The 57,671-nt window shown below is 52.4% G+C and carries 53 protein-coding genes, 1 tRNA gene, 1 other RNA gene and 1 pseudogene; 34 read left to right on the plus strand and 22 right to left on the minus strand.

Annotation, left to right across the window (positions count from 1 at the left end; translation table 11 throughout):
* Window positions 1-200: 200 nt before the first annotated feature.
* The 3 genes from GTPT_RS17065 to msrA form a co-directional block, all read right to left on the minus strand.
* Window positions 201-326, minus strand: a non-coding RNA gene (locus GTPT_RS17065) — RtT sRNA.
* A gap of 52 nt (window positions 327-378) precedes the next feature.
* Window positions 379-466, minus strand: a tRNA-Ser gene (locus GTPT_RS09840).
* A 170-nt stretch (window positions 467-636) separates the two neighbouring features.
* Entirely contained in the window at window positions 637-1,167 is a 531-nt protein-coding gene (msrA, locus tag GTPT_RS09845) for a peptide-methionine (S)-S-oxide reductase MsrA (protein ID WP_029991735.1), read from the minus strand.
* Window positions 1,168-1,292: 125 nt separating this feature from the next.
* Here msrA and GTPT_RS09850 point away from each other — a divergent pair, with 125 nt between their 5' ends.
* From GTPT_RS09850 to otsA, 4 genes are all read left to right on the plus strand, one after another.
* Window positions 1,293-1,814 carry a hypothetical protein gene (locus GTPT_RS09850; RefSeq protein WP_029991734.1) on the plus strand — a complete coding sequence of 174 codons (522 nt, stop codon included), beginning with the start codon at window positions 1,293-1,295 and terminating at the stop codon, window positions 1,812-1,814.
* Between the two features lie 52 nt (window positions 1,815-1,866).
* Window positions 1,867-2,031, plus strand: coding sequence for a hypothetical protein (locus tag GTPT_RS17510; protein ID WP_156097539.1), 165 nt, complete (start codon window positions 1,867-1,869; stop codon window positions 2,029-2,031).
* A 13-nt stretch (window positions 2,032-2,044) separates the two neighbouring features.
* Window positions 2,045-3,229, plus strand: coding sequence for an ApeA N-terminal domain 1-containing protein (locus GTPT_RS09855; RefSeq protein ID WP_169740233.1), 1,185 nt, complete (start codon window positions 2,045-2,047; stop codon window positions 3,227-3,229).
* Window positions 3,230-4,347: 1,118 nt separating this feature from the next.
* The gene (gene otsA / locus GTPT_RS09860; protein WP_025902975.1) at window positions 4,348-5,754 is read left to right on the plus strand and encodes an alpha,alpha-trehalose-phosphate synthase; all 1,407 of its coding nucleotides are present in this window, start codon (window positions 4,348-4,350) and stop codon (window positions 5,752-5,754) included.
* Between the two features lie 74 nt (window positions 5,755-5,828).
* On the opposite strand, the gene argS is transcribed toward otsA, so the two are convergent.
* Window positions 5,829-7,559: an arginine--tRNA ligase gene (gene argS / locus GTPT_RS09865; RefSeq protein WP_025902976.1), complete on the minus strand. Its 1,731-nt coding sequence runs from the start codon at window positions 7,557-7,559 to the stop codon at window positions 5,829-5,831.
* A gap of 270 nt (window positions 7,560-7,829) precedes the next feature.
* On the opposite strand from argS, the gene GTPT_RS09870 reads away from it, so the two are divergent.
* Entirely contained in the window at window positions 7,830-8,399 is a 570-nt protein-coding gene (locus GTPT_RS09870; protein ID WP_038011396.1) for a VOC family protein, read from the plus strand.
* Window position 8,400: 1 nt separating this feature from the next.
* Here GTPT_RS09870 and GTPT_RS09875 read toward each other — a convergent pair whose 3' ends face one another.
* Window positions 8,401-9,549 carry a MalY/PatB family protein gene (locus GTPT_RS09875; RefSeq protein ID WP_029990143.1) on the minus strand — a complete coding sequence of 383 codons (1,149 nt, stop codon included), beginning with the start codon at window positions 9,547-9,549 and terminating at the stop codon, window positions 8,401-8,403.
* Between the two features lie 94 nt (window positions 9,550-9,643).
* Between GTPT_RS09875 and cutC the strand changes: the two genes are divergently transcribed.
* The gene (cutC, locus tag GTPT_RS09880; RefSeq protein WP_038011364.1) at window positions 9,644-10,384 is read left to right on the plus strand and encodes a copper homeostasis protein CutC; all 741 of its coding nucleotides are present in this window, start codon (window positions 9,644-9,646) and stop codon (window positions 10,382-10,384) included.
* 252 nt (window positions 10,385-10,636) lie between these two features.
* Here the strand turns inward: cutC and cmoB are convergent, their stop codons facing one another.
* From cmoB to GTPT_RS09895, 3 genes are all read right to left on the minus strand, one after another.
* Entirely contained in the window at window positions 10,637-11,605 is a 969-nt protein-coding gene (gene cmoB / locus GTPT_RS09885; protein ID WP_025902979.1) for a tRNA 5-methoxyuridine(34)/uridine 5-oxyacetic acid(34) synthase CmoB, read from the minus strand.
* The gene (cmoA, locus tag GTPT_RS09890; RefSeq protein WP_025902980.1) at window positions 11,602-12,330 is read right to left on the minus strand and encodes a carboxy-S-adenosyl-L-methionine synthase CmoA; all 729 of its coding nucleotides are present in this window, start codon (window positions 12,328-12,330) and stop codon (window positions 11,602-11,604) included. Before cmoA ends, cmoB begins: the two co-directional genes overlap by 4 nt.
* A 150-nt stretch (window positions 12,331-12,480) precedes the next feature.
* On the minus strand, window positions 12,481-13,302 hold the full coding sequence (locus GTPT_RS09895) for a DUF72 domain-containing protein (RefSeq protein WP_025902981.1): 822 nt from the start codon (window positions 13,300-13,302) through the stop codon (window positions 12,481-12,483).
* 241 nt (window positions 13,303-13,543) lie between these two features.
* Here GTPT_RS09895 and aspS point away from each other — a divergent pair, with 241 nt between their 5' ends.
* The 6 genes from aspS (at window position 13,544) to ruvB (ending at window position 18,884) form a co-directional block, all read left to right on the plus strand.
* Complete coding sequence (aspS, locus tag GTPT_RS09900) at window positions 13,544-15,334, plus strand: aspartate--tRNA ligase (RefSeq protein ID WP_025902982.1); 1,791 nt, start codon at window positions 13,544-13,546, stop codon at window positions 15,332-15,334.
* Window positions 15,334-15,780, plus strand: a complete 447-nt coding sequence (gene nudB / locus GTPT_RS09905) for a dihydroneopterin triphosphate diphosphatase (protein ID WP_025902983.1) — start codon at window positions 15,334-15,336, stop codon at window positions 15,778-15,780. The genes aspS and nudB overlap by 1 nt, the downstream gene beginning before the upstream one ends.
* A 78-nt stretch (window positions 15,781-15,858) precedes the next feature.
* Window positions 15,859-16,602 carry a YebC/PmpR family DNA-binding transcriptional regulator gene (locus tag GTPT_RS09910; protein WP_025902984.1) on the plus strand — a complete coding sequence of 248 codons (744 nt, stop codon included), beginning with the start codon at window positions 15,859-15,861 and terminating at the stop codon, window positions 16,600-16,602.
* A gap of 33 nt (window positions 16,603-16,635) precedes the next feature.
* Window positions 16,636-17,157, plus strand: coding sequence for a crossover junction endodeoxyribonuclease RuvC (ruvC, locus tag GTPT_RS09915; protein WP_025902985.1), 522 nt, complete (start codon window positions 16,636-16,638; stop codon window positions 17,155-17,157).
* Between the two features lie 93 nt (window positions 17,158-17,250).
* Entirely contained in the window at window positions 17,251-17,868 is a 618-nt protein-coding gene (gene ruvA, locus GTPT_RS09920) for a Holliday junction branch migration protein RuvA (RefSeq protein ID WP_025902986.1), read from the plus strand.
* An 8-nt stretch (window positions 17,869-17,876) separates the two neighbouring features.
* Window positions 17,877-18,884, plus strand: a complete 1,008-nt coding sequence (gene ruvB / locus GTPT_RS09925; RefSeq protein ID WP_025902987.1) for a Holliday junction branch migration DNA helicase RuvB — start codon at window positions 17,877-17,879, stop codon at window positions 18,882-18,884.
* A gap of 31 nt (window positions 18,885-18,915) precedes the next feature.
* Here ruvB and znuB read toward each other — a convergent pair whose 3' ends face one another.
* Window positions 18,916-19,701: a zinc ABC transporter permease subunit ZnuB gene (gene znuB, locus GTPT_RS09930; RefSeq protein ID WP_029990145.1), complete on the minus strand. Its 786-nt coding sequence runs from the start codon at window positions 19,699-19,701 to the stop codon at window positions 18,916-18,918.
* On the minus strand, window positions 19,701-20,453 hold the full coding sequence (gene znuC / locus GTPT_RS09935; protein WP_025902989.1) for a zinc ABC transporter ATP-binding protein ZnuC: 753 nt from the start codon (window positions 20,451-20,453) through the stop codon (window positions 19,701-19,703). The genes znuB and znuC overlap by 1 nt, the downstream gene beginning before the upstream one ends.
* A gap of 77 nt (window positions 20,454-20,530) precedes the next feature.
* Between znuC and znuA the strand changes: the two genes are divergently transcribed.
* The 3 genes from znuA (at window position 20,531) to lpxM (ending at window position 23,921) form a co-directional block, all read left to right on the plus strand.
* Window positions 20,531-21,493, plus strand: coding sequence for a zinc ABC transporter substrate-binding protein ZnuA (gene znuA / locus GTPT_RS09940; RefSeq protein WP_025902990.1), 963 nt, complete (start codon window positions 20,531-20,533; stop codon window positions 21,491-21,493).
* Between the two features lie 15 nt (window positions 21,494-21,508).
* Window positions 21,509-22,840, plus strand: coding sequence for a murein DD-endopeptidase MepM (gene mepM / locus GTPT_RS09945; RefSeq protein WP_025902991.1), 1,332 nt, complete (start codon window positions 21,509-21,511; stop codon window positions 22,838-22,840).
* A gap of 118 nt (window positions 22,841-22,958) precedes the next feature.
* Window positions 22,959-23,921 carry a lauroyl-Kdo(2)-lipid IV(A) myristoyltransferase gene (gene lpxM / locus GTPT_RS09950; protein ID WP_029990146.1) on the plus strand — a complete coding sequence of 321 codons (963 nt, stop codon included), beginning with the start codon at window positions 22,959-22,961 and terminating at the stop codon, window positions 23,919-23,921.
* A gap of 70 nt (window positions 23,922-23,991) precedes the next feature.
* On the opposite strand, the gene pyk is transcribed toward lpxM, so the two are convergent.
* The gene (pyk, locus tag GTPT_RS09955; protein ID WP_029990147.1) at window positions 23,992-25,434 is read right to left on the minus strand and encodes a pyruvate kinase; all 1,443 of its coding nucleotides are present in this window, start codon (window positions 25,432-25,434) and stop codon (window positions 23,992-23,994) included.
* Window positions 25,435-25,999: 565 nt separating this feature from the next.
* Here pyk and zwf point away from each other — a divergent pair.
* Window positions 26,000-27,475, plus strand: a complete 1,476-nt coding sequence (zwf, locus tag GTPT_RS09960) for a glucose-6-phosphate dehydrogenase (RefSeq protein WP_025902994.1) — start codon at window positions 26,000-26,002, stop codon at window positions 27,473-27,475.
* Window positions 27,476-27,948: 473 nt separating this feature from the next.
* A complete protein-coding gene (locus tag GTPT_RS16745; protein WP_051170732.1) occupies window positions 27,949-28,524 on the plus strand; it encodes an Ail/Lom family outer membrane beta-barrel protein in 576 nt (191 codons plus the stop codon).
* A 110-nt stretch (window positions 28,525-28,634) separates the two neighbouring features.
* Here GTPT_RS16745 and purT read toward each other — a convergent pair whose 3' ends face one another.
* On the minus strand, window positions 28,635-29,813 hold the full coding sequence (purT, locus tag GTPT_RS09970; protein ID WP_025902996.1) for a formate-dependent phosphoribosylglycinamide formyltransferase: 1,179 nt from the start codon (window positions 29,811-29,813) through the stop codon (window positions 28,635-28,637).
* Between the two features lie 290 nt (window positions 29,814-30,103).
* Between purT and GTPT_RS09975 the strand changes: the two genes are divergently transcribed.
* Window positions 30,104-32,161 (plus strand): S9 family peptidase, encoded by a 2,058-nt coding sequence (locus GTPT_RS09975; protein ID WP_029990149.1) that lies wholly within the window; start codon window positions 30,104-30,106, stop codon window positions 32,159-32,161.
* Window positions 32,162-32,165: 4 nt separating this feature from the next.
* Here the strand turns inward: GTPT_RS09975 and exoX are convergent, their stop codons facing one another.
* Both exoX and GTPT_RS09985 read right to left on the minus strand, forming a co-directional pair.
* The gene (gene exoX, locus GTPT_RS09980; protein WP_029990150.1) at window positions 32,166-32,840 is read right to left on the minus strand and encodes an exodeoxyribonuclease X; all 675 of its coding nucleotides are present in this window, start codon (window positions 32,838-32,840) and stop codon (window positions 32,166-32,168) included.
* On the minus strand, window positions 32,840-33,073 hold the full coding sequence (locus GTPT_RS09985) for a DNA polymerase III subunit theta (RefSeq protein ID WP_025902999.1): 234 nt from the start codon (window positions 33,071-33,073) through the stop codon (window positions 32,840-32,842). The genes exoX and GTPT_RS09985 overlap by 1 nt, the downstream gene beginning before the upstream one ends.
* Window positions 33,074-33,306: 233 nt before the next feature.
* On the opposite strand from GTPT_RS09985, the gene copD reads away from it, so the two are divergent.
* Both copD and GTPT_RS10000 read left to right on the plus strand, forming a co-directional pair.
* Window positions 33,307-34,179: a copper homeostasis membrane protein CopD gene (copD, locus tag GTPT_RS09995; RefSeq protein WP_051170733.1), complete on the plus strand. Its 873-nt coding sequence runs from the start codon at window positions 33,307-33,309 to the stop codon at window positions 34,177-34,179.
* 38 nt (window positions 34,180-34,217) lie between these two features.
* Entirely contained in the window at window positions 34,218-34,556 is a 339-nt protein-coding gene (locus tag GTPT_RS10000; RefSeq protein ID WP_025903002.1) for a DUF2511 domain-containing protein, read from the plus strand.
* A gap of 183 nt (window positions 34,557-34,739) precedes the next feature.
* Here the strand turns inward: GTPT_RS10000 and rsmF are convergent, their stop codons facing one another.
* From rsmF to yebS, 3 genes are all read right to left on the minus strand, one after another.
* Entirely contained in the window at window positions 34,740-36,167 is a 1,428-nt protein-coding gene (rsmF, locus tag GTPT_RS10005) for a 16S rRNA (cytosine(1407)-C(5))-methyltransferase RsmF (RefSeq protein WP_029990153.1), read from the minus strand.
* Window positions 36,168-36,246: 79 nt separating this feature from the next.
* Window positions 36,247-38,874, minus strand: coding sequence for a PqiB family protein (locus GTPT_RS10010; protein WP_025903004.1), 2,628 nt, complete (start codon window positions 38,872-38,874; stop codon window positions 36,247-36,249).
* Window positions 38,843-40,087, minus strand: a complete 1,245-nt coding sequence (gene yebS / locus GTPT_RS10015; protein WP_029990155.1) for a membrane integrity lipid transport subunit YebS — start codon at window positions 40,085-40,087, stop codon at window positions 38,843-38,845. The genes GTPT_RS10010 and yebS overlap by 32 nt, the downstream gene beginning before the upstream one ends.
* A gap of 221 nt (window positions 40,088-40,308) precedes the next feature.
* Here yebS and GTPT_RS10020 point away from each other — a divergent pair, with 221 nt between their 5' ends.
* From GTPT_RS10020 to htpX, 5 genes are all read left to right on the plus strand, one after another.
* A complete protein-coding gene (locus GTPT_RS10020; protein ID WP_025903006.1) occupies window positions 40,309-40,809 on the plus strand; it encodes a GAF domain-containing protein in 501 nt (166 codons plus the stop codon).
* A 95-nt stretch (window positions 40,810-40,904) separates the two neighbouring features.
* Entirely contained in the window at window positions 40,905-41,585 is a 681-nt protein-coding gene (gene proQ / locus GTPT_RS10025) for an RNA chaperone ProQ (RefSeq protein WP_025903007.1), read from the plus strand.
* 19 nt (window positions 41,586-41,604) lie between these two features.
* Entirely contained in the window at window positions 41,605-43,644 is a 2,040-nt protein-coding gene (prc, locus tag GTPT_RS10030) for a carboxy terminal-processing peptidase (protein ID WP_025903008.1), read from the plus strand.
* A 119-nt stretch (window positions 43,645-43,763) separates the two neighbouring features.
* Window positions 43,764-43,937, plus strand: coding sequence for a hypothetical protein (locus GTPT_RS17515; RefSeq protein ID WP_156022682.1), 174 nt, complete (start codon window positions 43,764-43,766; stop codon window positions 43,935-43,937).
* A gap of 238 nt (window positions 43,938-44,175) precedes the next feature.
* Window positions 44,176-45,057, plus strand: a complete 882-nt coding sequence (gene htpX, locus GTPT_RS10035) for a protease HtpX (RefSeq protein ID WP_029990156.1) — start codon at window positions 44,176-44,178, stop codon at window positions 45,055-45,057.
* A 26-nt stretch (window positions 45,058-45,083) separates the two neighbouring features.
* Here the strand turns inward: htpX and GTPT_RS10040 are convergent, their stop codons facing one another.
* Entirely contained in the window at window positions 45,084-45,335 is a 252-nt protein-coding gene (locus GTPT_RS10040) for a YobH family protein (RefSeq protein ID WP_025903010.1), read from the minus strand.
* A 215-nt stretch (window positions 45,336-45,550) separates the two neighbouring features.
* Between GTPT_RS10040 and GTPT_RS10045 the strand changes: the two genes are divergently transcribed.
* The 5 genes from GTPT_RS10045 (at window position 45,551) to GTPT_RS10060 (ending at window position 49,827) form a co-directional block, all read left to right on the plus strand.
* Window positions 45,551-45,835, plus strand: a complete 285-nt coding sequence (locus tag GTPT_RS10045; protein ID WP_025903011.1) for a YebO family protein — start codon at window positions 45,551-45,553, stop codon at window positions 45,833-45,835.
* Between the two features lie 860 nt (window positions 45,836-46,695).
* Window positions 46,696-46,782: a hypothetical protein gene (locus GTPT_RS17520; protein ID WP_235501133.1), complete on the plus strand. Its 87-nt coding sequence runs from the start codon at window positions 46,696-46,698 to the stop codon at window positions 46,780-46,782.
* A 42-nt stretch (window positions 46,783-46,824) separates the two neighbouring features.
* On the plus strand, window positions 46,825-47,034 hold the full coding sequence (gene cspE, locus GTPT_RS10050) for a transcription antiterminator/RNA stability regulator CspE (RefSeq protein ID WP_001062678.1): 210 nt from the start codon (window positions 46,825-46,827) through the stop codon (window positions 47,032-47,034).
* Between the two features lie 117 nt (window positions 47,035-47,151).
* Window positions 47,152-47,988: a 23S rRNA (guanine(745)-N(1))-methyltransferase gene (gene rlmA / locus GTPT_RS10055; RefSeq protein ID WP_025903012.1), complete on the plus strand. Its 837-nt coding sequence runs from the start codon at window positions 47,152-47,154 to the stop codon at window positions 47,986-47,988.
* Window positions 47,989-48,261: 273 nt separating this feature from the next.
* Window positions 48,262-49,827, plus strand: coding sequence for a TerC family protein (locus GTPT_RS10060; protein ID WP_025903013.1), 1,566 nt, complete (start codon window positions 48,262-48,264; stop codon window positions 49,825-49,827).
* A 58-nt stretch (window positions 49,828-49,885) separates the two neighbouring features.
* Here GTPT_RS10060 and GTPT_RS10065 read toward each other — a convergent pair whose 3' ends face one another.
* The 3 genes and pseudogenes from GTPT_RS10065 to pabB all read right to left on the minus strand — a co-directional run bounded on the left by GTPT_RS10065 (window position 49,886) and on the right by pabB (window position 53,346).
* On the minus strand, window positions 49,886-51,250 hold the full coding sequence (locus tag GTPT_RS10065; protein ID WP_025903014.1) for an L-serine ammonia-lyase: 1,365 nt from the start codon (window positions 51,248-51,250) through the stop codon (window positions 49,886-49,888).
* Between the two features lie 162 nt (window positions 51,251-51,412).
* Window positions 51,413-51,976, minus strand: coding sequence for a CoA pyrophosphatase (locus tag GTPT_RS10070; protein WP_025903015.1), 564 nt, complete (start codon window positions 51,974-51,976; stop codon window positions 51,413-51,415).
* Window positions 51,969-53,346 (minus strand): annotated as a pseudogene (pabB, locus tag GTPT_RS10075) (aminodeoxychorismate synthase component 1). The gene GTPT_RS10070 and the pseudogene pabB overlap by 8 nt, the downstream one beginning before the upstream one ends.
* Before the next feature lie 114 nt (window positions 53,347-53,460).
* On the opposite strand from pabB, the gene GTPT_RS10080 reads away from it, so the two are divergent.
* Complete coding sequence (locus GTPT_RS10080) at window positions 53,461-53,652, plus strand: YoaH family protein (protein WP_025903017.1); 192 nt, start codon at window positions 53,461-53,463, stop codon at window positions 53,650-53,652.
* 6 nt (window positions 53,653-53,658) lie between these two features.
* Here GTPT_RS10080 and GTPT_RS10085 read toward each other — a convergent pair whose 3' ends face one another.
* Window positions 53,659-54,003 carry a RidA family protein gene (locus tag GTPT_RS10085; RefSeq protein ID WP_025903018.1) on the minus strand — a complete coding sequence of 115 codons (345 nt, stop codon included), beginning with the start codon at window positions 54,001-54,003 and terminating at the stop codon, window positions 53,659-53,661.
* Window positions 54,004-54,128: 125 nt separating this feature from the next.
* On the opposite strand from GTPT_RS10085, the gene yoaA reads away from it, so the two are divergent.
* The 3 genes from yoaA to GTPT_RS10100 all read left to right on the plus strand — a co-directional run bounded on the left by yoaA (window position 54,129) and on the right by GTPT_RS10100 (window position 57,592).
* On the plus strand, window positions 54,129-56,063 hold the full coding sequence (yoaA, locus tag GTPT_RS10090; protein WP_038011371.1) for a DNA repair helicase YoaA: 1,935 nt from the start codon (window positions 54,129-54,131) through the stop codon (window positions 56,061-56,063).
* A gap of 160 nt (window positions 56,064-56,223) precedes the next feature.
* Window positions 56,224-56,934, plus strand: coding sequence for a tRNA (adenosine(37)-N6)-threonylcarbamoyltransferase complex dimerization subunit type 1 TsaB (gene tsaB / locus GTPT_RS10095; RefSeq protein WP_029990163.1), 711 nt, complete (start codon window positions 56,224-56,226; stop codon window positions 56,932-56,934).
* A 61-nt stretch (window positions 56,935-56,995) separates the two neighbouring features.
* Complete coding sequence (locus GTPT_RS10100) at window positions 56,996-57,592, plus strand: Slp family lipoprotein (RefSeq protein WP_081671445.1); 597 nt, start codon at window positions 56,996-56,998, stop codon at window positions 57,590-57,592.
* The last annotated feature ends 79 nt before the right edge of the window (window positions 57,593-57,671 follow it).

A 57,671-nucleotide genomic window follows, 5' to 3' on the forward strand; every position in this document is an offset into this window, starting at 1 on the left:
CCCGACCAACGGTGCAAACATCCGCGGAAAAGCGGATTGTGATTTTGTTTTAAAACCGGAAAACAGTGGCGATGCCCGGATAGCAGGTGTTGGGGCGCTATCCGCAGCGCCGAACGCAGAGTGACGGCCAGATGCCGGTGAGGCAGAAAATAAGGCAATAAAAAAGCCTGAACTTTCGTTCAGGCTCTCTTAAAGAATGATGGCGGTGAGGGAGGGATACACTCGCTGCGTAGCAGCTCGCCCTTCGGGGGGCCGCTGGCCCTGCAAAACCTGTCAGGTTTTGTCGAACCCTGCGAGGGTTCTCACCCTCCCGGCAGGATGCCTGCTGACAGGCAATAAAAAAGCCTGAACTTTCGTTCAGGCTCTCTTAAAGAATGATGGCGGTGAGGGAGGGATTCGAACCCTCGATACGTTGCCGTATACACACTTTCCAGGCGTGCTCCTTCAGCCACTCGGACACCTCACCACTTTTTGTTGTCAGTCGCTGTAGCGGCTAACGGGGCGCTACTATAGGGAGTCAGTCGCAAACGGTCAAGAATTATTTTTCTCTTTTGTTTTACCCGGTTAGCTTATGAACGAATTGCTTTATATAACCGCAATTCGCTGCTTTTTCGGGCAGGGGTTGCGGTTGCAGGATCAGTCTTTCACTTGTTCAGAGTAACGCTTACGCAGCTTCTGAAGTTTAGGCGGGATCACTGCCAGACAAAAACCGTTGCGCTGACCTTCACCTTCCCAGTAGTTCTGATGATAGTCTTCAGCCGGATACCAGGTCTGTAACGGTTCGATAGTGGTGACTATCGGCGCACTGTGGTCAGCAGCGGCGCGGGCGATGGCGGCTTTCGCTTCCAGTTCCTGCGCCGGGGTGGCCGGGAAAATAGCAGAGCGGTACTGAGTACCGATGTCATTCCCCTGGCGGTTCAGCTGGGTAGGGTCATGAGTCGCGAAACTGATATCCAACAGGTCTCCATAACTGACCAGTGCCGGATCAAAACCGATACGAATAGCTTCAGCGTGGCCTGTCGTCCCTTCACAGACGGTCTGGTAAGTCGGATCCACAGTGGTTCCGCCGGTGTAACCGCTCTCGACCGATACCACACCCTTAATGCTTTTAAATACCGCTTCGGTACACCAGAAGCAGCCTCCGGCAAGCACAATCGTTTCTGTCATTTTTCTCTCCTAAGTCCTTGTCGCGTAATGGTAATATTATCTCAGGAACCGAAATAACCACTACCAAATTTTGGTTGATCGCTGTAAAATATGGCAAAAAGGCAGCCAAATTTTAGAGGTTCCTGATGACCAGCACCACACCGCGAGGCATTCAAGAAATTAGTTGTACATTAAAAGATGACACTGTCAAGAGTGCACATCGTGTGCGGATTACAAGGCAGAACTTCAAAGGTCAACGGAGTAGAGTTTTTTATAACTTAAATGAAGCCAAAGAATATTTGTCACTCTCAAAAAGCGTCCAAGGTAAAAAGTTAATTTATTCCATTGAGCACACAGAAGAAGAAAAATATTGTGCTGACAAAGAAAATCGGAATGATTTTAGCTTTGAGAATTTTTTGAAGCTCTACATTCGTGATTACATTGATACCAAGCCACGAGAAAATGAGATTCAAAAAAGATACCATGCAAGCACGGTAGCTTTTTACAATATTGTTCTTGAAGCTTCCATTCTTGATAGATCCCCCACCTATAAAGAAAAAGTAGACATGGGTATCGGCAATCCTGAAGATCCAGTTTATAATTCCTTCGGAAAATACGACATTCGAAAAACCACTAACAAAAAGCATTACTTAAATAGAGAAAGATGAGCTCCTAGATTTATTTATTCAGTTTTCCAACTAATACAAAATGTAGATGATTATGAAAAAATATGACCACTTCGAAGAATACGAATGGATTGGCTTGTTTTGGGCGGAAACCATTCCAAATGAATCAGAAATATCCATGGAATTTCCGGGGAAACTAACTTACAGTATTGAAAATGGAGTCCAATTAAGTTTCCTTTACCCGGCGGTAAAAAAATAAAAAATTAAAATATATCCATGGCGCCCTTGAAAACGGGGAGAAATGCACACTATTTGGGGATTTTGATCCAGACAGGTTTGGTTTTCATTTTGGTGAAATTTCTATATATAAAGCAAAGATTACTTTTAATTCTGTAATTTTCGGGATTCATACAACCACTGAGGATAAATTCGACGGAATATCATTGGATCTTACTAACTTCCAAGAGTTTTGCCACCCTCAAGGATTTCTAGACTTGGCAAAATATTCTGAGAAACCGATTTTCGCTGAATATCATGGCGACATTGAAATATCGTTGGTGAACAGTGCGAAATTCAAACAGTTAGAGTTCAATGTTGATACACTTTTTCATTGCAGAAATGAAGAAGCAGGTCTTGAGATAAAGAATGCAATAAAAGAAGTAATTGAAAAATACAAGGGCGAAGAAATACTTACCAGGACGGATATAGGCTGGGAGTTGTTGTTAAAAAATAAAAACGGCCTAACTATTTATGAAGCAATGAAAAATACTTTACTGATAGAGCAATTCTTGTCTCTATTGATTTTCTCTCCAACAAGAAGAACACGATTAAATGTACTAAATCGAAGCGACGAACAGCCGGATCGTTTCAAGTATTTACCCACCTTAACAACCCTATTTGACATAAGCAAATTTAAAGAAAAGGTTCTCAAGGCAAATTTATCACACATGTATCTTCCAATTAATGGAAGAAATATTGATTTTGGAAAAACAATAAAAAACTGGTTTGCTGAATATGAGAAATTCCAAATGTATGCATTTTCTTTGTCTAATAAATTTGGAAGAACAACAGAGCCTGAAATAAGATCAGAAATAATTGTCAATCTCGCACAAATAGAAGCAATTGCAAATAGTTTAGGAAAAACAAAGTCAAACGAAAAGTATGACTTTCCCATATCACACTATGATAAAGGCCAAATAAGAGAAACTCTCCGAAGAAGTCTTAAATTGTCAGAGTCAGAAAAGATAGGAGCAGCATTATCTGAGTTAAGAAGTGAAATTGCACATTTTGGCAGACCAATAACCAGGATAAAAAAAATGTCCCTCTCGGATTTGCACACTGTTCAAAAGTGCTTGAGTTTTATCATATGTTCTTCTATATACGAGAAGTTAGGGATTCCCGAAAAAAATATCTCTGCATTCCAGGAGCGGCATTTGTCCCAAACCAATCGATTTTAATAAATACATTAACCAAATGCCTTTAGAAGATAATAAAATTGAACCTGAAGATTAGTTGAATTCAAACTCTGAATAATAAAAAATCCAGTCATTCCGACTGGTTTTTTTATTATTCAGAAAACCCCCAGTTAGGCTGGGGGTTCCGTAAAGCTTTCAGCTTTGTGCCGTATATAAAAAACCCTTTTGATTTGTTAAAACACCTTGCGGTCTGGTAACTGCAAAGGTTCAACAGGAAATCAAAAGGAGGTCCTAATGACGAAAAGAACTTAGCGCATATCCGATGCCTACCATGAAGCTGGACCAGATCGTCAGGGTCCTTCTAACTCATGAGGTCCTTGGGGGACCGGCACCAGCCAAAGAACAGCACCTTGGATGAGTAACCAATAAAAATCAACAAAAAATATGTAGCCATATAGATCAATAAGTTCCAAGAGTTTTGTTGCCATAAAAATACATAACTAGTCTTATAGATACCAGAAGCAGCCCCCGGCAATTACTGCATATTCAATAGTCATAATAAGTTCTCTCTTGTGTACTGCTTCATTGTGCTTATGAGTATATCAGATGCGCTCAATAACCCATTTTTCAACCCGGCCTGTCATTAAATGCCGAAGGCGGAGCAGGCTCCCGGGATGATCTGAACGATTTTCCATCAGAAAACCTGCACATTGAGTCATACCTGTCGCCGGAGGAGACCGCCGGAAAATATTCGTCATGCGGCCACGCTGTGGAAAGAACCGACCTCCGTGGCAGGATAAATTACCCAAAGCAGTCTATTATTAACAATAAAGTAACAAAAGTTAAGCGTGGGTGAAAATATCTGAACTCAGTAAAACTGAAAGGCGTGCTGCAAGACTCAATCCGCCTCTCTGCCACCGGGATCTGACCGGGCCCCGAAACCTGAATAATATGCCCGGGACCCTCGTTGCCTGCCTCACCGGCATACCTCCGGGTGCGTTGGCCACTATCTCCGGTCGCCTGCGGCATAACGTCGTTAAAATGGCAGGATCCTGGTCAATACTCCGTTGAAAATCAGCGTAATGACTGCCATTGGACATACGCTCTGCATGCCGGTGTTACCCGGTACCGATAATCCTCACTAACAAGGAATCTTCAGGATGGGTCAATTAGTTGTAGTGTCTAACCGGATAGCTTTGCCGGTGAACGGAAAAAGCAGTGCAGGCGGGCTGGCCGTGGGCATTCTGGATGCATTAAAAAAGAACGGTGGATTATGGTTTGGCTGGAATGGTGAAATAGCGGAAATTTCCGGAGAAGAAGAACCGGTGTCAAAAACGTCTCATGACGGTATCAACTATGCTTCATTCAGCCTTAATCAGAATGATTATGATCTGTATTATAGCCAGTACTCTAATACGGTGATCTGGCCCGCGTTCCATTACCGGTTAGATCTGGTGGACTACCAGCGCACAGCCTGGGAGGGGTATTGCCGCGTAAATCAGTTACTGGCTGCCAGACTTGCCCCCTTACTCAGTGAAGGCGATATCGTCTGGGCGCACGATTATCATTTGCTGCCGTTTGCCGCAGAATTACGTAAGGCAGGAAAAAATCCGCCTGTCGGTTTTTTCCTGCATATTCCTTTTCCGGCCCCGGAGGTTTTTAATGCGTTGCCGGACCACAAAACGCTCCTTGAAATGCTCTGCAGCTATGATCTGCTAGGGTTTCAGACGAAAAATGATAAACAGGCGTTTCTCAGCAGCCTGGATCAGGCCACCGGGCTTACTAAGACGGAAGAGGGCCGCTATCAGGCATTCGGGCGTACATTCAGTGTTGATCATTACCCGATCGGCATTGAACCTGAAAGTATCCGGCAAATAGCTGCCGGGCCGTTACCGCCGAAAATGGTGGCCATCCGCGAAGAGTTGGGGGATGCAAAGAATATTATTGCCTGCGAGCGACTGGATTACTCCAAGGGCTTGCCGGAGCGATTTCTGGCGTATGAAGCCTTGCTGGAGCACCATCCGCGCCACCGGGGACATATCCGTTATACCCAGATAGCACCGACTTCCAGGGGAGAAGTGCAGGCTTATCAGAAAATCCGCCATCAGCTGGAAACCGAAGCCGGACGGATTAACGGTAAATACGGTACGCTCAGCTGGACGCCGCTCTATTATCTTAATCAGCACTTTGACAGACGCTTGCTGATGAAAATATTCCGCCTGACGGATATTGCGCTGATCACGCCACTGAGGGATGGGATGAACCTGGTCGCTAAAGAGTATGTTGCCGCGCAGGATCCTGAAAACCCCGGGGTGTTGATCTTGTCACGTTTTGCCGGCGCCGCCTGCGAACTGACGTCAGCACTGATAGTGAATCCGTATGATCGCGGGGAAGTTGCTGCAGCCATCGACCAGGCGATCACGATGCCCCTCAGCGAACGCATTGAACGTTATCAGCAGATGATGGCGGTACTGACGCATCAGACAATAGATCGCTGGCGGGATACTTTCCTGCAGGACTTACGTTCAGTGGGCCGTCTGACCGGTGAACCACAGGACAGGGGCTAAGTGTAAGAATGAAGGTCAGTGAGTGTCAGCCGGTCACGGGTCGGCCCCGACAGATGCCGGGGCGACGGGGACAGTTACATCCGGTCAACTGTCCTGATACCCAGGGTATCCAGACCACACTTCAGCGTCTTCGCGGTCAGGCTCGCCAGCTTCAGGCGGCTCTGACGGGTTTTCTCGTCGGCAGCAGCCAGAATAGGGCAATGTTCATAAAACCCGGAAAACAGGCCAGCCAGATCATACAGGTAAGAGCACATCACATGCGGAGTACCTTCACGGGCCACCTGCAGCAGTGTTTCTTCAAACTGTAACAGACGGGTTGCCAGGGCCGCTTCACGGCTTTCAGTCAGAATGATCTCACCCTCTGCGGCATGGACATCAGCGCCGGCCTTACGGAACACGGACAGCACACGTGTGTAGGCATACAGCAGGTAAGGAGCGGTGTTTCCTTCAAAGGCCAGCATATTGTCCCAATCAAAAATGTAATCAGTGGTACGGTTTTTTGACAGGTCGGCATATTTCACTGCGCCGATACCAATGACTTCTGCCAGGTTCTGCAGTTCATCTTCGGCCATCTCAGGGTTTTTGCTTCTGACCAGCGTCAGGGCGCGATCGTGGGCTTCATCCAGCAGGTCGGCCAGTTTAATGGTACCACCGGCACGGGTTTTGAAAGGACGCCCGTCTTTCCCCAGCATCATTCCGAACATATGATGTTCCAGCGGGATACTTTCCGGCACATAACCGGCTTTACGGACAATGGTCCATGCCTGCATCAGGTGCTGGTGCTGGCGGGAGTCAATGTAGTAAAGCACGCGATCGGCTTTCAGGGTTTCATAACGGTATTTGGCACAGGCGATATCCGTAGTGGTGTACAGGTAGCCACCATCTTTTTTACGGATGATCACTCCCATAGGTTCGCCTTCTTTATTTTTATATTCATCCAGGAAAACGACGACAGCACCTTCACTTTCCACGGCCAGACCTTTCGCTTCCAGGTCGGCAACAATCCCCGGTAGCATCGGATTGTACAGGCTTTCACCCATCACATTATCGCGGGTCAGGCTGACGTTAAGGCGGTCATAGTTGTGCTGGTTCTGAGCCATGGTGATATCCACCAGCTTTTTCCACATCTGTGCACAGTATTCGTCGCCACCTTGCAGTTTAACGACATAACCCCGGGCACGTTCGGCAAAGGCTTCATCCTGATCGTAAAGCTGCTTGGCTTCGCGATAAAACGCTTCCAGGTCGGCAAGCGCGATTTCGGTGTCCTGTTCCTGCTGTTTCTTTTCCAGGAAGGCAATCAGCATACCGAACTGGGTTCCCCAGTCACCGATATGGTTGGCACGGATCACGTCATGTCCCAGGAACTCCAGTGTGCGAACTGAAGCATCCCCGATAATGGTTGAACGTAAATGGCCGACATGCATCTCTTTGGCGACATTCGGCGCTGAATAGTCGATAACGATACGTTGCGCCGTCACCGGAGAAATATTCAGTTTATCGTGGCTCAGCGCCAGCTCAGCCTGTTCCGCCAGGAACGCGGGTTCCAGGAAGATATTAATAAAGCCCGGACCGGCGATTTCAGTTTTTCCGGCGATACCTTTCAGATCCAGATGGGTGAGAACCTGCTCTGCGAATTGTCGCGGAGCCTGACCCAGTTTTTTAGCAATAGCCATAATGCCGTTGGCCTGATAATCACCGAACTGTGGTTTGGCAGACTGGCGGACCTGCGGTTCACAGTCAGCAGGCGCACCTGCTGCGATCATTGCCTGACTGACTTTTTCTGAAAGAAGAGCCTGAATATTCACCGAATTACCTTCATAAGCTGTTAAACCCCTGACCTGACAACGACAGGCTGTCAGGCGTACGCATGTAAAAAAGCGCAAACGGGTATTAATCGAAATTTAGCACAGCAGTATACGTGAAACCGCGGGTGACGTCAGTAGTCGGATCGGTGCTACCTTCCCGGTAGTGCCGGCCGGCCTATGGCCGTGAAGATGTTATTTTTATCACGTGACTTTACTTACGCCCGGCAAGCCGCAAAAATAGCGCCCCGGACCTTATCCTGATAAATGACTATGACTGATAACGCAACTTTTTCCCGCTTCCTGCCCGACCTGGCGGCAGATTTATCCCGTTTCTCTGGTGACCTGAGCGCGCTTGCGGAGCGTCTGGGATTACCCCTGGCAGAGTTACAGCCTGACCATATTTCTGTGCGTTGCCATCAGAACACGACAGCAGAACGTTGGGCTGAAGGACTGTCACAACTGGGGGAGATGTTCTCACAGGCTGAAATTAATCAGCGGCCGATTTGTCTGTTCCGCCTGCATCAGCCGATAAGCTTACTGGGCTGGCAGATACGGGCGGTGGAATTACCCTGGCCTGGCAGCAAGCGTTATCCTCATGAAGGCTGGGAACATATTGAGGTGGTATTGCCCGGGGATCCTGACACGCTCGGGCAACGGGCTATGGCATTGATTGCCGACCACGGGCTGACAGCACCCGGAATTTCGTTTAAAACCAGTCGTCCGGCAGGGGACCAGGATATACTGCCTAATCCGACACTGGCGGTGACGGACGGTAAAACGACCATTAAATTTCATCCGCATACCCTGGAAGCGGTAGTCGCCAGCGAACAGGCGAAATAATTTAAGCGGTCGCTTCTCTGGCAGCGTGCGCAAGCCGCCCGATAGCCAGATCCAGCGTTTGCGGGGCACAGGCATAGTTCATCCGCACGGAGTGCGGGTCACCAAAGGGGGCGCCCGCGCTGAACCCAAGCCCGTGCTGTTCAAACCAGAGTGCGGGATTATCCACCCCAAGTCCGCTGGCATCAATCCAGGCCAGGCTGGTGGCCTGCGGGGTGATCATGCTCAGGCCGGGGATTTGCCCGACAGCATCAGCCAGTCGATCACGATTATTACGCAAAAAATCCTTCTGAGCCTGGAGCCAGTTATCGCCGTGTTCCCAGGCGGCTTCGGACGCGATAATCCCCGTCACTGACGGAGGCGGTAGCAGCCCTTCAGTGGCCTGTACGAAGCGGTCACGTAAGTGCGGGTCGGCAATGATGGCAACCGAAAGCCCCAGTCCGGCAGTATTAAAGGCTTTGGCCGGGGAAAACAGAGTCACGGATCGTTGGGCGGCATCTTCATTCAGTGCAGCAAATGGCTGGTGCCGTTTACCCGCCGTCAGCACCAGATCCGCATGGACTTCATCACTGCAGACCAGCAGGTTGTGACGGCGGGCAAACTGCTGGAGCTGAAGCAGTTCTTCCCGCGGATAGACATAGCCGGCGGGATTATGAGGATTACAGAGAAACAGCCATTTCTCGTCCCCCTGCAGCTTTTCATCCGTGAGTGACAGCGGCATTTGCCAGTGCTGATCACTTTTCCGTACCGGCATCAGCGATTGCCGCCGCTGAAGGCGCTGTGCAAACTGACTGAAAGGCGGGTAGTGCAGGGAGGTCGTAAGTGAGGCCTGATCGGGACGGCTCAGGTAGCGAAGAATAATTTCAATGGCGCATTGTGTCCCGGGCAGAAACACCAGCCATTCCCGTGGCACGTGCCACTGGTGATGGCGGGCAAGCCAGGCCATGCAAGCCTCTGCCAGTTTTTCCGGTGCGACCGGATACCCGAAAATACCGTGAGCCACGCGCTGCTGTAAGGCCTCAATGACACAAGGTGCCGTGCGGTAATCACTGTCAGCAATCCACATGGGGAGAATATCTTTTCCGGCATATTTCGCCCACTTAACGCTATCACTGTGAACCCGGTCGACCCTTTCTCTGAAATTGAATGTCATTATTACCCCTCCCGTTTACAGGACGACGCACGGTCGTTTATCGCCCCAATATCACACTGTAACAACCTGCCCGAACTTTTATAAGGAGAATGTCATGGCTATGCTGGAAATCTGTTGCTACGGTGCGGAGTGTGCCCTTAATGCTGAGAAGGCGGGCGCTGATCGCATCGAGTTATGTGCTGCCCCGTCGGAAGGCGGTCTCACCCCCTCCTTTGGTCTTCTGAAGGAAGTCATCTCGCAGGTGACCGTTCCGGTGCATCCTATCATCCGTCCGCGAGGGGGCGATTTTTGTTACAGCGAGTCAGAGTTCCGGGTGATGAAATCTGATATTGCACGGGTCCGTGAAATGGGGTTCCCGGGGCTCGTGATTGGCATACTCGATGCCGGAGCGCATATCGACCTGCCACGTATGAAAGAAGTTATGCATCTTTGCGAAGGCATATCGGTCACTTTTCACCGGGCTTTTGATCTCTGTCATAACCCTTACCGTGCGCTGGAAGAGTTGGCCGACCTCGGTGCAGACCGCATTCTGACTTCGGGACAACAGGAATGTGCCGAAAACGGACTGGTGCTGTTAACCGAACTAAACCAACTGAGTCAGACCAGGGGCGGGCCGGTAATTATGGCCGGAGCCGGTGTCAGGCTCAGTAACCTGCAGCGATTTGTGGCTGCCGGACTGACTGAAGTCCACAGCTCGGCCGGTAAACCGGTCAGTTCACCGATGCATTATCGCAAAGCGGGGGTGCGTATGAGTGCCCTGGGGTCTGCCGATGAATTTACCCGTTATGTGGTGGATGAAGAAATGGTGGCGGCGATGAAGAGTATGCTGCAGTAGCGCAGCTTTTTGCGGGCTGATTAGTGACGCTGTCACTTTTTCGGTGGTGCAGGATGAATAATGGGTCGGAGACACACAGAGATACCGTGCAGAAAAAACGCACAAGCGGGTCATGGTCGTCCGGAGACGTTTGTCGCAGAGAGTCTTCAGCAGAGCAGACTCACGGTCCGCTTCACTGCAAGGTATTTCGCGGGAAGAGGCTGCCCGGACGCTGAGCTGAACGGAGCCAGCAGACTGGCCCCGTTAGCAGCATCAGGGTTTACGTGCAATCAGTACAGCACGTAACGGTGCAGGATAACCCTCAACGGTCAGTTGCGGATTTTCCGGGTCGAGGAACTCTGCCAGTGAATCGCTGGTCATCCATCCGGTCCGGCGCTGTTCACTGGTTGAGGTCAGTGCATGGTCGGCAATACGGACATCCGCAAAGCCACATTTTTCCAGCCAGTTTTTCAGTGCTGCAGCGGAAGGCAGGAAATAGACATTTCGCATCTGCGCATAACGCTCTCCCGGTACCAGTACCGCGTTTTCATCACCTTCGATCACCAGCGTTTCCAGTACCAGTTCGCCGCCGCTGACCAACTGACTCTTCAGTTGCCACAGATGCTCCAGGGGGGAACGGCGGTGGTAAAGGACGCCCATCGAGAAAACGGTATCAAACGCATTCAGTTCCGGTAACTGTTCGATACCTACCGGTAACAGATGCGCCCGCGGGTCATCGCCCAGCAGTTTACGGACCGCTTCAAACTGGCATAAAAACAGCTGCATCGGGTCGATACCGACCACCATGGAAGCCCCGGCACCCAGCATTCGCCACATGTGATAGCCGCTGCCGCAACCGACATCCAGAATCGTTCGTCCTTCCAGCGGGGAAATATGCGGTAATACCCGATCCCATTTCCAGTCTGAACGCCACTCTGTATCAATATCGGTGCCGTAAAGTGAAAAGGGACCCTTGCGCCAGGGCATCAGCTGGCGCAGTAATGTCTCAATCCCCTGGCGCTGGCGCGGGGTCAAATCATCGCTGTCCGCGGTGACGCCGTTGACCAGGTCAAGGCGTTGCGGTGTCAGCAACGGTAAGTGGTCAATGGTCTTCTTCCAGTGACGGAAATGGCCATGTAAACTCTCACGCTGCCACTGACTCAACTGAGCCGGCAACACTTCCAGCCAGGGGGCGAGAGGCCCCGTCGCAATTTGCTGATAAAAACGTCCGAAATCAATCATTTTAAAGCCACAAGTGAACCAAAATTAAAACACTGAAACCACAGTTCCGCATGACGGAATCCGGCCTGCGCCAGTCGTGATTTATGCGTACTGACGCTGTCTGTCAGCATGACATTTTCCAGCATGCTGCGTTTCTGACTGATTTCCAGCTCGCTGTAACCGTTGGCACGTTTAAAATCATGGTGCATTTCGAATAACAGTTCACCGGTCTTCTCATCATCAAAGCTGAATTTTTCTGATAACACCAGCGCACCGCCGGGATTCAGCCCCTGATAGATTTTCTCCAGCAGTTGCAGACGCTCTGCCGGGTCAAGAAACTGCAGCGTGAAATTCAGCACGACCAGCGATGCATTACTGATATCGACAGAACGAATATCGTCTTCAATCACCTGTACCGGTGTCTCTGCCCTGAAGGCATCGATATGGCGACGGCAACGTTCCACCATTGCCGGTGAATTATCAATGGCGATAATTTCACAACCGGGATGGCGGATATTGCGGCGTACGGAGAGGGTAGCAGCCCCCAGCGAACAGCCAAGGTCATAGACACGGCTATCCGGCCGGACAAAACGTTCGGCCAGCATCCCTATCATGGAAATAATATTTGAGTATCCGGGCACTGAGCGCTGGATCATATCCGGGAAGACTTCGGCAACCCGTTCATCAAAAGTCCAGTCACCTAATCGTTCAATGGGTGCTGAAAAAAGGGTATCACGGTCAGACATCACACTATCCGCAAGGTCCAGAAAACGCCTATTCTCGCAGAAACTGGCGCAGCCTGCACCCATCAGCGTGACTTTTCACGCATCTCAGCCCCCATTCAGGCCGCAATACATGAAAAAGTCGCTTTATCTGTTCCGCTCTCCGCGCTGTTCTCAGAACAGGCTCGCCTGATCCGGCCATTCGGGAAGGGACGGTAATCCGTCACTGTAAGGCTGGATCTGCGGCCATAAACGGTGCAGTAACGGGAACACGTCACCCATCTCCGGTGTATGGATAAACAGCAACGGTGAGTGGGCTGTCTGCCATTCCTCTAACCGGGCGGACCAGTCAGAAAACAGGGCTGAGGAATCATTAACATCATCACTGCCGATAAAGCGGATCATCGGTGCGTCGGCAGTGCGTACGGCATGTACCGGCACTTTGGGCTTTTTGGCTTTGGCATCCAGCGCGGCAGCCGTTCGGGAAGGGGATGCATGTACCGCCCGGCTGTCGAGGATCACGCGATTAATACCGCGATCAGCCAGTCCCCGGTTCAGGGCCCGTTCTGCTTCCCCCCGCGCAAAAAATTCCGGGTGACGGACTTCCACCCCGTAGTTAAACGTGTCGGGCAGGGCAGACAGAAACTGCCACAAATCCGGTAACTGTGCGGGAGAAAAGCGGGCCGGTAATTGTAACCAGTATTGAGCAATGCGCTCGCTAAGCGGGTCCATACGGCGTAAAAATTCGCTGAGCAAATCGTCACAGTGGCGTAATTGTGCGTTGTGACTGACGGAGGCCGGAAACTTAAAGCAAAAACGGAATGCCTCATCCGTCATGGCTTTCCAGCGCAGAACGGTTTCTGACTCTGGTAGCGCATAAAGCGTGGTATTCCCTTCCACACAATTAAAATGCCGGGCATACTCTTCCAGAGTATGCAGGCCTGCCCGTTTCCAGTTCGGGTGTTGCCACTGAGGTAATCCGATGCGCAGACTCACGGGGTGCCCTTCTGAGGTGACTGACCAGGGATAATATCGCGGAAGAATAGCCCGGATCCTGCCGGGAACGAAACGTGCTGCGACTGAATGGCGAGGAAACAACCGCTTTCACGCGCCTGTACTTATCCTCGGGCAGATTTTCCAGTATAATACGCCCCATTTTGTAGCCGGCCTGCTTTGCCGGCAAACACTCCGGACACATTTTCAGACCGCTGCGGCAAGGTCAAAAAAGGATAGCGTAATGCGTACAGAATATTGCGGACAGCTCAACCTGTCCCATGTAGGACAGAAAGTCACTCTTTGCGGCTGGGTAAACCGTCGCCGTGACCTGGGGAGCCTGATTTTTATCGATATGCGCGATCGTGAGGGTATCGTTCAGGTATTCTTCGACCCTGACTATGCACAAGCCTTTTCACTGGCTTCAGAACTGCGTAACGAGTTCTGCATCTCCCTGGAAGGAGTGGTACGTGCACGTGATGAGCGTAATAAAAATACGGACATGGCAACCGGTGAAGTGGAAGTTCTGGCTACCGGCCTGACGATTATCAACCGTTCTGAACCTCTGCCACTGGACTCAAACCACGTCAATTCCGAAGAAGCACGCCTGAAATATCGCTACCTGGATCTGCGTCGTCCTGAAATGGCTCAGCGTTTCAAAACCCGTGCCCGTATCAGCAGTTTTGTGCGTCGCTTTATGGACGATAATGCGTTTCTCGACATTGAAACCCCGATGCTGACCAAAGCGACACCGGAAGGCGCACGTGATTACCTGGTGCCGAGCCGCGTTCATAAAGGCGAGTTCTACGCGCTACCGCAGTCCCCTCAGCTGTTTAAACAATTGCTGATGATCTCCGGTTTTGATCGTTATTATCAGATAGTGAAGTGCTTCCGTGATGAAGACCTCCGGGCCGATCGTCAGCCTGAGTTCACTCAGATAGACGTGGAAACCTCGTTTATGACGGCACCTCAGGTTCGTGAAATCATGGAACGTATGATCCGTGAACTGTGGCAGGAAATTCTCAACGTCGATCTGGGAAGTTTCCCGCAGATGACCTACGCAGAAGCGATGCGTCGTTACGGTTCTGATAAACCTGACTTACGTAACCCGATGGAACTGGTGGATGTGGCTGACCTGGTGAAAGGCGTTGAGTTTGCTGTCTTTGCAGGGCCGGCCAATGATGCCAAAGGTCGTGTGGCGGCATTACGTGTTCCCGGCGGTGCCCAACTGACCCGTAAACAGATTGATGAATACACAAAATTTGTCGGTAACTACGGGGCGAAAGGCCTGGCCTGGATGAAGGTGAACCAGCGTGATGCACTGCCGGAAGGTATTCAGAGCCCGGTGGCGAAGTTCCTGAGCGCAGAAATCATCGAAGCTATTCTTCAACGTACCGGTGCGACCGACGGCGATTTGATCTTCTTTGGCGCAGACAATGCCGGTGTAGTGGCTGATGCCATGGGTGCGCTGCGTCTGAAAACCGGACGTGACCTGGAGATCACTGAAACTTCCCGTTGGGCACCGCTGTGGGTGGTTGACTTCCCGATGTTCGAAGATGATGGTGAAGGGCACCTGGCAGCGATGCACCATCCGTTCACTGCACCGCGTGATCTGTCACCACAGGCGCTGATGGCCGCACCGGCTGAAGCGATCGCGAATGCTTATGACATGGTCATCAACGGTTATGAAGTCGGGGGCGGCTCGGTCCGTATCCACGACGGCAGCATGCAGCAGGCCGTGTTTACGTTGCTGGGCATTGATGAAGCACAGCAGCAGGAGAAATTTGGCTTCCTGCTGGATGCGCTGAAGTACGGTGCACCACCGCATGCCGGTCTGGCGTTCGGTCTGGATCGACTGGCAATGCTACTGACCGGGACGGATAACATCCGTGATGTTATCGCCTTCCCGAAAACTACCGCCGCAGCCTGCCTGCTGACCGATGCTCCGGGCGAAGCGAATCCGGATGCTCTGGAAGAGCTGGCATTGCAGGTAGTGAAAAAAGAGAAGAAACCTGCGGATCCGGCCGGTCACTGATGACGAATTATAAGCACCCGGTCTCGGTATTGGTCGTCATTTATGCGCAGGATACCGGCAGGGTGCTGATGTTACAGCGCCGGGATGACGCCGCCTTCTGGCAGTCGGTGACCGGCAGCCTGGAGCCGGGGGAGAGTCCTGCGCAGGCGGCCCGTCGGGAAGTGCAGGAAGAGACAGGCCTCGATATTGAGGCCGAAGGGGTAACGCTGGTGGATTGCCGGCATGAGATTACTTTTGAGATCTTCCCTCATTACCGGCACCGGTATGCCCCCGGCGTCACTCATAATCAGGAACACTGGTTTTTGTTATCGTTGCCGGCAGAGTTGCCGGTGACATTGACCGAACATTTATCCTGTCAGTGGTTACCTGCGGAACAGGCGGCCGCGCTGACAAAATCCTGGAGTAATCGTGAGGCTATCGAAAGATCCCTTATGAACCCGCAGTGATGCCGGATCCTGTTATCCGTAGCTGTGCAGAGCGTGCTGTACCCGATTATCTAATAACGAGATAGTGAGAGAATTAATATGGCTGGACATAGTAAATGGGCTAACACCAAACACCGTAAAGCGGCTCAGGATGCTAAACGTGGTAAAATTTTCACGAAGATTATCCGCGAGCTGGTAACCGCAGCCAAACTGGGGGGGGCTGATGCTTCCTCTAACCCGCGTCTGCGTGCGGCGATGGATAAAGCATTATCCAACAACATGACCCGTGACACCATGGATCGTGCTATCGCCAGGGGTGCCGGTGGTGAAGATAACGCCAACATGGAAACCATTATTTATGAAGGTTATGGTCCGGGTGGCAGTGCGATTATGGTGGAATGTCTGAGTGATAACCGTAACCGCACGGTCTCCGAAGTCCGTCACGCCTTTACCAAAACCGGCGGAAACCTGGGCACTGACGGCTCTGTCGCTTATTTGTTCAGCCGGAAAGGGGTTATCTCTTATGCTCCGGGCCAGGACGAAGATACGGTGATGGAAGCGGCGCTCGAAGCCGGTGCGGAAGACGTTGTCAGCTACGATGACGGAGCTATTGATGTATTCACGGCCTGGGAAGAACTCGGGAAAGTCCGTGATGCACTGGACGCTACCGGTCTGACCGCAGACAGTGCTGAAGTCACTATGATCCCATCAACCAAAGCGGATATGGATGCCGAGACTGCGCCTAAACTGCTGCGTTTGATCGATATGCTGGAAGATTGTGATGATGTACAGGAAGTTTACCATAATGGTGAAATTTCTGATGAGGTTGCGGCGACGCTGTAACCGGTCAGACAGTTTGACTGGACGAGAGAGTGTATGGCGATAATTCTGGGTATCGATCCGGGGTCGAGGATCACCGGGTACGGGGTTATCCGCCAGACCGGCAGACAACTCACTTATCTTGGCAGTGGCTGCATCCGAACCAATACGACTGAGTTGCCGGAAAGACTGCGGCTTATCTATGCGGGAGTCAGCGAGATTATTACGCAGTTCTCCCCGGATTACTTCGCCATAGAGCAGGTATTTATGGCGAAGAATGCAGATTCAGCCCTCAAACTGGGGCAGGCCCGGGGTGCCGCTATCGTGGCGGCGGTCAATCTGGCGCTGCCGGTATTTGAATATGCAGCCAGGCAGGTGAAGCAAACCGTCACCGGCACCGGTGCAGCGGAAAAATCTCAGGTTCAGCATATGGTCCGTAACCTGCTGAAACTGCCTGCGAATCCGCAAGCCGATGCCGCCGATGCACTGGCGATAGCCATCACCCATTGCCATATCAGTCAGAACAGCCTGCGGGTCAGCGATAATCCTCTGCTGATGGCGAGGGGAAGGTTACGCTAAGCACGCCGCTTATCAGTGATTAAGGCTGGATATTCATCCAGCCTTTTTTATGTTATAACCCTGTTCAGTGAAGATAATAAAAGGATATACACAGTGATTGGTCGTCTGCGGGGTCTTATTCTGGAAAAACAGCCACCACTGGTGCTGATTGAAGCCAATGGTGTCGGCTATGAAGTCCATATGCCAATGACCTGTTTTTATGAATTGCCGGAATTGCATCAGGAAGCCGCTATCTTTACCCACTTTGTGGTACGTGAAGATGCACAGCTGCTGTTCGGCTTTAACAGCAAGCAGGAGAGGACCCTGTTCCGGGAACTGATCAAGGTGAACGGCGTCGGACCGAAACTGGCTCTGGCTATCCTTTCCGGTATGTCGGCACAACAGTTTGTTCAGGCGGTTGAGCATCAGGAAATTGGTGCCCTGGTCAAGCTTCCGGGGGTCGGTAAGAAAACGGCTGAACGTCTGGTCGTGGAGATGAAAGACCGCTTTAAAGGCCTGCACGGGGACCTGTTCTCCGGTGAAACACCGTTTGAATTATCGGCACCGTCGTCGGCACCTGCGGATAACAACGATGCGGAGTCAGAAGCGGTGGCGGCACTGGTAGCGCTGGGCTACAAACCTCAGGAAGCCAGCCGTATGATCAGTAAAGTGGGTCAGCCGGGCGCTGACTGTGAAACATTAATCCGTGAAGCATTACGTGCTGCGATATAAGGATCGTTATGATTGATGCTGACCGTCTGATCTCTGCGACACCTCAGAGCGAAGAAGAGAGTCTGGATCGTGCTATCCGGCCTAAATTACTCGGAGAATATGTCGGGCAGCCGCAGGTTCGCGAGCAGATGGAAATTTTTATCCAGGCCGCCAAAATGCGTAATGATGCACTGGATCACCTGCTGATTTTCGGACCTCCCGGGCTTGGGAAAACCACGCTTGCCAACATTGTCGCCAATGAGATGGGTGTCAATCTGCGGACGACCTCCGGGCCGGTATTAGAAAAAGCCGGTGACCTGGCAGCGATGCTAACCAACCTGGAACCTCACGATGTGCTGTTTATCGATGAGATCCATCGGCTTTCCCCGGTGGTGGAAGAGGTGCTGTATCCGGCCATGGAAGACTATCAGCTGGATATTATGATCGGTGAAGGTCCGGCAGCACGTTCGATCAAGATTGACCTGCCACCGTTTACCCTGATTGGTGCAACCACGCGGGCAGGTTCACTGACTTCGCCGTTACGTGACCGTTTCGGGATCGTGCAGCGTCTGGAATTTTATCAGGTCAGTGATCTGCAGCATATTGTCAGTCGCAGCGCGGCCTGCCTCGGATTACCGCTGAGCAGTGAAGGGGCCCTGGAAATTGCCCGCCGCGCGCGGGGAACACCGCGTATTGCTAACCGGTTATTACGCCGGGTGCGGGATTATGCTGAAGTGAAAGCCGGCGGTGAGATGAGCGGTACCGTCACCGGCAGCGCACTGGATATGCTGGATGTTGACAGCGAAGGGTTCGATTTTATGGACCGGAAGTTACTGCTGGCGATTATCGATAAATTTACCGGCGGCCCGGTCGGGCTGGATAACCTGGCCGCAGCGATTGGTGAAGAGCGTGAAACCATCGAAGATGTGATTGAGCCTTATCTGATCCAGCAGGGGTTTATTCAGCGTACGCCGCGGGGAAGAATGGCGACACAACATGCTTATCGCCATTTTAATATTGTGCGGGATGAAACCTGATAACCGGCGAAGAAACGCCGGCAGGCCAGCTTTAGCTGGCCGTTTTTTTCATCATACTCAGCACAAAGAGGGCGGCGGCACAGAGCACCACCGAAGGGCCGGCAGGCGTATCATAACTTGCTGAAAATGCCATCCCCCCGGTAACCGACAGCATCCCGCAAAGTACGGCATAACCTGCCATTTGTTCCGGGGAACGGGCGAACCGGCGGGCAGTCGCTGCCGGAATGATCAGTAATGAGGTGATAATCAAGGCCCCGACAAACTTCATTGCCACCCCGATAGTCAGTGCGGTGACCAGCATCAGCAGCAAGCGACAACGTTGTAAATTAATGCCGTCCACCTGAGCCAGTTCCGGGCTGAGGGTCATTGACAGCAGCGAGCGCCATTGCCAGAGCAGGATAGCCACCACGACCGCCACACCGCTACCGATAAGCCAGAGATCCTGCGGAGTTACCGACAGTAAATCACCAAACAGATAGGCCATCAGATCGACGCGGATATTCGACATCAGGCTCACGACTACCAGACCCAGCGAAAGTGAGCTGTGTGCCATAATACCCAGCAGAGTGTCGATAGCCAGGTGCTGCCGGTATTCCAGCAGTACCAGCAACAGCGCCAGCAGCAGGGTGATCGCGATAATCGCGTAGTACGGATTAATATTCAGTAGTAAACCAAACGCGACGCCCAGCAATGAGGCGTGGGCGAGCGTGTCCCCGAAATAGGACATCCTGCGCCAGACAACGAAAGAGCCGAGCGGGCCGGCGGCCAATGCCAGCAGCATGCCTCCTGCCCAGCCCGGAAGCAGTAATTCCAGCATCAGTTATTCTTCCCTTTTTTCAGCACGATCCTGCCACGAAGGTCATGGCGGTGATTATGGTCATGCCGGTAAATGGCCAGTTCCTGCGCACCACGCGGTCCGAACATCGCAATAAACTCAGGATGCTGTGAAACGACCTCCGGTTTGCCGGAACAGCAAATGTGATGATTCAGGCAAAGGACGTCGTCGGTTCTGGCCATCACCAGGTGGAGATCGTGAGAAACCATCAGTACACCGCAGTTCATCTGTTGCCGTAACTGATTGATCAGGTCATAGAGTGCGACCTGACCATTCACATCCACGCCCTGAGTCGGCTCATCCAGTACCAGTAACTGCGGATTGCCCAGCAGGGCACGGGCCAGCAATACCCGCTGCATTTCTCCCCCCGAAAGTTTCTGTAACGGATAACGGGCCAGATGGCCTGCCTGAACACGTTCCAGCGCGGGCATTATTTCAGATTTGCTGACGCCCGGCGATAGCGCCATAAAACGGGTGACATTCAACGGTAATGTCGGGTCGATATGCAGTTTTTGTGGCACGTAACCGATACGTAACCCCGGACTCCGGGTTACCCTGCCTTCATCCGGTGTGAGTAAGCCGAGCACAATACGAACCAGTGTCGATTTACCTGCACCATTAGGGCCCAGCAGGGTCAGTATTCGTCCGGGAGCGATGGACAATGAAATGTGGCTGAGCACATTACGAGGTCCGAAAGACACAGAGATATTATCCAGTGCGACTAAGGCAGACATAGAATTTACAGTTTGCAACAGAAGCATTATGTTATAATATCACACATTATTACGTTTTTACGAAGGATTGAATTAAAATGTTACATTTTAAGCGGCGATATTTACCGGTACTGCTGGCTGCCGGAATCGGCTCATTTCTACCGGCGATCGCCAACAGTGCAGTAGTCACTTCAATCCGTCCGCTGGGCTTTATTGCGGCGGCCATCGCTGACGGGGTGACCCCGGTTGACGTGGTGTTACCGGACGGGGCATCTGAGCATGAATATGCACTGCGACCTTCTGACGTAAAACGTATAAAAAATGCAGACTTAGTGGTCTGGGTGGGGCCGGAAATGGAGAGTTTCATTACCCCGGTGGCGGCATCCCTGCCGGCAGTCAATAATCTGCAACTGACGGCGTTACCGTCCGTGCAGAGTCGCCTGATCAAAGGGGATGAAGACGAAGAACACGACCACGACCATCATGAGCATGACGACGGGGAGGCTGGCCGGGAGAACTCTGATAGTCATCACCATCACGGTGAATATAATATGCATATCTGGCTGTCTCCGCAGATTGCTGAGGCATCTGCAGTGGCTATTCACGATAAATTATCGGAACTTATGCCGGATCGCAGAGACAAACTGGATGCGAATCTGAAATTATTCAGGGAACAACTCGCGCAGACCGATATACAAATCCGTCAGCGCCTGTTACCGGTTTCGCAGGAAGGCTATTTTGTGTTTCATGATGCGTACAGTTATTTTGAACACACCTTTGGCCTGTCACCGCTGGGGCACTTTACCGTGAATCCGGAAATTCAGCCCGGAGCCCGGCGATTACATGAAATAAGAACACAGTTGGTTGAGCAAAAAGCGGTATGCGTTTTTGCTGAGCCACAATTCAGGCCAGCCGTCATTGATGCGGTAGCCAGAGGAACCTCAGTCCGCAAAGGCACGCTGGATCCCCTGGGTATGGGTATCGGGCTGACACAAGACAGTTACGTCAGGTTCCTGTCACAATTGTCCGGCCAGTATGAGAGCTGCCTGAAAGGAGCATAGAAGGAAATCAGATAAGTGCAACCGATTGCCCGCTCTGTCGCCCTGGCATTTAATAATTTGTCGCGTCCCCATCGTATTATTCTGGGGTCGCTGACCGTGGTGACATTGGCTATCGCCGTCTGGCGGCCGCCGTTTTATCACCAGGATCAGGGTGATGCTGCAGAAACAATTGTCAGTAATATCGAAAACGATGCTGGCCGGTTACGTACCATGTTACCGGAGGCCAGTGAGCCGATAGATCATAATACTCCGGTCCCGGAGGAGGATGTTCCGCCGGAGACCCCGGAGGACAATGATGTCCCGACGACCCGTGAATATACCGTTTCATCGGGTGATACACTCAGCAGTGTACTTAATCAATATGGTATTGACCTGCAGGATGTCAATGCGCTGGTCGCCAGTGATAAGGGCCTGCGAACGCTGAATATTGGTCAAAACCTGAGCTGGTCGCTGAATGCTGACGGTCAGTTACAGTCTCTGGACTGGGAAATTTCCCGCCGGGAAACCCGTAATTATGTACGGGATGGTCGTGGGGGCTTTACCATGACGCCTTCCGTCCAGCAAGGTGTCTGGCAGGATACTGTCGTGCAGGGCGCTGTCCGGGGCAGTTTCGGTGCCAGTGTACAGAGTGCGGGGCTAAGCCCGGCCGAAGCCAGTGCGGTGGTCAAGGCACTGCAATGGCAGCTGGATTTCCGTAAGCTGCGTGCCGGGGATAAGTTCAGTATTCTGTTATCCCGTGAAAACCTGGACGGGAAATCGATGCAGAGCCAGTTACTCGGTGTTCGTCTGCGTTCGGCAGGTAAAGATTACTATGCATTCCGTGCCGATGATGGCAAATATTACGATCGTACCGGCTCGGGGCTTGCCCGCGGTTTTATGCGGTTTCCGACGGTAAAACAATATCGTGTCTCGTCCGGGTTCAATCCACGCAGGGTGAATCCTGTTACCGGGCGTATCGCGCCGCATCGGGGGGTTGATTTTGCCCTGCCGGTAGGGACACCGGTACTGGCTGTCGGTGACGGTGAAGTGATAGTGGCTAAGAACGGCGGAGCTGCCGGCAATTATATTGCCTTACGTCATGGCAGACAGTATATGACCCGCTATATGCATCTTAGCCGTCTGCTGGTGAAACCTGGTCAGAAAGTGAAACGCGGGGATCGTATTGCGTTGTCGGGCAATACCGGACGGTCGACCGGTCCGCATCTGCATTTTGAGGTCTGGATCAATAATCAGGCGGTGAACCCGCTGACCGCGCGTTTGCCGGAAATGGAAGGTCTGAGCGGCCAATCCCGCAAAGCCTATCTGGCACAGGTTAAAGACTGGCAGTCGCGTCTTACCCTGAACTGACGGAGTGAGTTTCTGAAAAGCCGGTGTATTTTTACCCGGCTTTTTTCATTTATGCAGATGAATATTGCAAATAATCCCTTCAGCACTATCATAAGCCCGTCAAAACAGAGGTCAGTGCATGAAGAATGATAAGAAAAACGCGAAAGAATTTATCCCGGTTTTCAGACCGGCATTTCTGAAACCTGTCTATTGGGGAAACTGGCTGGCGATTGCCGCTTTAGCCCTCATGGCATTATTGCCGGTGAAAGTGCGCGACCCTGTGCTCGGCACGCTGGGGAAATGGGTCGGCAGGGTAGCGAAAAGCGCCCGTCGCCGGGCGCGTATTAACCTGCAGTACTGCCTGCCGGAACTTCCTGAGCAGGAGAGTGAGCAGGTCATCGACCGGATGTTTGCGACAGCCCCTCAGGCGATGGTGTTGATGGCCGAACTGGCAATCAAAAACCCGGAAACTATCCGCAAAAGGGTCGTGTGGCACGGTCGTGAAATCATCCGTCAGATGAAAGATGAGCAACAGAATGTCATTTTTCTGGTACCGCATGGCTGGGGCGTGGATATTCCGGCCATGCTGCTGGCCTCTGAAGGCCAGAAAATGGCCGCGATGTTTCATAATCAGAAAAACGAGTTGATGGATTATCTCTGGAACCGTCTGCGCAGGGTGTACGGCGGACGGATGCATGCCCGTAATGACGGAATAAAGCCGTTTATCAGTTCAGTACGTCAGGGATACTGGGGATACTATCTTCCGGACCAGGATCACGGTGCGGAACACAGTGAATTTGTGGATTTTTTTGCGACTTATAAAGCCACTCTTCCCGCGATAGGCAGACTGATGAAAGTTTGCCGTGCCCGGGTCGTCCCGTTATTCCCTGTCTACAACGGAAAAACCCATCAGCTGGATATTTATGTACGCCCGCCGATGGATGATCTGATGGATGCCGATGATAAAACGCTGGCGCGCCGGATGAACGAAGAAGTTGAGATTTTTGTCCGTCCGAATCCGGAACAATATACCTGGATACTGAAACTGCTGAAAACACGGCAGGAAGGGGATATTGAACCTTATGTCCGCAAGGATTTATAACCCTGCCTGAGCCTGCGGGCAGGGGGTCGTGCTCCCGGACACCATTTTCCGTGGAGCACGACAGCAGGGATCACCCGACCCGCAGTACCCGGCTGGTATTTGTCGTTCCGCTCGCCCCCATCACATCCCCCTGGGTCACAATCACTAAATCACCGGACATCAGATAACCCTGGTCACGCAGCAGAGTGATGGCATCGTGCACCGCCGCCAGGCCATCGGTATAGCTCTTAAACGCTACCGGTGTCACTCCACGGTATAACGCTGTCCGGCTCAGTGTTTTAGCGTGCCGGGACATCGCAAAAATCGGCAGCCCGGAGGTGATCCTGGAGGTCATCAGGGCTGTTCTGCCGGATTCGGTCATGGTAATGATGGCCGTTACTCCCCGCAGATGGTTAGCCGCATACATCGCTGACATCGCAATGGCTTCTTCGATATTATCAAACTGTACGTCAAGCCGGTGTTTGGAGACATTCACACTGGGGATCTTTTCCGCGCCCAGACAGACATTCGCCATCGCGCTGACGGTTTCCGCCGGATACTGCCCCGCGGCGGTTTCTGCAGAGAGCATCACGGCATCGGTGCCATCCAGCACTGCATTAGCAACATCCATAACTTCTGCGCGTGTCGGCATCGGGTTTGTGATCATCGATTCCATCATCTGAGTGGCCGTAATGACGGTCCGGTTAAGCTGACGCGCCCGACGGATCAGTGTTTTTTGAATGCCGACCAGTTCAGGGTCCCCGATTTCTACTCCCAGGTCGCCGCGGGCTACCATCACGACATCACACGCCAGAATAATGTCGTCCATCGCTTCAGGGCTTGCAACCGCTTCAGCACGCTCAACCTTTGCCACTATCCGCGCATCACATCCCGCGGCTTCCGCAAGCTGGCGGGCGTAGCGTAAATCCTCGCCGGTACGGGGGAACGACACCGCCAGATAGTCGACACCGATCAGGGCCGCCAGATGAATATCGGCTTTGTCTTTTTCCGTCAGCGCCGCAGCGGAAAGCCCGCCTCCCGGTTTATTGATCCCTTTATTATTTGATAACGGGCCACCGACGGTCACGCGGGTAACAACCTGAACATCGTTAACCTGTGTCACTTCGAGTTGTACGCGACCATCATCCAGCAGCAGAGTATCTCCCGGCACCACATCCTGTGGCAGGCCTTTATAATCGATTCCGACCTGCTGATGATTGCCTTCGCCTTTCTCCAGCGTGGCGTCCAGCACAAAATTATCACCCATATTCAGGAAGATTTTGCCCTCTTTAAAGGTCGATATACGAATTTTAGGGCCCTGAAGATCCCCCAGAATGGCCACATGGCGGCCGAGTTTACGGGCGATTGCTCTGACGTTATCCGCTCTGGTCTGATGGTCGCTGGCGCTGCCATGAGAAAAATTAAGACGCACAACATCAGCGCCGGCAGCAATGATCTTCTCCAGATTATTCTCGCGGTCTGTGGCGGGGCCGAGGGTAGTAACAATTTTGGTTCTTCTCAGACGTCTTGACATGAACGACTCCGTTGGCGAATAAATCAGCATAAGTGGACTGCGCCAGACCACCGGATGACATGCTGGCTGATCCGGAAGTGCTGTTTAATGCTTAAATGTTGGTATTTTGTTAAAATCCCGCACAGTATTCTTATATCCATATCAACGCCATTTCGCTGTGACTTCTTTGATGCGCTGCAACATATCGGCAGATAGAGGACGATATGGACGAAACAGGCGGTAACATAGGGGAAATATCGGTGATTTTCTCCTGGTTGAATGTCATCGTCTATTATTTAAAAAGGGAATAACACTGTTTCATTTGCAGTCACCCGGCACGCCGGGTGGTAAACTCTGATATAAGAATAGGTTGTTATCACCGTCTACACTGTACGTTAGCTAATTCTCTGTACAGTCAGTGTGTTAATATAGTCTGGCTGGCCGGGCGTACTCACACCAGGTAACTTTCTGTGTATTTACCTGATGGCCTAAAAAGAAGTACAGTGTCACGCAAATAAATTAAAAGTGAAAAGAGACCGGCACTATCAGCAGACCGTGACGGTAACTCTGCAATGAGGAGAGTAGAATGGCGGTAACCCATCAGGCCCAGGCATGTGATCTGGTCATTTTCGGTGCCAAAGGCGATCTCGCACGCCGCAAACTGTTGCCTTCCCTGTATCAGCTGGAAAAAGCCGGTCAGATCCATGACGATTCCCGCATTATTGGCGTAGGCCGTGCTGACTGGGATAAAGCGGCGTATATCGCCGTGGTGCGTGAAGCACTGGAAACGTTTATGAAAGAAAAAATCGATGAAGAGTTGTGGGATAAACTCAGCAGTCGTCTCGACTTTTGTAATCTGGATGTGAATGATGCCGCACATTTCTCCCGTCTGGGTAAAATGCTCGACCAGAAAAAACGTGTCACCATCAACTACTTCGCGATGCCACCGGGAACTTTCGGTGCCATCTGTCAGGGGCTGGGCCAGGCAAAACTGAATGCTAAACCGGCACGGGTTGTGATGGAAAAACCGCTGGGGACTTCACTGGAGACCTCACGTGAAATCAACGACAGCGTGGGCGAGTATTTCGATGAAAGCCAGGTTTTCCGTATTGACCATTACCTCGGCAAAGAAACGGTACTGAATCTGTTGGCGCTGCGCTTTGCTAACTCCATCTTCGTTAACAACTGGGATAACCGGACTATCGATCATGTACAGATCACGGTCGCTGAAGAGGTAGGGATTGAAGGGCGCTGGGGCTATTTTGATAAAGCCGGCCAGATGCGCGATATGATCCAGAACCATCTGCTGCAGATCCTGACCATGATTGCCATGTCTCCGCCATCTGATCTCAGTGCGGACAGTATTCGTGACGAGAAAGTCAAAGTATTACGTTCGTTACGCCAGATAGATCAAAGCAACGTGCGTGAGAAAACGGTCCGTGGTCAGTACACGGCGGGCTTTGTACAGGGCAAAAAGGTACCAGGGTACCTGGAAGAAGAGGGTGCGAATAAGACCAGCAGCACAGAGACCTTTGTTGCCATCCGTGTTGATATCGATAACTGGCGCTGGGCGGGTGTACCTTTCTACCTGAGAACCGGTAAACGTCTGCCGGCTAAGTGTTCTGAAGTCGTGGTGTATTTTAAAAACCCGGAAATGAATCTGTTTAAAGATTCCTATTCAGAGCTTCCGCAGAACAAACTGACGATCCGTCTGCAGCCGGACGAAGGTGTGGATATTGAGATCCTGAACAAAGTTCCGGGTCTGGATCACAAGCATAAACTGCAGACCACGAAACTGGATCTCAGCTTCTCAGAGACGTTCAACGAATCTCACCTGGCCGATGCTTATGAGCGCCTGCTGCTGGAGAGCATGCGGGGTATTCAGGCGCTGTTTGTACGCCGTGATGAAGTGGAAGCTGCATGGACCTGGGTTGACTCTATCATCAATGCCTGGGCAACCGATGGCGACAGTGCGAAGCCTTACCAGGCAGGGACCTGGGGGCCGGTCGCTTCAGTCGCGATGATCACCCGTGACGGACGCTCGTGGAACGAGTTTGAATAACTCCCGTTGCTAAGTGTGATATCCCTGACGGCCTGCTCTGCAGGCCGTTTTTATCCCCGGAACGGGGGTATTTTCCGCAGTTTTTTGCCGCAGCCCCGGGTGTATTAATCTGAAGCATGGCAGGTCAGTCTCCGGGTATCGACAGGTATCAGGGCACCTTATCATTTACCCCCTGGCCTGCACACTGAACGGGGGCCGCTGTTTTACGGCCATACGCTGACGGAATAAACGGAGAGAAATCCGGTTTTTTGCAAACCAGTTCAAAATTTATTAGCAGTCAGGCTAATGACTTCCAATGATAACTTTATATACTGTCTGCAATGCAGAGATTGCGCGTTATGCGGGGCGGAATACGGGGATTTTCAGTGAGCTCCCGGTTCAACTGTTCCCAATATGAGTCCCTCAGCAATCACGGATATTGCAGGGAACCCGAAGTTCGGGTCTGAAAAATTCAGGATTATGGATGATTACGAATGAAAAAATACTTTGTGCTATTGATGCTGATGACCGGCATCCTGATCAGCATGCCAGCAACGGCTGGACGCCATAGCTTTACGCTGGGTTATACCGGCGCTCAGGTAGCGGATTTAAATAATCTGAAGGGCGTGAACCTGAAATATCGCTATGAATGGAACTCTCCCCTCAGCGTCATTGCTTCAGCCAGTTACCTGAAATCTACGACGTATTATGAACACAATAGCCTGAATCAGTCCTATGCAAGAGAAACCCGGATCCGGGAATATTCTTTACTTGTAGGGCCCGCCTGGCGGTTTAATGAATTTTTCAGTATTTATGCCCAGGCCGGTGCCACTTTCAATAAAACGACTGTCAACTGGGCGAATGTATTTATTGCCCCGGTGAACAGGGGGATGAACTATATGTTCCATAAAACCAGCCGTTCAACAGTCCCGATGATAAGCCTGGGCACACAAATTAATCCTCTCAGCCCTATTGTCCTCGACCTGTCTTATGATGTGGCCCGTCCGAAGATCTCCGGAGAGACGAAAACGTTTAGCAGCGTTAATCTCGGGGCCGGGATCGCCTTCTGACAAGCGCTGTGACTTTCTTCCCCTGAAAAACCGTCTGAGTGACAAAGCATAAAGGGGCAGGGGAGGTTCCGGCCGGAGATCTCCGGCCGGGTGTACTGAGGTATAGCCGGTCAGCCGTTCACTGTCACCTTACCGGCGGCAGCAATGGCTCTGCTGACGGCCTCTTCAACTGTAGTTGCACAGGCCAGTGCCACACCCATACGACGCCGGCCGGCAATTTCCGGTTTACCGAATAATCGTAATTGCACGCCGGCAGACAGGGCCTGATCGACTCCGGAAAAACGCACATCCCGGCTGTTCAGTTCCGGCAGGATCACGGCCGAGGCCGCCGGACCGTACTGGCGGATAGCTCCTACCGGCAGGCCGAGAAACGCGCGAACATGCAGGGCGAATTCTGATAGATCCTGAGAAATCAGTGTTACCATACCGGTATCATGTGGCCGCGGAGAGACTTCACTGAAGATAACCTCATCACCGCAGACAAACAGTTCCACACCGAACAGACCATAGCCGCCAAGGGCTTCTACCACGGATGCTGCAATGGTCTGTGCACGTTGCAGGGCCGCAGAACTCATCGCCTGAGGCTGCCAGGACTCACGGTAATCGCCGTCTTCCTGACGGTGACCGATAGGGTCACAGAAATGGATACCGTCTGCCGCATGAACGGTCAGTAACGTTATTTCAAAATCAAAGGCGACAACGGCTTCAATAATGACCCGTCCGGCGCCGGCGCGGCCACCTTGCTGTGCATATTCCCAGGCTTTTTCAAGCCCGGAAGCATCACGAATAAAGCTCTGGCCTTTACCGGAGGAACTCATTACCGGCTTAACAATACAGGGAAACCCGATGTCCTCTGCTGCGGCAAAGAAGGTCTCTTTACTGTCGGCGAAGCGGTAACCGGAGGTGGGCAGTTGCAGCTCTTCTGCCGCCAGACGACGAATACCTTCACGGTTCATTGTCAGTTTTGCAGCCCGTGCCGACGGCACCACACGCTGTCCCTGTTGTTCCAGTTCCAGCAGAGTATCGGTAGCAATAGCCTCAATTTCCGGCACCACATAATCCGGTTTCTCTTTGGCGATAATCTCTGCCAAAGCTACGCCATCAAGCATATTGATGACATAACTGCGGTGCGCCACATGCATGGCCGGGGCATCCGGGTAGCGATCCACGGCAATCACTTCGACTCCCAGTCGCTGGCATTCCAGTGCCACTTCTTTTCCCAGTTCACCTGAACCTAATAACATTACGCGCGTAGCTGAAGGACGCAGTGCCGTGCCAAGAGTTACCATTGTTCCACCCATTAAATCTGATCATAAACACGGCGGGCAGTATAAACGAAAACGATTGCGCTGGCATTAACGGGCGATTTCTTTTTTATAATGTTACATTCAGCAGCAGAGGGGCAGGTGTGTCAGGTGGCGTAGTGACATGATCACGTAGTATGACAGAGACACCTGACTGACCCGCAGACGATTCAGCGTAACGCCATCAATGTCCTGTCGGGCGGTATCCTACGCATGGCCCTGAATAGCAGCCTCCGGTGGATAGGCCATAAGATTGTGATGACCAGGAAAAGAAAATGACAATACCTAAAGCAGCGAAACACCCCCATACCATGACGCTTCATGGCGAAACACGTGTGGACGATTACTACTGGCTCAGGGATGATGAGCGCGCTGATCCTGACGTTATCGCCTATCTGCAGGCGGAGAACAATTATTGCCGGCAGCAGCTATCTCCGGTGGAACCACTGGAGCAGACGCTGTACGAAGAAATGGTGTCCAGGATCCCGCCGAAGGATCACTCAGTGCCTTACCGCAAGAACGGTTATCTTTACCAGCAGCGTTACGAGAAAGGGGGCGAATATCCCCTGTGGTTTCGTGCTGCCGATGAAGAGGGGTTACAGCCGGACTGGCAATGTCTGATTGACTGTAACCAGCGGGCAAAAAATCATCCGTTTTACAGTCTCGGTGCGCTGGATATTACCCCTGATAACCGCCTGATGGCAGTGGCTGAAGACTATCTGTCACGACGTCAGTATGAGATCCGTTTGTATGATCTACAGCAGAATTGCTGGCTGCCGGAGGTGCTGACCGGAGTATCTCCTTCGCTGGTATGGGCAAATGACGGCAAAACCTTGTTCTATGTCAGGCAGGATCCCGGGACGCTGTTGCCCTGGCAGGTCTGGCGTCATGAGACCGGCACCCCGGTCACCGATGACCAGCTGGTCTATGAGGAATCGGACGACAGTTTCTATGTCAGTCTTGGGAAAACCACCTCCGAAGCCTTTATCGAAATTGTGATTGATAGTACGACGACCAGTGAGATCTGGCTGGTGGACGCCGGACAGCCGTCCGGTGCTGCCCGTTGCTTCCTGCCACGCAGGGAAGATCACGAGTATGACCTCGACCACTATCAGAACCATTTTTATATCCGTTCAAACTCAGCGGGGAAAAACTTTGCGCTCTTTATGGCAGAAGAGACGGCTCCGCAGGAGTCGCACTGGCAAACCTTGCTGCCTGCACGGGATCATCGGGTGCTGGAAGATTTTCAGATCTTCCGTGACTGGCTGGTCACCGGTGAACGTGAAAATGGCCTCAGCTGCCTGACACAGTATCACCGCTTTCGTGACGAAACGCGGGAAGTAACCTTCGATGACCCTACCCGGGTGGCCTGGCTTGGGTATAACCCGTCACCGGAAACCTCACAATTACGTTACGGTTACTCGTCAATGACCACGCCGGCCACCACCTATCAGCTGGATCTGGACAGCGGGGAACGTCAGGTCCTGAAACAAACGGTGGTTAAAGGCTTCAGCAGCGAACAGTATCAAAGCGATTATCTGTGGCTGACGATGGAAGATGGCTGCCGTGTTCCGGTCTCTGTGGTCTATCGGAAATCCCTGTTCTCCCCGGGGAAAAATCCGTTACTGGTCTACGGATACGGGGCTTATGGCAGCAGTATGGATGCAGATTTCAGCAGCAGTCGTCTGAGTCTGCTGGACCGGGGCTTTGTCTATGCCCTGGTGCATATCCGTGGCGGCGGGGAGTTGGGGCAGGCCTGGTATGATGCCGGCCGGCTGGCCAATAAACAAAACAGTTTCAGCGATTTTACCGGCGCAACCCGGCAACTGCTGGCGCAGGGCTACGGTGATCCCACCCGGTGTTACGCCATGGGCGGCAGTGCCGGAGGGTTGCTGATGGGCGCGGTGATCAATCAGGCTCCGTCACTCTATCACGGCGTTGTGGCACAGGTACCGTTTGTCGATGTGCTGACGACGATGCTGGATGAAAGTATTCCGCTGACCACCGGTGAATATGATGAATGGGGTAATCCGAACAGGGCAGAAGATTATGCGACGATCCGTGCTTACAGCCCGTATGACAATATTGTCCCCGCCAGTTATCCGCATTTGCTGGTGACCACCGGACTGCATGATTCTCAGGTGCAATACTGGGAACCGGCCAAATGGGTAGCAAAACTCCGTGAGGTTAAACAGGATGACCATCTGTTATTACTTCTCACCGATATGGAGGCCGGTCACGGCGGGAAATCAGGGCGTTACAAAGCGTATGAAGATATCGCGATGGAAATGGCATTCCTGCTGGGACTGGCGGATGGCTCCCTGGGCCACTGAGGGCTCAGGGCTGTCCTTTCAGGTAACGTTGCAGCGTCTGGCGAAACTCCGGGCGCAGGTCGTTCAGGTTATCCAGCATCCAGCGTAAATACCCCGGGTCTTTACGTGCGATCACGGCGACCGGCTGACCCCGATACTTCCCGAACGGGAAAATATCGGGGTTCGCTTCCCGGGAAGCTGGCTGGCACAGCGTACGCAGGGCAGTAATCTCCGGGCCTGACTCTTCCATGATGCGCAGCAGAAGTGCGGCGGTGACATAACAGTCATACAGTGCCCGGTGGGCATGCAATTCCGCAGGTGGCGTCACCTCCAGTTGCAGGCTATGGCGCAGGGCCTGGTTACCGTATTTTCGGCCCGGCCAGAGCTGCCGTGCCATTTTCATCGTACACAGCCATTCGCCACCCATTTCGGGCAGCACCCGGCGGTCAAAACTGGCATTATGTGCCACATAGCAGGGGCTTCCCTGATAGCGGCCGATGATATCTTCGATATACGGCTTTCCGGCCACCATTGCCGGGGTGATACGATGGATAGCCATGGCCCGGGTACTGATTGGCCGGTCAGGACAGACCAGGTCGCTCATCGGGTTCGTGATCTTTCCGTCGATAACATCTATCGACGCAATCTCAACAATGCCGCCTTCTAATCCACAGGTTTCAGTATCGATGACTCTGAACATCAGTTTTTCTGTTTCGGTTCATAAGGCAGACGGGAAAGGGTCAGCGATGTCTGACGATAAACACCCAGCCGCTGGCGGAAACGCTCACGAAGGGCCTCCGGCTGTTCCCGTTCAACAATCTCTGCAACTACCGGCATATTATAACGCTCTTTAAACGCCACACCGGACGCCGCTAAATCCGTATTAATTTGATCTTTTTCTTCTGCACTGAGCAGGGCTAAATTAAAGCTCATCATAGACTCCATGTTATCAGGCGCAAAAATAATGCTTTCTGGCGGGGCAATCAACCCTTTCCGGCTTGCGGCAATCTCGACACCCTTCGGTCTGCAGCGTATTCTTGACGAAAACCGGCGTACCGGCTGCAAATTACCTCAGGGGATCAACGTGTCAGGCAGTCATAACGAATTCAATCCGTTGATGCAGTCAGATTATCATAACATCCTTACTCCAGGGATCCGGAGTGATAGTGACTGATTTTTTATACATTTCGCTACGATTTTTCCATTTCAGCAGTTTGTTCCTGCTGACTGGCTGTCTGATGTATCTGATGCTGCTGACACCGGCCGGTTACAGAAACCGCCTGTGGAACCGTTTATCGTCAGCCTTGCGGGTCAGCGCCGGCACAGCTCTGTTTTCTGCCATCGCCCTGTTTGTGTTACAGACCATCATGATGAGCGGTGACACGGCGGCCATCAGACAACCTGAACTCTGGGTAGCGGTTGCCGGCACGCGCTTTGGCCATGCCTGGTTGCCGGAAATGACCTTCGCGGCGGTGTCTTTCATGCTGCTACGGGTCGGCGGGGAGACTGTCCGTTATCCCCTGCTGCTAAGTCAGTTACTGCAACTATTCCTGACGGCGATGACAGGCCATGCGGCGATGCATGATGGCTGGCGAGGCGTGGCAGGAGAAGCCAGCCAGAGTCTTCATGTGATTGCCGCCGCTTTCTGGTGTGGCGGCTTGTATCCGCTCCGGGTGCTGATGAAGCAGGGGCAGCGGGATCCTAAAGATAACACCGCTATTCTCACTATGATGAAATTCTCCCGCTCGGGTCACTGGGCGGTTGCGCTGGTGCTGCTGACCGGCTTGTGCAACACCTTACTGATCGCCGGTATTCCCCGACATTTTTCGTTCTGGTTATCCGGGGTGATCCTGAAAAGTGTGCTGGTGGCGGGCATGGTAACACTGGCATTACTTAATCGTTACCGGCTGGTTCCCCGGTTCAGGCAATTCCCGGCAGAGAGTCGCCGTATGTTTATTCGTCTGACGCAGGCAGAAATTTTGCTGGCTACGGGAGCCATCGCGGTCGTCAGTCTGTTTGCTACACTGTCACCAGACTGATCCTGTTTTATTACGTGTTATTAAAGGCTGAGACTGAAATGAAGAAACAATTACCCTGGCTGCTATTGGCACTAAGCACGCCTGTGTTGGCGACTCAGGTCATTACCGTGAGTCGTTTTGAGACCGGAAAGGCGAACTGGCCATTAAACCGCGAAGAAATCATGCTGACGTGTGAAAAAGACGGGGCACTGTTTGCGATTAACCCGTCAACACTGATGAATTATCCCCTGAATGCAAAAGCGGAGCAGAAGGTCAGTCAGGGACTGGCGAGCGGGGAATCTATTGCGCCGCTGGTGCTGGATGATAAAGCACACAGCGGGCAAAAAATGAGCCTGCAACCGCTGATTGATAAAGCCAGCGGGCTTTGCGGCCATTAATCTGCTGCGGCAGAGAGCCTGAAAAAGGGGGGCGCTGGAAATTATCAGGATCTGAACTAGTATTACTGATACTAACCTATGCAACTGCCATCGGTTATCGCTCATCATTTTTAGCGCACGGCTCTCTGAGCCATTTCCCTGGACCGGTCACTGGAGTTGTGTCCGGTCTTTTTTTTCGCTCTCTTAACGGAATAAACGTCCGTCTCTGACCAAATCCCGCGGATAGCTGTTTTTAATCCGGTTGCCGACTTTTTTAACCAGACCCAGTGGCTGTCCGTGATGCATCACCAGCATTTCATTACCTGGTAACGGACCGTCAGGATGAATATCCCGTCCCCGATACCATTCCTCGGCTTCTTCATCAGTGAAAGCGTAGACCTGCGCATGGTCAGGGTTCCCCAGCGCAATAACCGCCTCATGCTGCCATCGGTAACCTTTTGCAAAGGTTTCTGCCAGCCGGACACCAATGCGTGAAAAGCGGATCCGGCCAAACAGGGGCACGGTAGCTTGCGGAAATAACCAGATTTCTTTATCCCGTTGCCAGAGTTCCAGGTCTGCCGGCCAGTGTAATCCGGACCCGGCCGCCCGCTGACGGACTTCTTCGGCCTGTTGACGGGATAATGGCGTAAACGGGAATTTACCGACCTTATAGCCAGGAGCCGGCAGTTTCGGAACACTGCCGGTTTTTCGCAGGCAGGCAACAAAGAAACCTTCGCTGTCAAATACCTGCGGGAAAACGTGCAGGAAACCTTCCGGTGTGGCGACCTGTTCAGCGCCAGGGAAGAGGGTATCGAGCCGGATAACCTCGACCGCTTCCGGATAGCGGGCGAGCAGCGACCCAATCACCTGCTGGTTTTCCAGCCGGTTCAGGGTACAGGTTGAATAAACCAGGGTTCCTCCCGGTTTCAGGGCCTGGAAAGCACTTTCCAGCAGACCCTGCTGCGTGTCAGCAATTTGCTGACAACTCTGCGGACTCCAGTTTTTCAGGGCTTTCGGATCTTTACGGATAACGCCTTCGCCCGAGCAGGGAGCGTCCAGCAGCACAGCATCAAAATACTCCGGCAGGGCCGGGCCGAAAACGGCGGCATCAAAATGTGTAATGGCTGCACGGGTGACGCCGCAGCGACTGATATTGGCGTGCAATACTTTGACCCGACTGGCCGAATATTCATTCGCCAGGATCATGCCTTCTTCGCCCATCCGGGCAGCAATCTGTGTGGTCTTGGAACCTGGGGCGGCAGCCATATCGATAACGGACTGAGGGTGTTCGCAATGGGCAAACAGTGCGGAGACCGGCAGCATCGAGCTGGCTTCCTGGATGTAAAACAGTCCGCTCAGATGTTCAGCCACACTGCCCAGAGGCAGGGATTCATCGTCACGGGTGAGCCAGAAACCTTCTTCACACCAGGGGATCGGCGTCAGCTGCCAGCCATACCCGGCGACTTTAGAAAGAAATGCGTCGACAGAAATTTTCAACGTATTGACGCGGAGACTGCGGCGCAGAGGTAACCGGCAATAGGTTTTAAAGTCTTCAAAAGATGCCCCGTCACCCAGCAGTTGTTGCATCTGGCTCAGGAAATCGTCGGGTAAAAAAAGGGATGAATCGGACACAGCGGAGTTCCGTCAGAAAATAATGCGGCAGTGTAGCATGATAACGGGAAGTCACGCTTCCCGTTATCATGACACCGGCTTAGCGGGGGAGAGCTGTTCCCCATTGCTGCCAGTTCTTCGGTGCCTCATTCAGCAGCAGGAAATGCTTATTCGCGGTGGCTTCCGGTGCCAGGGGGACCGTGGGCGGAGTAGCAAATTCAATGCCACCGCGGATGAACTGCTGGAACGTCCCGGTCTTCACCACGCCGCCGGTTAAACCGAAATTCAGTGAATAGCCGGAAGCCTGCCAGAAGATGGAGTTATTGCGTACCAGATACTGGTAGTGCTGGCTGATACGCATTGCTATCTGTACGCGATCGGCCATGGCACCCAGCGAGATACCGGTGACGGTACCAACTTCTACCCCACGGAACAGGATAGGCGTACCGATGGTCAGCGATCCGGCCTCCGGCGCATCGACGAAGAAGGTTTTACCGTTCAGGTAGCGGGAATCGGTGATCGTTGACTGCTGCAGTTCAAAAGTACGCACTGATGCGCCTTTGCCCGGTTCCACGTTAACGTAAGGCTGTAACAGGGAATCCAGGTGACTGATCCCCGTGGAGGAGATTTCCGGGCTGATCACCGAAAACCGGCTGCCGGTTCTGGCAAAATCATTCACATATTCGGGGTACAGTACGGCTTTTGCCAGCACCTGATTGTTATTGGCACTCAGCGACAGTGACTCTATCTGGCCGATAGTGATCCCCAGATAACGGATGGGCATTCCGTTGGAAAGCTTACTGGCATCATAGGTTTTCAGAGTGATCTGACTCCCGATGGCGCGGGCGGCTGTCTCTGACGGGAAAAGGGTGCGGGACTGCCCGGGCTGATGCACTACCCCCGGCATATTATCAAAGCTGATAGCACCTTTCAGCGCCCGGTTAAGCGGGGTGGCCTGTACAGTAATGCCGCTGGTATTGATCTGCACCCGGGCACCGCCTTCAGCCCAGAACACCGTATCCCGTGTGATAAGGTTGCGGTAGGGCGGAGAAATATGTACTGCGACTTCAAAGTTATTCGCATGTGGCGTCACAGCGACAATTTCACCGACCTGGTAACGGCGATAAAGTACGACCGATCCTGCCTGGATATCCGGCAGGCTGCTGGCGGTCAGGGTGAGGGTCGTCGAAGGGGTGTCTCCGGTGATGCCCTCGTCGGCTTTACCGGCATCGGCATACAAAGGATACCCGGATAAGGGTTCACCACGGTCACCCGCTTCCAGCCGGATGCCTCCCTGCAGCCACTGACCCGGTGTCGCGCCTACCATCCGGATCCCGTCCGGACTCACATTGACACGGATCTGACTGTCGGCAACAAATTTACTGTTGCCGTGGACAAAACGGCGATAATCCGGCGCGATTGAGACGATAAAACTGACGCCGTCATTGGTCAATTGACGTTCGGATACCGTACCGATAGTGACGCCATTCAGTACTACCGGCTGGCCCGGAGCAATACCATAACTGTCAGAGGCCTTCAGACGGAGGTTCAGGCTGCCCGGGGTATGCATCAGAGTTTGTGTAGCGGGATAGACACTGAAACGTGACTGTGGCTGGCCCCCCCCGGGGACCAGTTCGAGAGTATCCCCGGTCAACAGACTACTGAGAGACGTGTCTGTCAGGCCGATTTTCGGGCTGTGCAATTCGATACGGGTTTCACTGCGCATTAGTCCGGCCACGGATGGGTCGATAATCAGCTCTCCGCTGACATGTTGCGGGTCTGCCAGGTTCAGACGGGTCAACGTACCGACCTGTAACCCCTGATAGATTAACGGGGTGGAGCCGGCCGTCAGGTTGTCCCCGTCCGGCAGATCCAGCTGAATTTTCACGCCCCGGTGACTTTGCGCGAGGTTCGGATATAACTGATAACGATCGTCGGTAATTGCAGGCTGACTGTCGGACGGTGAATCAAAGGCGATGGCTCCGTTAATCAGTGCCGGCAGGCTGTCCATTTTCACGTTAACGCCACTGAGGCTGAAGCTCGCATCGACGCCGGACACATTCCAGAAACGGCTGTCTTTTTTCACCAATGAACTGTACCGGCGATCAATCAGCAGGTCGATAACCACACCCTGGTTGCCGTTGTTAATACTGTAGTTATAGACCTTACCGACCGGGATTTTCCGGTAATAGACGATAGAACCAATAGAGAGTGAACCGAGATCCGGCGCATTCAGATGCAGTAATAACCCGGAGGTATTTGTACTGAAGCGGGGCTGGGAGTCCAGAGCCGTGAAGTTGTCCTGGCGGTTACCGTTGCCCGGCATCATCGAGATATAGTTCCCGCCGACCAGAGCATCCAGCCCGGAAACCCCGGCGAGTGAGGCTTGCGGCGTGACCAGCCAGAATTTCGTATTCTGACGTAGTGCATCTTTCATATCGTTCTTAATGCTGGCACGAATACGGATAGTGCGATAGTCATCGCTCAGGACGATCCCCTCGACCGTACCAATCTGCACCCCCTGATAGCGTATCGGGGTGCGTCCGGGAACAATACCGTCCGCAGACTGGAAGTTGATGGTGATGGTGGTTCCCCGCTGCAGGTAGTTTTGCCACAGTAACCAGCCGGTGATCAGCAGAGCAACGACCGGTAATAACCAAAAGGGGGAGAGCTTACGTTTCTTTGTCACCGCTGAATTAATCGGCATATTCGGCGTTTCCTGTTGCATGTGCATCCCAGAGTAATCGACTGTCAAGCCATTCGGCGGCCAGTATGGTAAGAATAACGGCGGAGCCGAAATAGAAAGCAGCCGGCCCCATAGTAAAAGCTAAAAGCTGGTCACGGTTCACCAGTGACATGGTCAGTGAAATGACAAACAGATCAAGCATTGACCAGCGACCAATCCACTTGATTGCTCTGAGCAGGCGGATCCGTGTTTTCAGGCCCTGAACACAGTGGAAGTGAATACTGAGCAGCAGGGAAATCATGATTAATACTTTGCTGAACGGTACCAGAATACTGGCAATAAACACGACCATGGCGACCGGGAAGTTTCCGGCCCCGAGGGATAAAATACCGGAAAAAATGGTATCTGCCTGTTGAGAGCCATTCAGATAGATAACCGATATCGGTAACAGGTTGGCCGGAAACAGCAGAATGATCGAGGCAATCAGTGCAGCCCAGGTTTTCTGGAGGCTGTGAGGCCGGCGTTTATCCAGGGGGGTATGGCAGCGAGGACAACGGCCACGGTCATCCGGTAATCCGCTGAAATGACAATGCAGGCAGACAATAATTTTCTCCGGGGCGGCAGCCACGGCCTTCTGCGGATAAAATGTTTGCCACAGTGACTGCGGGTTCAGATTGATCAAGGTCAGCAGGCTCAGTACAGTGAGGGTAATAAATGCGGCTAACCCGTAGCCGGCAGTCAGTGCCGCGTAGTCCTGTACCTTAATCGCCGCGACAGCGATCCCCACCAGGTAAATATCCAGCATCACCCATTCTTTCAGCTTTTCCAGCATCAGTAATACCGGCCGAAGATTCATGCCAAGCCAGTGACCGATGAGCAGATAAAAGATGGCCAGCACCAGTGTGACCGGTGCACCGATAGCACCGAAGGTCACCATGGCGGCAGTGAGGACATTGCCGGCAGAGACCATTTGATAAATCCCCCCGAGCACGCTGGCATTGATATTCATGCCCAGCAAACGGATGCTGATCAGTGGCCAACTGAAAGCACACGGCATCAGGATCATCATGGCAATCGCCAGGATCACCAGTCGGGAGAGAGGCCAGGCATTGCCACTGACTATCTTTGCCATACAGCGGGGGCAGTAAGCGGTTTCGTGGGCATTTAGCGGTGACAGGTTGAAAACCAGATCACATTGAGGGCACCGGTGGACGGCGCTATGCGATAATACCGGCCTGATTGTGTTAATTTTCATAAACGAAATTTATAGTTATCCGGTGGAGTTGTTAAAAATCCTGAATTATCCCAGGGGCAGTCTGCTATATTACAGCGGACGATAGTGAAGAGATTTCCCGGACAACGGATTGCTAAGAGTATAGTAACTCTGCTATTGATTCATTATGCCTGTGTATGTTTTTGTGCTATTCAGAAACATACGGAAGAAAGTAATAATTTGTTAATGTATATGGTTGGTATATGAGCAAACAAGCATTTTATGATGAGCTTAACCGGGATTTCAACGCGTTGACTTCCGGAGAAACATCATTCCTGGCCCTGCTGGGAAACTGCAGTGCCTTACTGTTTGAGCGGTTGTCAGGGGTTAACTGGGCCGGATTTTATTTGCTGAGTGAACCTGACACACTGGTACTTGGACCGTTCCAGGGGAAAATTGCCTGTGTGCGTATTCCTGTCGGCCGGGGTGTTTGCGGCACAGCGGTGGCCGAAAATGCGGTTCAACGGGTGGCGGATGTGCATGCTTTTGCCGGCCACATAGCTTGCGATGCTGCCAGTAACTCTGAAATTGTATTACCTGTGACCGTTAATGGCCGGGTCATCGGGGTACTGGATATCGATAGTACGGAATATGACCGTTTCGATGCGGACGACGAAAAAGGGCTGCATCAGCTGGCTGAAAGCCTGTCAGCGGCCCTGCCGGGGACAGAAATTGAAAGATTTTTGCAACAGAACGACAGCTAATTGACAGGATGCATAGCATTTAGCAACGTTGTCATTATAATGACGCCTGTTCATGTCCGCGTTGGTCGGCAAAACCGTTGTAATCAGGAAATTTCATGGAAAATCAACCTAAGTTGAATAGCAGTAAAGAAGTCATCGCCTTCCTGGCCGAGAGTTTCCCTCAATGTTTCTGCATTGAAGGTGAAGCGAAGCCCCTGAAAATCGGTATTTTTCAGGATATTGTTGAACGTGTCCCGGCAGAGTCGCAGATAAGTAAAACCCGGCTGCGTTCAGCACTACGTTTATATACCTCCAGCTGGCGTTACCTGCACGGTATCAAAGCGGGTGCGAAACGCGTTGACCTGGATGGAAACGCCTGCGGAGAGCTTGATGAGCAACATGTCGAGCACGCACGTAAACAGCTGGAAGAAGCCAAAGCCCGTGTGCAGGCGCACCGCGCACAGCAGCGGGCCAGTAAAGCAGAAAATGGTGAAGCAACCAGCGAACCCCGTAAGCCACGTAAAGCAGCTCCGCGCGCGACTTCCTCCGCTGATGCGCCGCGGAAACCCCGCGATAATGCAAAAAAATCTGCTACCCCTCGTTCAGCCAAACCGGCTGCAGCGCCTCTGAAACCGGTAACAGATACTTCTGCATTGCACGCAGGCCAGCCAATTAAAGTCAAGGCCGGGCAAAACGCAATGGATGCCACTGTCCTTGAAGTATCAAAAGAGGGTGTTCGGGTTCAGCTTGCATCCGGCATGGCAATGATAGTACGCGCAGAACACTTGCAGTTCTGAAACGGAGAATGACCAGGGCATGAACACCTTTAAGTTAAGTATGATTGCTGGCCTGCTTTTTGCAGGCCAGACCTTCGCGTCAGACACCATCACCCGCGAAGATCAGATCCCGGTATTGCATGAGGAACCTCAGCATGTGACTGTCAGTGAACGTGTGACTACGCGGTTCACGCAATCCCATTACCGTCAGATCAACCTGAACAGTGCTTTTTCAGAAAAAATCTTCGATCGCTATCTGAACATGCTGGACTATAACCACAATGTGCTGCTGGCGTCCGATATTGCGAAATTTTCTGACAAAGCGGGTACGGTCGGGGATGAACTCAAAACCGGCAAACTGGATATTTTCTACGACCTGTTCAATCTGTCGCAAAAGCGCCGTTTTGAACGTTATCAGTACGCGCTGGAAGTCCTGAAACGCCCGATGGACTTTACCGGGCATGACACCATTAATCTGGACCGCAGTAAGGCACCGTGGCCGGTTTCAGAAGCTGAACTGAACAGCCTATGGGATGCCAGGGTCAAATTTGACGAGCTTAATCTCAAGCTTGCCGGCAAGAGTGATGCCGAAATCCGGGATACACTGACCCGGCGTTATACATTAGCTATCCGTCGTCTGGCACAGACCAACAGTGAAGACGTGTTTCAGATGGCGATGAATTCCTTTGCGCACCAGATAGATCCGCATACTAATTATCTGTCGCCACGCAACACAGAACAATTTAATACCGAAATGAGCCTTTCCCTGGAAGGTATCGGTGCAGTGCTCCAGTCTGACGATGATGGCTCCGTCATGATCAACTCGATGGTGGCCGGCGGTCCTGCCGCACGGAGCAAGCTGCTGTCGGTCGGGGATCGTATCGTTGCCGTTGGCGAACCGGGCAAACCACTGGAAGATATTATCGGCTGGCGCCTGGACGATGTGGTGGAGAAAATCAAAGGGCCTAAGGGAAGCCGGGTTCGTCTTGAGATTTTACCCGCCGGTAAAGGGACCAAAACCCGCACCATTACCCTGACGCGTGAAAAAATTCGTCTGGAAGATCGCGCGGTGCAGATGTCTGTGCACAACGTGGGCACGCATAAAGTCGGTGTACTGGATATTCCCGGGTTCTATGTCGGACTGACCGATGATGTGAAGGTTCAGCTGCAGAAACTGGAAAAACAGCACGTTGACAGTATTGTTATCGACTTACGCACCAACGGGGGCGGGGCGCTGACAGAAGCAGTTTCACTTTCCGGCTTATTTATCCCGTCAGGTCCTGTCGTTCAGGTCCGTGACAATACCGGTAAAATCCGTCAGGACAGTGATACCGATGGTATTGTCTACTATAAAGGTCCGTTAGTGGTGCTGGTTGACCGTTTCAGTGCTTCAGCCTCTGAAATTTTTGCGGCCGCGATGCAGGATTACGGCAGAGCACTGATTGTCGGTGAACCGACCTTCGGTAAAGGAACGGTCCAGCAATACCGTTCACTGAGTCGTATTTATGATCAGATGCTGCGCCCTGAATGGCCTGCGCTGGGCTCTGTACAGTACACCATTCAGAAATTTTACCGTATTAACGGTGGCAGTACACAGCTGAAAGGGGTTACCCCGGATCTGCTGATGCCAACGGGTGTTGAGACGGTGAAAACCGGTGAGAAGTATGAAGATAATGCCTTACCGTGGGATAGCATCCCGCCGGCAAAATACCAGAAATACGGTGATCTGAAACCTTATCTGCCAACGCTACTGGCCGAGCACAATGCGCGGATCGCTAAAGATCGCGAATTCCAGTATATCCTGCAGGATATTAAGCGTTTTGATGCGATGAAAGACAAAATTGATATTGTTTCTCTGAATTATGCTGAGCGTGAGAAAGAGAACAAAGAAGATGATGCAATGCGTCTGGACCGCATTAATGCCCGTCTGCAGGCCGAAGGTAAGAAACCGCTGGCGAGCCTTGATCAGTTGCCAAAAGACTATAAAGAGCCTGATCCTTACATGGATGAGACGGTCGATATTGCCAACGATCTCGCACAGCTTGAAGATGCGTCCTCTTCGACTAAAGCGAGTAAATAAGCGCTCTCCGTCATTAAAAAACACCGGTTATCCGGTGTTTTTTTTTGCCGGTGATCCACCCATACTAATACCTGCACAAAATACCGACCCCGTGACCGTAACTTCATTCAGGCAGCGGAATGACCCGGCCCTTAATCTTTGCCCTGTCAATGATCCGTAAAATAATGAGTGAAGCGTCCGACAGTGAAATGCCTCCGGGGGCTTCACTACGGCTATCGCGGATTGCGGGTAAAGCTACTTATGCGGGGGAAGCGGAGAGTACGTTGCGCGGCAAGGCAGGGGATTACCAATGATACCGGTGCCCGGGAGTCGCTGGCCATCATCACTAAACACACTTATCTGAGGTATCGGTACAGACGTTCCCGGGCGAGTTATGTCAGGAATAGCGAGAGTAATGCCGTCATATGTCTGTCAAAATGTAAAGTTATGTCTTTTCAGGGATCTACACTCAATCGTTGCTTGAAAAGCCCTGTAATGCACATAGGATAGGGGGCTGATAACCTGCGTAAATAATGAGGACAATAAACGTTTATGATGCGTATCGCTCTATTTTTGCTTACCAACCTGGCCGTCATGCTGGTGTTCGGATTAATACTGAGCCTGACGGGGATCCGTTCCGCCAGTGTTCAGGGATTAATGATCATGGCGGGGCTGTTTGGTTTTGGCGGTTCATTTATTTCTCTGCTGATGTCTAAATGGATGGCATTACGATCCGTCGGCGGTGAAGTGATCGAACAACCGCGCAATGAAACCGAAAACTGGCTAATGAACACGGTAGCACAGCAGGCGCGGGCGGCCGGCATCGCAATGCCGCAGGTTGCGGTTTATCATGCACCTGACATTAATGCCTTTGCTACCGGCGCCCGCCGGGATGCGTCGCTGGTGGCGGTTTCGACCGGGCTTTTACAAAATATGAACCGCGATGAGGCCGAAGCTGTACTGGCCCATGAAATCAGTCATATTGCTAATGGCGATATGGTGACCATGACACTGATTCAGGGGATCGTGAATACCTTTGTGATCTTTATCTCCCGGATCATTGCTCAGCTGGCTTCCGGTTTTATGTCGTCTGACCGGGATTCTGAAGAGAACGGTAACGGTAATCCGCTGGTCTATTTCGCGGTCGCCACGGTACTGGAACTGGTGTTCGGTATGCTTGCCAGTCTGATCACTATGTGGTTCTCGCGTTACCGTGAGTTTCATGCGGATGCCGGTTCTGCAAAACTGGTGGGGCGTGAAAAAATGATTGCCGCACTCCAGCGCCTGAAAACCAGCTATGAGCCTCAGGAACCGGGCAATATGATGGCCTTCTGCATTAACGGTAAAGCAAAGTCGTTGAGTGAGTTATTTATGTCTCACCCGCCACTGGATAAGCGTATTGAAGCGCTGCGCCGTGGTGATTATCTGAAATAATCACAGACCGCCGGGGTGCCCGGCGGTCAGTTTTTCAGCGAACCGTCTCCCGGAATGAAGGTATCCTCATTTTTGCTGAACAACGGACACTCCGCTTTGCCTGTCACACCCCCCTCGGAATGTAAGTAACGCGATACCGTCATTCCCTTCGCCGTCAGATACTGGCAGCTAAGACCCAAACCGAAGGCAATTTTATGGCTACCGGTCAGCACTCCGTAACCGGAGAACAACATAATCAGCCACAGCATGGCCAGGATTATCAGGCTGCGTAAAACCATTTCATTTCATCTCCGAAAGATTGAACAGGATCCCGTTCCAGGCTGACTCATCTGTAGCATGGGACAATCTCCGTTTTAAAGGGATCAGAGATAACTGAAAGTGTTTCAATCACCCTGGTCATTGTGCACAACAGCAGATGAACATTTTATTGATGCAGAGTAGAATGTTGGCTCAGTTTCTCATGAAGTAACACAGAGTGTTTTGAGGCCAATGTATGAATGATTTTACGTCCGGACCGGGGCCGTTTGTTCTGCCGTCGTTAATTGCCCTGGCGGTGATTTTTGCGCTGATTATCTGGTTCTTTGTTAACCGTGCCAGTGTCCGAGCCAATGATAAGATACAGCTCCTTGAGGCGTTGCTCAGGGAACAAAAAAAGCAGAATGCGTTGTTGAAACGTCTGGTTGAGTATCACATGCCTGTGGTGCCTGAAGTTGCCGATGAACCGGTAGTGGCTGAACCGGAAGGTAGTGAATACCTGCAGTTTGTCCCGGAACGTTAATCCGCTGAAAAGTACAGAGACGGTATACGCCTGGCTGATACAGCCAAAGGGATACAGGGGCAGGGGGGAGGGGTGGCCTGTGTTACCTTTACCCGTCTCTTTCCGCAGGACGTTGCTCCGGTTATCCGTAACCGTACGCGACCCGGTGGATGATGCGCTACCGGAATCGCGTGGCTGACGAGAGGTATAGGCTGACTCACAGGGGCCGGAATATTTCGCCTGAAAAGCCACTGTCTGGCCGGGCACTGCCCTGAGATATTTACCTGTCGTACCCTCTCTGCCGGCTTTATGTGGCCTCATTATCGGGAATTATTGATCACTGTGCATGCTTTCCGGAGAGTTTGCACAGCATCCGGTTGCCTTAAGGGAAGGGCCGGCAGAGGGATGAAACAATATTACTCAGGCGGCAACGGGATTACGTTTTATTTATAATAGTGTCATAGAAAAATAATATATTTGCCCTGACAGTCTGCCGGCAGCATTATTTCTGTTAATTTTCTGAGTAAATAAACTTCAACTTGCTCACGAAAAATTTATGTCAGTGATTACTATCATTTCATCAGGGTTATACGATGAGGTTATATATTTATAATCCTGAACAGTTAAAACTACTGAAATAGTATCATTTTGGTATTAATTAGTGATGACTCCCCGACGCTGAAAGCCTCTGAGTCACCGGTTTACAGGGCCCCCGGGGGGACGTCCGGAAGACTAAAATGTGTCTCATATCAATAATTATTGCCATTGTTGCCTCTCAGGATTAAAAATGGCTTGCCATTAATTAAAGGATATGTGATAACAATTGATAGATTAATCGAGGTACGATTCTGTATATGTATGGCATTATCAGTAAAGAAGTTATGAGTAAAGACGTTATCGTTAGAACTGCTTCCTTTGCCGAACCTAATATTAGTGCCTCATTCAGTGAGTCCCGCGTTTTTCTGTAATATCGCCTACGGGCAAAATAAACATTTTAAGGAATTTGCAAAATGGCAAAGATTAAAGGTCAGGTTAAGTGGTTCAACGAGTCTAAAGGTTTTGGTTTCATTACTCCTGCTGACGGCAGCAAAGATGTGTTCGTACACTTCTCTGCAATCCAGGGTAACGGCTTCAAAACTCTGGCTGAAGGCCAGAACGTTGAGTTCGAAATCCAGGACGGCCAGAAAGGTCCTGCTGCAGTAAACGTTACTGCTATCTGATAAGCGACAATCTTTCAGGGGTAACCTCCTGACAGGATAAATTGCGAAACCCTGCTCTTTGAGCGGGGTTTTTTCTTTTGACTCCGGCGATGAACAGGTACACTGCCCGCTGATTTTATGAGTGGGGTAACAGCAGTGTTTATATGTCCGTTGTGCCAGCAGTTGCTTGAAAAGCAACAGGGCGGATGGCGATGCGCCGGTAATCATCAGTTTGACCAGGCCCGTGAAGGGTATGTGAATCTTCTTCCTGTGCAGCATAAAGGCTCGAAAGTCCCCGGCGACAGCCCGGAGATGATGCAGGCACGGCGCAATTTTCTCGATGCCGGCTATTATCAGCCTCTGCGTGATGCCGTAACGGCATTGCTGACTGAACATGTGCCCGGCCCCGATGTCAGGGTCCTTGATATTGGTTGCGGCGAAGGTTATTACACTGCCGGCATTGCGGCGGCATTTGAATCGAGGCCCGGTGCGGAAATTTATGGCCTGGATGTGGCGAAAATTGCCATAAAATCTGCTGCTAAACGTTATAAAGCGATTCGTTTCTGTGTCGCCTCCAGTTATCGTCTGCCGTTTGCGGATAACAGTCTTTCTGCGGTATTGCGCATTTATGCCCCCTGCAAAGATGAAGAACTCGCCCGAACGATCATGCCTGGCGGTTATCTGCTGACGGTCACACCGGCACCACGTCACCTGATGCAACTTAAAGCCCTCATCTATCAGGAAGTTAAACTGCATGAGGAAAATGAGCACCCGCTGGAAGCGTTTGAATGCGTCAGGGAGCAACGGCTCAGCTACCCTATGTCTCTGCCCCCGGAAGCTTCGCAGGCTCTGTTGCAAATGACTCCTTTTGCATGGCGGGCGACGGACGCGGTCCGTGACACCCTGGCGGCATCGGAGAGCTTTACCTGTGAAGCTGATTTTTGTCTGCGGTTATGGCAACGGAAGCGTGGATAAATCTGTACAAGTGTCAATAACTTTGTAAATGTAAAAAATATTTTTGACGGCGTTGCTGTAACTGATACATTAACACCCTGTTTATTATTCAGGAGTAATGGGCTTAGCCCGGGTTATGGATCGTCACCGACGTCGTTCAATGTTCTTCTCAGGGTTGCTCTGCAACACCTCTGGTTTTCTTTTCTCACCCATTTTCGTTCAGTTTCCATCAATACCGGCTTTTTGCCGGCACCTTGCTGAGGTCAGGACGTTGACGTCCCTGAGGAGCTGCTAATGGAAATATTTCTTGATCCTTCCGTCTGGGCAGGGCTGCTGACCTTAATCGTGCTGGAGATTGTTCTCGGTATCGATAACCTGGTTTTTATTGCCATTCTTGCCGATAAACTTCCGCCGAAGCAGCGTGATAAGGCCCGGATTATCGGCCTTAGCCTGGCGCTGGTGATGCGACTGGCTTTGCTTTCATTGATGTCATGGCTGGTCACGCTGACAAAACCCTTATTCCATGTCGGCGGCTTCGGGTTCTCGGGACGTGATTTAATCATGCTGGCGGGCGGGATTTTCCTGCTCTTTAAAGCCACGACGGAATTACATGAAAGACTGGAAAACCGGCCAGAGACGCATGACGGTAACAAGAGCTATGCCAGTTTCTGGGTCGTTGTGATTCAGATAGTGGTACTGGACGCCGTATTCTCGCTGGATGCGGTGATCACCGCCGTGGGTATGGTGAGCCATCTGTGGATTATGATGACGGCAGTGGTCATTGCCATGGGCATCATGCTGCTGGCTTCGCGGCCACTGACCCGGTTCGTCAATGCACATCCGACGGTCGTTGTGCTGTGTCTCAGCTTCCTGCTGATGATTGGCCTGAGCCTGGTGGCTGAAGGTTTTGGTTTCCATATCCCGAAAGGCTACCTCTATGCGGCCATCGGATTCTCGATAATCATCGAGTTTTTCAATCAGATAGCACGGCGTAATTTTATCCGTCATCAGGCCCGCAGACCGATGCGTGAACGTACGGCCGAGGTGATCCTGCGCCTGATGGGCGGGCAGCGGGGCCAGCATCAGACGGATGAAGGGACCTCTCCCGAAATCAGAAAACCGGGGACTGAAGCTTTCAAGGATGAAGAGCGCTATATGATCACCGGGGTACTGACGCTGGCCTCGCGTTCCATCCGTAGCCTGATGACGCCACGTGGAGAAATTTCCTGGGTTAATGCGGAAAGCCCGATAGATGAGATCCGTCAGCAGTTACTGGATACCCCCCACAGCCTGTTCCCGGTGAGCCGGGGTGAGCTGGATGAAATCATCGGCGTGGTCCGGGCGAAGGAACTGTTGGTAGCGCTGGATCATGGGGTTGATGTGGCTCAATTTGCCGCAGCGACGCCAGCTATCATTGTGCCGGAAACACTGGACCCGATAAACCTGCTCGGGGTGCTACGCAGGGCCCGCGGAAGCTGTGTGATTGTCAGCAATGAATTTGGTGTGGTTCAGGGGCTGATCACGCCGCTGGATGTTCTGGAAGCGATTGCGGGTGAGTTCCCGGATGAAGATGAAACGCCCGATATTATTCCCGAAGGTGAGGGATGGCTGGTAAAAGGCGGGACGGATCTGCATTCACTGGAACAGTTACTGGATGTGCACTGTCTGGTGGTCCCGGGTGAAGACCATGCGTCACTGGCAGGACGACTTATCGGCCTGAAAGGGCAGATACCGCAGGTCGGGGAAGTGATCACCCTTGACGACCTCAGTTTTACCATTACAGAGGCCACGGATTACCGTATTGATCTGGTCCGTGTCACCCGCACTCGTCCGGTCGACCCTGACGAGGAGTCCGCCTGAAAAAAGGCCCCGGGAATACCCCCGGGGCCTTTCATCGCCTGCCGCTTAATTTGCAGCGTTAATCACATTGCACTTTGATCGCCAGCCCGCCACGGGAAGTTTCACGGTATTTTGCATTCATGTCTTTCCCGGTCTCATACATGGTTTCGATCACTTTATCGAGCGAAACCCGCGGGGCACTGGTACGACGCAGTGCCATACGTGCCGCATTGATGGCTTTCACAGATGCAATAGCATTACGTTCAATGCAGGGCACCTGAACCTGACCGGCCACCGGGTCACAGGTCAGGCCGAGGTTATGTTCCATACCTATCTCCGCCGCAATACAGACCTGCTCCGGACTGGCCCCGGATAACTCTGCAAGCCCGGCGGCAGCCATTGAACAAGCGACGCCCACCTCGCCCTGACAGCCGACCTCCGCCCCGGAAATCGAAGCATTCATCTTATAGAGGATCCCGATAGCCCCGGAGGCCAGGAAATAGCGTAAAGCGACTTCCTGGCTGACCGGTGAGACAAACTGATGGTAGTAGGAAAGCACTGCCGGAATAATCCCACAGGCACCATTCGTGGGTGCGGTGACCACCCGGCCACCGGCCGCATTTTCTTCATTGACCGCCAGGGCAAACATATTCACCCAGTCAATAACGTTCATCGGGTCACTGGAATGCTGACTGCCGGAAATCAGCAGACGTCGCAGGGAAGAGGCCCTGCGAGGAACACGCAACGGCCCCGGCAGAACACCTTCAGTATTTAACCCCCGGTCGATACAGGCTTGCATCGTCTGCCAGACCGTAGCGAAATACTGTTCTATTTCACTGCGGCTATGCAGCGCCAGCTCATTTTTCATGACCAGTCCGGAAATAGACTGTCCGGTGCGATGGCAGCTTTCCAGCAACTCCCGGGCAGTATTGAACGGGTGTGGCACTTCAACCTCATCGAGGACCGGTTGTCCGAACTGCGCTTCTTCGATGATAAAACCGCCGCCTACGGAATAATACGTCTTCTTAAGCAGGCACATGTCGTCTTCCCAGGCGGTCAGGGTCAGTCCGTTTTCATGCAGTGGCAGGTTATCACTGCGGAAGATCATGCCGCCTTCCCGCGGAAAATCCACCTCATGTGTTCCCCCGGCCATCGGCAGGCGTTGTCGCTGGCTGACATCGGCCACAAACGCCGGAATGGCATCAATATCGACCGTATCCGGAGCAGCCCCGGATAATCCCATAATGATGGCAATATCCGTATGGTGACCGTGTCCGGTAAGGGAAAGTGAACCATAGACATCCACTGAAATGCGGGTCGTCCGGGTAAGTTTATCTTCGGCAATCAGCGCATCAGCAAATTCTTTGCCCGCCTTCATCGGGCCAACCGTATGAGAACTGGAAGGGCCGATACCTACTTTAAACATGTCGAAGACACTTATCACAAAAACTCCCATACTTTGGTCAATCTGGCTATAACCGGCTGATGCTGGTTGTTCCGCAGGAAAGCCAGCGCATCAGCGCAGTAAAATGTGTTCCGGGTAAGATACACGGAATAATTATTGATGGAAAAGTGAGATAACGACAGGGATTATCGCTAAAGAAGGCTATTCACCGGTTATCTGTTTTCCAAGGTTGCGAATAATACCTGCAGTCATGCCCCAGATAAAATGCTTTTGGTAATCCACCACCCGGACCGTGTGGGGCTGTCCGTTTCGCAGCACGTCCAGCCGGAAAAAGTTCGCAGGGGAAAGCAAGGGGGCTAATGGTACTTCAAAGCTCAGCGCGACTTCTTCCGGGGCCAGGGTCAGCAGAGTGCCTGGCGTTAACAACGCCACAAACGGGGTGACGCGAAAGCCGGTCTGACTGCTGACGACGGGGAGGGTACCGATAACCTCGATGTGACGGGGGGGCACCCCCAATTCTTCACAGGTTTCCCGTAGCGCGGTCTGCATCAGTGAACGGTCAGCCGGATCCCGTTTCCCGCCGGGAAAGGCAACCTGTCCCGGATGATGCCGCAAATGCGCGGCACGCTTTGTCAGCAGCAGGTGTGGCTCCGGATACGTTATCACCGGCACTAATACGGCCGCTTCACGGCCACCCGGCGACACCGGTGCATTGTCCGGGGGTAACAGTAAAGTGAACCGCTGACGGAATGCCTCGCTATTCATTGCAGGCCGAAGCGGATAAATGCTGCAGAGCCGGGAGGATCCTCTGCACTTTATGGAAAGTCTCCTGATACTCCTCGTCCAGGACGCTGTCGGCGACAATCCCGCCGCCGGCGGTACAGTAAAGTTTTCCGCCTTCGGCGGTCAGGGTCCGGATAGTGATACTGGTATCCATGGTACCGCAACGGCTGAGATAACCGATGCTGCCACACCAGGCATTCCGGCGATGAGGCTCCAGTTCGTCGATAATTTCCATGGCACGGATCTTCGGTGCCCCGGTAATGGATCCCCCCGGGAAGCAGGATCGTAACAGGTCAGTCGGGTGAAGATCGGCTGGCAGGCTTCCGCGAACCGTACTGACCAGATGATGCACCGCCGGGAAAGGCTCCACAGTGAACAGTTCAGGGACGGTCACACTGCCCGGTGTCGCAATGCGGCCGATATCGTTACGCAGCAAGTCGACAATCATCAGGTTCTCGGCCCGATCTTTTTCTGCGACCGCGAGTTCTGCGGCCTGCCTTGCATCTTCCTGCGGATCGGTCATCCGCGGGCGGGTCCCTTTAATCGGCCGGGTTTCAATCTCACTGCCGGAGACTTTAAGAAAGCGTTCCGGGGAGAGGCTCAGCAGACAGCTTTCGTTAAGACGAATAAATGCGCTGAAAGGCGCCCGGTTTTGGTGACTCAGATGTTCCCAGGCTTGCCACTCACTTCCTTCATAACCGGCGCTGAACCGCTGTGCCAGATTTATCTGGTAACAGTCGCCGGCACGGATATACTCTTTGACCCGCTCGAAACACCGGGCGTAGCCCTGAGCCGATAAATTGCTTTCCCAGTCGGTCAGTAACCGAAAGGGGGGCTGCGGAGATAACTGTTGTTCAGACAGCCAGTGAAGACGCTGGCTGACGTCGCTCAGGCTGACCAGGGTAAGGCGTTTTTGATGGTGATCTGCTATCATGGCCCAGTCGTAAATACCGACTGCCATATCAGGGGTCTGCAGATCGTTTATTGCCCGTTGGGGAAGGTGTTCAAATCGTCGCCCCAGATCATAACCGAACAGACCCAGCGCGCCGCCGGCAAAGGGAATATCCGCATCGGGAGTGCCGACAGCCGGTAATATTTCCAGGGCTTCCTGCACCAGAGCCAGCGGATCCCGCCCGGAAAGCCTGAAGCCATCGGCATCTTCAATGGTAGTTTCAGTCCCACGGGTAGTGAGTGTCCGGAGGGGAGCCGCGCTAAAAAATATCAAAACGGTTATCGTGATGATCTGCACCGGAAGAGCTTAATAACATGGCCCACGGTTGTTCAGAAACACGCGAAAACCAGCCGGTAAGCGCGTCCGGAGAGTATGGCAGGGAAATTGTTTTCAGGGTCATAAGTGTCAGAAAGTCGTCAGCAACTAAACTGACTATAGCCTGACATATTTTTTTATCACTGACATCCGTTATCTCGTGCATCCTGCACAGAGCTGTTGTCTGACAGAGGTTTCTATGTTTAAAGGATTACCGGCACTTTCGGTTGAACAGCAACAACAGGCCGTCGAACGCATTCATCAACTGATTGCCGATGGCATGTCCAGCGGTGAGGCTATCGCACAGGTTGCGGCTGAAATTCGTGAAACGCACCAGGGCGGGATCAGCCTGGCGCGCTTTGAAGATGACGAAGAAGACGAGCAGGAATAGCGGCGCTTATAACGCGGCGATCACCTTAATTTCTACTTTGTATTTCGGATGCATCAGACCGGCCAGCACGGTGCAGCGCACCGGTGCATTTCCCGGAGAGACCCAGGCATCCCAGGCCTGGTTCATCGCGTCAAAATCGGCTTTGTCAGTCAGAAAAATGGTCGCGTCCAGGATCTTACTTTTATCGCTGCCGACGCGGGCCAGGATCTTATCGATAACGGCCAGGGCATCGGCGGTCTGTGCCAGGGCGTCGCCTTCAAGATCTTCCGGCACACTGGTGTAGTATACCGTCTGATCGTGAATTACGGCTTCGGACATACGGTGTTCAGGATCGATTCGTGTAATGGTCATTCACAACTCCTTAGTGTCAATGTCCGTCAGCCTGCCATATCAGGAGGAATATGTCATCCCTGGTGGTGAGCGGGCAGGATTACTGACATAATTGCAGGGTGCAACCGAATGACGAGAGAGGCGATGTGACTGAAGATTTTTCCCCGGGAGGGATCCTGACCGATGCCATTCCGGGTTTCCGGCCTCGCGCCGCTCAGCGGGAAATGGCTCAGGCCGTCACAACCGCAATATCAGAAGGGCATGAGCTGGTTGCGGAAGCCGGCACCGGCACCGGAAAGACCTTCGCCTATCTGGTTCCGGCGCTGCGCTCCGGTAAAAAAGTGATTGTCTCCACCGGTTCCCGTGCATTGCAGGATCAGCTTTATACCCGGGATCTCCCGACCATTGTTAACGCACTGTCCTACAAAGGAAAAACGGCTCTCCTGAAGGGCCGGTCGAATTACCTTTGTCTGGAAAGAATGGATCAGCAAAACCTCTCCGGTGGCGACCTTCCTGTACAGGCATTGAGTGATTTAGTCAGTGTCCGTGGCTGGTCGGCGGTGACGGTGGACGGAGATATCAGCAGTTGCGGTAGTGTGGCAGAAGACAGCACCTTATGGCCGCTGGTGACCAGTACCAATGATAACTGTCTGGGCAGTGACTGTCCCCGCTACAGTGACTGCTTTGTGGTTAAAGCGCGCCAGCGAGCGATGGATGCAGATGTCGTGGTGGTGAATCATCATCTTTTCCTTGCCGATCTGGTGGTCAAAGAAAGTGGTTTTGCCGAGCTGATCCCGGAGGCAGATGTCATGATCTTTGATGAAGCGCATCAGCTTCCTGACATTGCCAGCCAGTATTTCGGTCAGCAGATTTCCGGGCGTCAGATGCAGGATCTGTCGCGTGATATTACTATCGCATACCGTACCGAAGTGCGGGATGTACAGCAGTTACAGAAAGCGGCCGACCGTCTGGCTCAGGCCAGTCAGGACTTCCGGCTGATACTGGGAGACCCGGGGTATCGCGGTAATCTGCGGGAAGTCTTACAGCGTCCCGATGTTTCACGCATGCGGGTATTGCTGGATGATGCGCTGGAACTCTGCTACGACGTGATTAAACTCAGTCTTGGGCGCTCAGCCTTACTTGATGCCGCCTTCGAACGGGCAGCGCAATACCGGACCCGGCTTAAACGCATCAGTCAGACCAGTGAGGCGGGGTTCAGTTACTGGTATGAATGTAACGCCCGCTACTTTACCCTGGCACTGACACCACTTTCGGTCGCAGAACGCTTTCGTGAAGTGATGGATGCCCGTAAAGCCGCCTGGGTTTTCACCTCTGCAACCCTGTCCGTTAACGGCAAAATGGATCACTTCGCTGACCGGTTAGGGGTGAGCGGCGCCCGGCAGCTGATCCTCAACAGTCCTTTTGATTATCGTCAGCAGGCATTGCTTTGTGTGCCACGAAATCTTCCGGAAAACCAGCGTCCCGGGGCGGCTAAATCATTGGCCGCCATGCTTGCGCCGTTGATTGAAGCGAACCGGGGACGCTGCTTCTTTTTATGTACCTCGTATCAGATGATGCGTGATCTGGCGGCTGAATTCAGGGCGTTACTGACGTTGCCGGTACTGTTACAGGGAGAAACCAGCAAAGGTCAGATCCTGCAGCAGTTTATTGAGGCAGGTAATGCCTTGCTGGTGGCAACCAGCAGTTTCTGGGAAGGCGTGGATGTCCGCGGTGATGCGTTATCACTGGTGATTATCGATAAGCTGCCCTTTACCTCGCCGGAAGACCCTTTACTGAAAGCGCGAATGGAAGACGCGCGTCACCGGGGACTGGATCCTTTTAATGAAGTGCAATTGCCGGATGCGGTTATTACGCTGAAACAAGGGGCAGGGCGGCTGATCCGTGATGTGACGGATCGCGGTGTGCTGGTGATTTGTGATGCCAGACTGGTCTCAAGGCCTTACGGCGAGCTGTTTCTTAACAGTCTTCCGGATACACCGCGTACCCGGGATCTTGCCCGGGCGGAAGCGTTTATTACTGCAGGAAGTCCGCAGATGATGGAGGATACCGATGAAACCTGAGCCTGTCTTATTTTGTTGCGGATCATTTGCATTTCCTGATGTGTCTTTCATGTATCCCTGCGCCGCTGCGGTGTAGAATAGTCTTACCGGAAGAGGGCGGACGGGCGAAACTCCGCATCAGTCCTCACCGGTTCTTCACACTTATTAATAACGAAAAATTATGCAAGATATCTCAACACTGAAACTATTAGCCCTGGATACTGCGACAGAAGCCTGTTCCGCAGCCATCCTGAATCAACAGCAGCAGGATGCACGTTTTGAGATTGCGCCCCGTGATCACACCCGTAAGATCCTGCCGCTGGTGGCAGAATTACTGGCAGGACAGGAACTGACCCTGAATTCTCTGCATGCCCTGGTGTTTTGTCGTGGTCCGGGCAGTTTTACCGGTGTGCGTATCGGCATCGGCATTGCTCAGGGGCTGGCGCTCGGCGCGGAGCTACCAATGATTGGCGTCTCCACGCTGGCTACGCTGGCGCAAGGGGCTTTCAGACGCTGTCAGGCGGACAGGGTACTGACGGCCATTGATGCCCGGATGGGGGAAGTCTATTGGGCAGAATATCAGCGTGATGCGTCAGGAGAATGGCAGGGCAGTGACACCGAAGCCGTATTAAGTCCGGCTCAGGCCCTTCTGCGTATGCAGTCACTTTCCGGCCGCTGGGCAATGGCAGGAACAGGATGGCAGGCGTATCCGGAATTGCTGCAGGGGCATTCTCTGGAGCTGACGGAGGGGGCTACCGAATTACCGGCCGCAGAAGACATGCTGCCCCTGGCGACAGTGCTCTGGCAACGGGGCGAAGTGTCGCAGGCGGCAGACATTGAGCCGGTGTATCTGCGTAACGAAGTGACATGGAAAAAATTGCCTGGCAGATAATGCCGGCAGCATGTGGTTCGGATGAGGTGAGGCAACGGATAACATTCAGGAGATAATCATGATGAAACTGATCAAACATTGTCCGGCAATGCTGCTGGTCCCGGTATTACTGTTGTCAGGATGTGTTACGGTGCCGCAGAGTATCCGCGGTCATTCCCCGTTGCCTCAGCAGAATCTGGTCCAGGTGATGAATGCGCCGCAGCTTTATGTCGGTCAGGAATCACGGTTCGGGGGTAAAGTCGTCAGCGTGAGCAATACCAATGGCCGGACCCGCATTGAGCTGGCCGTACAGCCACTGGATGACAGCGCGCGGCCGGTGCTGGGTGCGGCTTCAATCGGCAGGATCTACGCGGACGTACCTGCTTTTGTCGACCCGGTTAACCTTAATAACCAGTATCTGACGGTGCTGGGCAATATCCGTGGTACCGATGAAGGTAAGGTCGGTAACGCGTCCTATAAATTCCTGGTGATTGATGTCACCGGTTATCAGCGCTGGCATCTGGTCAGACAGGTAATGACGCCACCGCAACCAATGGATCCGTGGTTCGTCTACGGCCCGGGTCCCGGACGTTACCGTCACGGTTACTGGGTTGCTAACCCCTGGTGGGGATTCTATAACCCGGGGCCGGCCACGGTTCAGTCTTACCTGACGGAATAAGTAATACGGTGACAAAGACCGTGGCCTGCCGGCCGCGGTTTTTTTGTGCGTTTCTCCGCTCCGCCAGGGGCCCGGCTTT

Origin of the sequence: Tatumella ptyseos ATCC 33301 (assembly GCF_000735525.1) — a bacterium.
Lineage (GTDB): Bacteria > Pseudomonadota > Gammaproteobacteria > Enterobacterales > Enterobacteriaceae > Tatumella > Tatumella ptyseos.

Bases quoted from the DNA above. Each gene is read 5' to 3' on its own strand.
- GTPT_RS10040 (WP_025903010.1), bottom strand. From the start codon at position 45,335: ATGGTTTTACGCAGCCTGATAATCCTGGCCATGCTGTGGCTGATTATG.
- yebS (WP_029990155.1), bottom strand. From the start codon at position 40,087: ATGAAAATTAACACAATCAGGCCGGTATTATCGCATAGCGCCGTCCAC.
- nudB (WP_025902983.1), top strand. From the start codon at position 15,334: ATGACGAATTATAAGCACCCGGTCTCGGTATTGGTCGTCATTTATGCG.
- GTPT_RS16745 (WP_051170732.1), top strand. From the start codon at position 27,949: ATGAAAAAATACTTTGTGCTATTGATGCTGATGACCGGCATCCTGATC.
- GTPT_RS10070 (WP_025903015.1), bottom strand. From the start codon at position 51,976: ATGAATAGCGAGGCATTCCGTCAGCGGTTCACTTTACTGTTACCCCCG.
- exoX (WP_029990150.1), bottom strand. From the start codon at position 32,840: ATGTTCAGAGTCATCGATACTGAAACCTGTGGATTAGAAGGCGGCATT.
- GTPT_RS09875 (WP_029990143.1), bottom strand. From the start codon at position 9,549: ATGACATTCAATTTCAGAGAAAGGGTCGACCGGGTTCACAGTGATAGC.
- GTPT_RS10000 (WP_025903002.1), top strand. From the start codon at position 34,218: ATGAAGAAACAATTACCCTGGCTGCTATTGGCACTAAGCACGCCTGTG.
- cmoA (WP_025902980.1), bottom strand. From the start codon at position 12,330: ATGTCTGACCGTGATACCCTTTTTTCAGCACCCATTGAACGATTAGGT.
- GTPT_RS10010 (WP_025903004.1), bottom strand. From the start codon at position 38,874: ATGCAACAGGAAACGCCGAATATGCCGATTAATTCAGCGGTGACAAAG.
- otsA (WP_025902975.1), top strand. From the start codon at position 4,348: ATGGGTCAATTAGTTGTAGTGTCTAACCGGATAGCTTTGCCGGTGAAC.
- cutC (WP_038011364.1), top strand. From the start codon at position 9,644: ATGGCTATGCTGGAAATCTGTTGCTACGGTGCGGAGTGTGCCCTTAAT.
- GTPT_RS10100 (WP_081671445.1), top strand. From the start codon at position 56,996: ATGAAACTGATCAAACATTGTCCGGCAATGCTGCTGGTCCCGGTATTA.
- GTPT_RS09975 (WP_029990149.1), top strand. From the start codon at position 30,104: ATGACAATACCTAAAGCAGCGAAACACCCCCATACCATGACGCTTCAT.
- GTPT_RS17510 (WP_156097539.1), top strand. From the start codon at position 1,867: ATGAAAAAATATGACCACTTCGAAGAATACGAATGGATTGGCTTGTTT.
- GTPT_RS10085 (WP_025903018.1), bottom strand. From the start codon at position 54,003: ATGACCATTACACGAATCGATCCTGAACACCGTATGTCCGAAGCCGTA.
- GTPT_RS09910 (WP_025902984.1), top strand. From the start codon at position 15,859: ATGGCTGGACATAGTAAATGGGCTAACACCAAACACCGTAAAGCGGCT.
- prc (WP_025903008.1), top strand. From the start codon at position 41,605: ATGAACACCTTTAAGTTAAGTATGATTGCTGGCCTGCTTTTTGCAGGC.
- lpxM (WP_029990146.1), top strand. From the start codon at position 22,959: ATGAAGAATGATAAGAAAAACGCGAAAGAATTTATCCCGGTTTTCAGA.
- GTPT_RS09870 (WP_038011396.1), top strand. From the start codon at position 7,830: ATGACTGATAACGCAACTTTTTCCCGCTTCCTGCCCGACCTGGCGGCA.
- cspE (WP_001062678.1), top strand. From the start codon at position 46,825: ATGGCAAAGATTAAAGGTCAGGTTAAGTGGTTCAACGAGTCTAAAGGT.
- proQ (WP_025903007.1), top strand. From the start codon at position 40,905: ATGGAAAATCAACCTAAGTTGAATAGCAGTAAAGAAGTCATCGCCTTC.
- GTPT_RS10080 (WP_025903017.1), top strand. From the start codon at position 53,461: ATGTTTAAAGGATTACCGGCACTTTCGGTTGAACAGCAACAACAGGCC.
- GTPT_RS10045 (WP_025903011.1), top strand. From the start codon at position 45,551: ATGAATGATTTTACGTCCGGACCGGGGCCGTTTGTTCTGCCGTCGTTA.
- ruvB (WP_025902987.1), top strand. From the start codon at position 17,877: ATGATTGATGCTGACCGTCTGATCTCTGCGACACCTCAGAGCGAAGAA.
- znuA (WP_025902990.1), top strand. From the start codon at position 20,531: ATGTTACATTTTAAGCGGCGATATTTACCGGTACTGCTGGCTGCCGGA.
- znuC (WP_025902989.1), bottom strand. From the start codon at position 20,453: ATGTCTGCCTTAGTCGCACTGGATAATATCTCTGTGTCTTTCGGACCT.
- cmoB (WP_025902979.1), bottom strand. From the start codon at position 11,605: ATGATTGATTTCGGACGTTTTTATCAGCAAATTGCGACGGGGCCTCTC.
- GTPT_RS17515 (WP_156022682.1), top strand. From the start codon at position 43,764: ATGACCCGGCCCTTAATCTTTGCCCTGTCAATGATCCGTAAAATAATG.
- GTPT_RS09985 (WP_025902999.1), bottom strand. From the start codon at position 33,073: ATGAGCTTTAATTTAGCCCTGCTCAGTGCAGAAGAAAAAGATCAAATT.
- htpX (WP_029990156.1), top strand. From the start codon at position 44,176: ATGATGCGTATCGCTCTATTTTTGCTTACCAACCTGGCCGTCATGCTG.
- aspS (WP_025902982.1), top strand. From the start codon at position 13,544: ATGCGTACAGAATATTGCGGACAGCTCAACCTGTCCCATGTAGGACAG.
- tsaB (WP_029990163.1), top strand. From the start codon at position 56,224: ATGCAAGATATCTCAACACTGAAACTATTAGCCCTGGATACTGCGACA.
- GTPT_RS09850 (WP_029991734.1), top strand. From the start codon at position 1,293: ATGACCAGCACCACACCGCGAGGCATTCAAGAAATTAGTTGTACATTA.
- GTPT_RS10020 (WP_025903006.1), top strand. From the start codon at position 40,309: ATGAGCAAACAAGCATTTTATGATGAGCTTAACCGGGATTTCAACGCG.
- msrA (WP_029991735.1), bottom strand. From the start codon at position 1,167: ATGACAGAAACGATTGTGCTTGCCGGAGGCTGCTTCTGGTGTACCGAA.
- pyk (WP_029990147.1), bottom strand. From the start codon at position 25,434: ATGTCAAGACGTCTGAGAAGAACCAAAATTGTTACTACCCTCGGCCCC.
- GTPT_RS17520 (WP_235501133.1), top strand. From the start codon at position 46,696: ATGAGTAAAGACGTTATCGTTAGAACTGCTTCCTTTGCCGAACCTAAT.
- purT (WP_025902996.1), bottom strand. From the start codon at position 29,813: ATGGTAACTCTTGGCACGGCACTGCGTCCTTCAGCTACGCGCGTAATG.
- znuB (WP_029990145.1), bottom strand. From the start codon at position 19,701: ATGCTGGAATTACTGCTTCCGGGCTGGGCAGGAGGCATGCTGCTGGCA.
- rlmA (WP_025903012.1), top strand. From the start codon at position 47,152: ATGAGTGGGGTAACAGCAGTGTTTATATGTCCGTTGTGCCAGCAGTTG.
- zwf (WP_025902994.1), top strand. From the start codon at position 26,000: ATGGCGGTAACCCATCAGGCCCAGGCATGTGATCTGGTCATTTTCGGT.
- GTPT_RS10060 (WP_025903013.1), top strand. From the start codon at position 48,262: ATGGAAATATTTCTTGATCCTTCCGTCTGGGCAGGGCTGCTGACCTTA.
- ruvC (WP_025902985.1), top strand. From the start codon at position 16,636: ATGGCGATAATTCTGGGTATCGATCCGGGGTCGAGGATCACCGGGTAC.